Here is a 56,960-nt window from a genome sequence, read left to right on the forward strand (position 1 = left end):
CTCTTGGCGCTTGGTTTTGGTTCGCACCCCCGAGCTACCAAGAGGCCCTGCTGTCATGCGCAGACTCTCGCGCGATCACCCGATCAGGAACCCTGTTCGACCAGACCAACCCCGTGATCGATAAGCGGATGGCGTCTCAACCCAGCACTGGTTCCGGGCAGCCCGACACCGACTCAGGCGCCGAATCCGGCAGCGGCTCCATCGGAGCCCATATCCGCATTAACCAGAGCACCCTCGCATCGAACGGCTCCACGGCCACCGCCACCTCCTCGGATGCCAACTGGGAGCCCCCAGTGTGTTGGTACGAGCCCATGTACACGCCGGAGGAGTACGAGAAGTTCATCAAGGGCGCGTATGGCGGCGCACCGGGGGGAAGCCCGGCGGAGGACTACGCGAAGAAGAGGGAGAAGGAGAAGTACCACAGGGGTGACAAGGGCCTGTGGTGGCAAGTTCAGTTCCCCGATGACACCTACGACAAGGCCTGCCCCGTCACCACGGACAACTGGGAGATCTGGGTTCCTCCGGCCGACCCGCAGCCCGACCCGAACAAAGTGACTCCCGAGGTTCTCTCCGAGTTGGCTTTCAACTCGACCAAGTTGCCTACCCCGCCAGTGGAGTTGCAACCACGCGCCGACCGGCTGCTCGTGAACCTCGGTACGAGGGTCGCGTTCAAGGGTGATCTCGACCGTGTGTGGACGACCGCCAGACTCGATTACAAGGGCGTTCAGCTGGCCGCGACCACCGTTGCCACGCCTGTTGCGCTCAAAGTCGACGCAGGTACCGCCGACGCCGATCCACAGAGCTGTACCTACGACCTGGTCAAGGGCAAGGACGGCTACACGGCCGACAGTGAGGACGCCGGCTGCAACGTCACGTACCTCCGGGCTTCGGGGAGCGGCACTTACCCCTTCAAGGCGTCCATCACCTGGGAGGTGACGTGGACTGACTCGGCCGATCCGGACGGGCCGCCACAGCAGCCGGGTCTGCCCGACGGGTTGTCCACGTTCGAGCAGGATGTGACGGTCAAGGAGGCTCAGGCCGTGAACCGGGCAAGTGGCATCAACCACGGCTGAGGGTGTGGTTCGGGCCGGGCGGGATGGACCGGGGGTTGGTGGCGAGCCGACGTGTGGGGCTCGCCTGGCTTGGCCCCGTCGTGCCGCTGTGGGTGCCGCTGCGCTTGGTGGCTCTGTTTCTCGCCTGGATCGTGCTGCCGCTGGCATCGGTTCTCGCGCCGCTTCTGCTGTTGCGCAGGGTTCTGCCTAGGCAGCGGAAGGTCGCCTGGCAGCTCGTCGTTCCCGTTGTCGCAGGAGTGGCGCTGGGCAAGTTCGGTAACGGGGCCGGTGATCAGATTGCCCTGGCGCACTGGGGCGAGTGGGCCGACGCTGTGGTTGTGCGCAAGGACGACGCCAAGACTAACTGCTGTGACCTGCGGACGGTCGGTGGCCGTGAGATTTCTGCCTCGCTCTCGGAAGGCGAGGGGTGCAGAAATTGGGTGGAGGCGGGGACGAACTGCGCATCCGGTACGACCCCGCAGGCGTCGCCAGCCCGACCACCGAGGCGCAGCGCAGCTCGAACGCCGGGCTCCTCGCGGTCTTCCTCGGTGCCGTGGTCGTGATGGGCACTTGGGGCGGCGTGCGGCAGAGCAGGTGGTACAGGGAGTACGTCCCGGCCTGAGCGGACGCACGCTCAGTACAGCGCGTCCTTCGGCAGCTCGATCCCGGCACTTTCGGACAGCGTGTGTCTTCCGACGTCCCTAATGTCGCCGGGTCGAGCTTGAGGGCGACAGGCCTGGCGGTGGTGGTGGCTTGGAGGTTGAGTCCACCCGCGTTGATCGCGGCGGTCACCGATGGTTGCCCAGGTTCTTGAACTCCTTCTTGATTTTTCGGAGCCGGGACTCCGACTCCACAAGAAGGTCGACGTTCACCTTGAGATCTGAGTCGTTCCCCATGCTTGGTTCTCCGGCCGGGCTGGTGTGGTTCTGCTGGAGCTTGGCTCTCAGCGGTTGACGGCTTGGATCTCCTGGACGGTTACGTTCTGCTCGGTTCCGAAGGTCCCGTTGGGGAGGCTCCCGCCAGCGCCGCCTGTCCCGATCCAGGACACTTCCCACGTGATGGTCGCTCGCAGTTTGAACGCGCCGTCGCCGGAAGAGCGCAGGTACCTGATTCCGCAAGGAGGGGTCTGGTCAGCTTTTCCCTTTGCGTATGGTTCACCGATCGAACCGTCGTCGTTAAAGGTGCACTCGCCGGAGGAAGGGTAGGCCTCGGCATCCGGCGTTCCTGGCTCCAGCTTGAGCGAGATGGGCTTGGCGGTGGTTGTGGCCTGGAGGTTCACGCCGCCGACGTCGAGTGAGGCGGTGACTGAGACGTCCTGGAACTTGGCCCGGTCGAGCCAGGCCCAAGTGGGAAGGTTGACCTTGGTGGTGTTCGCCGGGGCGAGGGTCACCTCGGTGTCGGGCACTTTGATCCGGCTATAGGCGAGGTCGGCGAGAATCTTCGGGGTCACGGCGTTCTCCACCGTAGGAGTCTCGCCGTTCTCGACCCAGAATGTCTTCGTGTCGCAAGCAAAGGCAGCCGGGTCCCCCGATTCCTCTCGGCTCTTGTCCCGAACCGCGTCCCACCACATGCCCTTGCCCGTTTCGGACTTATTGAAGTCCTTGTACGGTTCCCCGTTGATGTAGTATTCCTTGGACAAGTTATAGGCTTCTCCCACACCACTGGCGTGCGGGATGTCCCATTCCTTCTGGAATTCCTTGGAGAATTCGGCGGGAGTCCACTTCGGCTCGTACCAGCAAGCCGGTGGAGTCCAGTCGCCGACGGGCGTGAACTGCCCGGTTCCCTTGGCTCCAGTGCCACCGGTAGATCCACGGAAGACGATGCGCGACTCGAGAGTCTGACCACCGTCCGTCTCGTTACTCCCTGAGACGTCGAACTGAGACCCGCCGGGATCCTTGGCGAATGCTGCACTGGGCGTCAGAAGTGTGCAGGCGATCACGAGCGTACCCACTGCGGCAGTGGAACCGACCTTGGTCACTGGACGCATCCTTTGCTCCCGCGCACGGACGTCCCGCTGGTCGTCTGCCACACACCCTGCTTGTTCTTCTCCAAGCGAGTGTTGTACAGCACGTAGGAATCGTCCGAGGCCGGGGACCTGTCGACCTTTCCTGACTTTCGGTCCTTGTTGTACGCCTTGGTCTCATCGGCGCAGAAGGAAACTCCTGCTGACGTGTCGTTGAACAACTCGATCTTGGGGTTGTAGTACCGAGTGGTGCCCGTGTACGTCAGTCCGGCGTCCACCCACTTCTGGACCCACTTCACGGACGTAGTGAGGGCCTCGCCTTGGTAGTAGAAGGTGAGGCCGGGGGTGTCCGTCTTGCCCTTGAGGATGGCGTCGTTGATGGCGGTCTGTGCTCGTGCGGCGTCCGCCAGCACCGCGTCCTCCGTGGCGTTGCCCGTCTTCCAGCTCTCGAAGACGTCTTCCACGCCGCCGGTCAGCTTGATGTCGGGTCGCTCGGCGGAGTCCGAAGGGCTTGGGCTTGAAGTCGCCTCCTGGGATCCGGTGTCGGAGCCCGCGATCTTGTCGTTGTCCTTCGAGCCGGCGTCACTGCTGCCGCACGCGGTGAGCAGTAGGCCTGTGGACGCAGCGAGCGCGACAGTAAGGGGCAAAGGGCGGCGCTTCACAGTGACTCCCCGTGAGACAGAAGTTCAGTCAAGAGCACTGACGGTATCGGTGAGGTTCTCGGTTTCACCAGAGCGAACTTCCGCGGGAACAGGGGCAATCCGGGCTGTATGGGGCTCTGGGGAACCTGGTTGTGTCCTGATCGTGCCCAAGCAGGGGGTGGCCCCGGATGCCACAGTGTGCGGCGTCCGGGGCCGTTGGTGCTGAGGTGTCTTGATTCGCTAGTGCGGTGTCCTGCATCTCGGGCAAGCGCACGGAGGATACGCCGACATGAATGGGACCGGGTCGGTGTGTCCGTCGGCCAGGATCTCGACTTCGCCACGGTCATCGGTCACCGTGCCCTCTGCATCGATTTTGTAGACGCGGAGGGTGAGACGGGAGCGGTCGTGGGGCGAAGCCGGGATTTCGAGGGGGTCTGTCGGGGGTGGATAGTGCGTGGCGCAGTCCGGGCAGGCGTACACGTTGAAGCCGGGGCCTGTGGGGGCGTGGACCTGGTGGACCAGGACGGGTTCGTCCGTGTTGCGCTGGCAGCGGGCGCACATACGGAGGGCCGGGCGCGTCATCGGGTGGCCGCGGGGACTCGTACGCCGTGGATGCGCTTGGGGCCTGTGTCGATGCCGAGGGTGGCCAGATAAGCGGCGTGGCGGCGTTCGCGTTGGCGGTGAAGCTCGGTGGGGGTCAGGACGTAAGGGCAGACGAGGCGGGAAGCGTTGCCGTCGAGGCGTTCGGTGAAGCGCGGGGGCGGGGGCGGAGTCGGGACGATGCGCAAGGGTGGCAGTGAGCCGAGACGGTGACGGCCGCGAGGCTGTGGGGTGCACAGGCTCAGTGCCCACGAGAGGGTACGGACGATAAGGTCCAGCATGTCGACGCTCCTTGCAGCGTTGGCCATGCCCCGGGACGGCCAGCATCCGTCGCCGGGGTCTGTCGTGAGAAACCGTAAGGCTGCCTGTACATGCCTGTCTACCCATATGAGCTGAGAGGGGCTTCTATGGCTCAATGGAGGGTCGTACGTACAGTTCACCTGTGTTCGAATTTGACCCCACCAGGCCCAAGTGGCAGCAGATCGCCGAAGTGGTTCGGCAGCGCATCGCCAGTGGCGAGTACCCGGTGCGAGGCTTGATCTCCGAGGTGAGGCTGGAGCAGGAGTTCGGAGTTGCACGCGAGACTGTTCGTAAGGCCACCGCGGCCTTGCGGGAAGAGGGACTGATCGTCACCACCCGGGGCATGGGCTCATTCGTCGCGGAGCGCTGAGCGGGCGCACAAGTGGAGTACCCCTTCCTCAATGGGTAGGCCAGGGGAGCTTTTGCTGAGCGCCGGTGGTTGCGACCGTGAAGGGAGCTTCACGGATGTCACGCGAAATAGCCTGTGGGCTTGAGTCGGCGCCGGCGCCGCATGGGACCATCCGTTGTCGCGCCGACCGATTGGCTGATCAGCGGACCTTCAGCCGATGGGTATCGAAACCGTCCAGAGGCGAAATCAGCGAGCCGTACCCCGTCGCCGCCCACACGCTCTGCCCGGCCGGCAGCTCGAAGTAGGGCACGGTACGGCCGTCCTCGTCCGTGTCGGTGAGCACCTCGGGCGCCCTGCGGGCCTGCAGCGCGTCCGCGCAGTCCTGGCACACCGCCACGTCGAGCCGGTCCGTCGGCCGAGTTGGCGCCAGCCGGTGCGGAGGGTGGCGCGGCCGTGCAGGGGGTTGAAGAAGCACAGGGGGAGGCCGGGGGAGCCGGCGAGGGCGTCGCGGCCCTCCTGCGCCAGGGCCAGGACGCCCGCCAGGTCCGACAGCCCCCGGGCCTCGTCGAGGACCGTGCCGGCGGCGGCGTAGGCGTCGAGGGCGCGCTGGAGATCAGGTGTCGTGGCGGCGTCGGCGGCCTGGGTCGCCTCGCCGAGTGCCAGCACCTCCGCCTCGGCCCGGCGCCGCAGCCTCGCCTCGTCGGCCGCCCGGGCCGTAGCGAACACGAGCTGAGGGATGGCCGAGGGTGTCCTGCGGGGACGAGCCAGGGCGCGGGTCGCGAGGGCGGTCAGGGCCAGGGCGGGCACGGCGATGAGCGGCCAGAGCCACCACCCGGTGCCGTCCGAAGAAGACTCGGACGCCGGTGACCCGGAGGCCTGCGCATCGGGTGCTGCCGAGCCGTCCAGCTCCTTCATCGCCTCCTCGTACCGCTGCCGGCCCTTGCCCTCCGCCACCAGGTCCACTGCCTTCGCGGTCAGGTCCGCCAGCCCCGCGTTCCGCATCTCGTCCAGGAATCCGGTGGCGGCCACGGCGTCACGCGCCTGGTGGGTGTCGGTGGGCCACTCGTAGCCCTCCAGGGAGTCGGGGAAGTCGCTGTCCGTCGTGATGACGATGAGTTCGCGCTGGTCCGGGAACCGGTCACGGACGATTCCCGCCAGCACCTCGGAGTCGCCGTCGAACGCGTCGCCCTTGGTGAGCGGGATGAGAACGACCTTGATGGGCAGGCCCGCGCTGCGGATCCGGTCCGCCAACTGCCGCTGCCGGGATGGTGGTACGGCATCGGTGTAGGCGTCGTCGACGTAGACGGGGGAGGTGCGCAACGCGCTCGCGATGCGCTGCCCGGCGCTCGGGCCGTCGCCGTCGGCCGCCCGGGCGGTGGCCGTAGGGACTGGTACTGGTAGCCGAGGACTCGTGCCGGCGGCTTCAGCCCAGCTTCGCGTTCTGCGTCTTCACCACGTTCGCGGGCATCTTGGCGTCGCTGGGCCGGGTGCTGTCGGCGATGGCGAAGCCGTTCGCCGAGAAGTAGACGGCGAGCACGTCGCCGTGGCGGACGGCTTCGGTGCGCAGAGTGTGGGTGACACCCCGGAACGTCATCGTGGACCGGAAGGCGACAGCACCAGTCGTCATGCCCTTCTCGGCGGTGACCGAGTCGTAGGCCGAGGTGTTCTTGTCCGCCTTGGCCGTGAAACCGTCGCCGCACTCGGACACGGCCTTCGCCAAACCGGCCAACGCCGACTCGGCCTTGGCCGCCGGCTCGTACGAGGCGAGAGTGATGGACGTGATCTCCTTGCCGTAACCTGCCCCGGCATTGTGCGTGAGGTCGGCCTGCGGTTCTCCGAGCGGGAGTTGGTTCATCGCGTAGACCAGCGGGGTGCAGCCGGGCTTGTCGACCGTGACCTCGTCCGTGGACTTGGCGAAGGCGTACTGGGCTTCTGCCTTGGACACGTTGTAGCCGGGCAGTTCGTCCTTCGTCACCATGACCTTCGCCAGCCGCTGCGCCGGAGTGACCGGCTTGGCCTTCGGCGCCGACGGCGAACTGGCGGGCGCGTCCTCGCTGCCCGAGCAGGCGGTCAGCGCGGAGGCCAAGGCCAAGAGGGAGACGGCTGCCAGGGTGACGCGCTTCACGGGGGACTCCTCCAGGGGGCTGGTGACCGAGATGAGGTCGCCGCCGCACTCTACTGAACCCACTGTCCGGTCCCCGTTCTGAGTGACGTCGCCCGGAGCGCGCGCCTTGTGAGTGAATCGTGCAGGCCTGATGGCCGGGAGGTGTTGACCGCCCCAGGGCGGGTGCGCACCCGCTGTCACGGCGGGTTCGCTACAGCACAGCTGACCTGATATTTCGGCCCCTTGCCTGAACGGGCCTCTGTCTGCCTGAAGTTGCAGACGGGTAACGGCGCGGGTGGTGCGTTCCCTGAGTTCGGACGCGCCTTGAGGGGCTTATGTGCGGCTGATACGGTGCGATGGCTTGACACTCACCCCCAGCGCTGGCTATTCGCCCAGGTCGGGCGGGTAAGTCCGGCCAGTCCCGTACTTCTTCGTGCGGGGGACGCGGGTGAAGTGTCCGAATTTGAAAGCAAATTGACAGACTTATTCTTGGGTGTACGGGGAGCGGTTGCGTGAAGATCCAAGAGCGTACGGGGGCGGGCGCCGGTCGTTCCGCCGCTCCGGCTCAGCCGTCGGTCGGTGACCGGCTTCCCACACCGCCTCGCGAGCGCAAACCGGCACTGGCCGCGCTCGCGGTGCTGCTGATCCTGGCGGGTGCGCTGGGGGCGACGATGCTCGTGCTCCAGGTCGGCGAGCGGATCGAGGTAGTCAAGGTCAAGAGGGAGGTCCAGGCCGGCGAGTCCCTCACGGACAGCGACGTGACCCCCGTGATGGTCGCCAAGGACGACGGCATCCACTACGTCGAGTGGGCGCAGCTGAGGACCATCAAGACGTACAAGGCCAAGTCCACGATCTACCCGGGCACCCTCGCCGTCGGTGAGATGTTCGACAAGAAGGCCTCCCTCCCCGCCGGCAAGGCCGCCGTGGGCCTCTCGCTCAAGGCGGGCCAGTACCCCTCCGACATCAGGTCCGGTGACATCGTCTCCGCCTACCGCGTCGGCAGCAACGGATCAAGCTCGAACAACGCCGACGACAACACCGGTTCGGGCGGCGCCTCGTCCTCCGGCGGCGGCCTCGTCGACAACGCGCGCGTGACCACTGTCAAGGACAACAGTGACGCCACCGTGAGCACCGGCAACCTCTCGCTCACCCTCCTCGTCGACCAGGCCGACGCGGCCGCGCTCGCCTCGGCGGCGGCCGCGGGCGAGGTCGCCATCGTGCACGTCCCCGGCAACTAGAAGGCGGCACCCACCCCATGGCGCTCATCGCTCTCGCCGCCGACAAGGGTTCCCCCGGCGTCACCACCGCGGCCGTCGCGCTCTCGGCGGTCTGGCCGCGGCGCGTCCTGCTCGCCGAGGCGGACCCGGCGGGCGGTGACCTCGTCTACCGCAGTGCCGCCGCGCACGGCGGACCGCTCAACCCCAACACCGGCATGCTGTCCATCGCCGCGACCGCGCGCCGCGGACTCGTGCCGGACCAGCTCTGGGACCACGTACAGCCGTTGAGCGGAGGACTGGAGGTGCTCGTCGGGCTCGGGATCGCCGAGCAGGCCGCAGGGCTCGCGGGGCTCTGGCCGACCCTTGGGCATGCCTTCGCCTCCCTCGCCGACTCCCCGCACGCCGCCGCCGACGTCATCGCCGACTGCGGACGCGTCAGCGGGGACACCCCGGCCGTCGAGCTGTTCCCGCACGCCTCGCTCGTGCTGCTGCTCTCCCGTACCGAGCCGGAGGCGCTCGCGCGGGTGCGTGACCGTGCCGCCGCGCTCGCCGGCAAGCTGCACGGCGGCCCGCGCGGCGCGAGCCTCGCCAACCCGGTGATCGGCGTCGTCCTGATCGCCGACACCGGTACGGCCGGCAAGCTCGCCTCGCAGGTCAACGACATGCTCCTGCACGCCCAGACCGGCGCCCGGGTGGTCGGCACCATCGCCGACGACCCGGCCGGCGCCGACCAGCTGGCGGGCCGTAAGCGCGGCCGTCTGGACAAGTCGCTGCTGATCCGCTCGGCCCGCAAGGTCGCCGCCGACCTCTACCAGCAGTACGGCGCGGCCTGGGCCGCTTCCGCCCAGGCGAACCAGGCCCACCACGCCCAGACCGCCCACCCGGGCCAGATGCAGGGCCACGCGGGGGCCGGCGCATGACCGCTGTCGACCACCAGTTGGTCAAGCGGTTCCGCCAGGACGCCGGCGACCGCATCGCCGAGCAGCGCCGACAGGACCAGGTCAGCAACGTCACTCCGATGTCCACGGAGGACGAACGGCACTACGCGCGTGCCGTCATAGCCCAGATCCTGGAGGAGTACGCCCGCACCGAGATCAACGCGGGCCGTACGCCGCTGGACGCCGAGACCGAGGAGCAGTACGCGGCCGCCGTGCACGCCGCGCTGTTCGGCGTCGGCCGGCTCCAGCCGCTGCTGGACAACCCCGAGGTCGAGAACATCGACATCAACGGCTGCGACCAGGTCTTCGTCGGGTACGCCGACGGGCGCGAGGTGAAGGGCGACCCCGTCGCCGAGACCGACGAGGAACTCATCGAGCTCATCCAGGTGCTGGGCGCCTACTCGGGTCTGTCCTCGCGCCCCTTCGACTCGGCCAACCCGCAGCTCGACCTGCGCCTGCCCGACGGTTCGCGTCTGTCGGCCGTCATGGACGTGGCGAGGCGCCCGGCGCTGTCCATCCGCCGGGCGCGCATGGGCAAGGTGTTCATCTCCGACCTGGTCGGCAACGGCACGCTGACGCCCGAGGTCGCCCACTTCATGGCCTGCGCGGTCCGCGCCCGCAAGAACATCATGATCGCGGGCGCCACCAACGCCGGTAAGACCACGCTCCTTCGGGCCCTCGCCAACGAGATCCCGCCGCACGAGCGCCTCATCACCGTCGAACGGGCCCTGGAGCTCGGCCTCGACACCTTCCCCGACCTGCACCCCAACGTCGTCGCCTTCGAGGAGCGCCTGCCCAACTCCGAGGGCCAGGGCACGATCTCGATGGCGGAGCTGGTGCGGCGCTCGCTGCGTATGAACCCCTCCCGCGTCATCGTCGGTGAGGTTCTGGGCGACGAGATCGTCACCATGCTCAACGCGATGTCGCAGGGCAACGACGGCTCGCTGTCCACGATCCACGCCAACAGCTCCCACGAGGTCTTCAACCGTATTTCCACCTACGCGTTGCAGGCCACGGAACGGCTGCCCATCGAGGCCAGCCAGATGCTGATCGCGGGCGCGGTCAACTTCGTCGTCTTCATCCAGCGGCGCAACAACTACGGCAACGGCGGCCGCCTCCAGCGCATGGTCACCTCCGTCCGCGAGGTCAACGGCGTCGACGGGCGCGTCCTGTCCAGCGAAGTGTTCGCGGAGGCCCCCGACGGCCGGGTCGTGCCGCACGCCCCCATAGCCTGCCTGGAGGAACTGATGGCACACGGCTACCGGCCGTCCGGGACCTGGGGGTGAGCCGGCGATGAACACGACTCTCGCGGCACTCGGCTCGCTCGGTTCCATGGGCGGCCTGTTCTCCACCACCGTCCTGTACTCGATCGGGAGCGGCGTCGCCGTCGGCGGCGGACTCGCCCTCCTCCTCATCGCCGTACGCGGACTGCCCGCCAAGCCCGACCACGAGAAGCAGAAGGCCGCCGAGCGGGCGAGCGAACTCATCCGCTTCGCCGGCCGGCGCGGCTCGCTCGCCGCCATCGTCGGCCTGGTCGTCCTCGTCCTGACCCGCTGGGCCGTCGCCGGCATCGCGGCCGGTGTCCTCGTCTTCTTCTGGGACCGCCTGTTCGGCGGCGCCGGCGAGGAGCGGGCCGCCATGCGCCGCGTCGAGGCCCTGGCCTCCTGGACGGAGTCCCTGCGCGACACCATCGCCGGTGCCGTCGGCCTGGAGCAGGCCATCCCGGCCTCCGCCCGCGCCGCGGCCCCCGTCCTGCGGCCCCATCTCGACGCCCTCGTCGACCGCCTGCGCGCCCGCACCCCGCTGCCCGAGGCGCTCCAGCACCTCGCCGACGAGATCGACGACGCCTCCGCCGACATCATCGTCGCGGCGCTGATCCTCAACGCCCGGCTGCGCGGCCCCGGTCTGCGCCAGGTCCTCGGCGCCCTGGCCAAGTCGGCCCGTGAGGAGGTCGACATGCGCCAGCGCGTCATGGCGCAGCGCGCGTCGACCCGCCGCTCGGTGCAGATCGTCGTCGCGGTCTCCATCGCCTTCGTCCTCGGCCTGTCGATCTTCAACCGGGACTTCGTGGAGCCGTACGGCACGGCCGTCGGCCAGCTCGTCCTGGCCTGTGTCTGCGGCCTGTTCGCCCTCGGCTTCTGGTGGCTGCGCAAGCTGTCCACCATCGAGACGCCCGAACGCTTCCTGGTCCGTGACGAGGCATCCGTCCAGTTCGTCCGTCCCAGGTCGCCGTCGCAGCAGCAGTCCCAGCAGCGGCTGCCGCAGGAAGAGGGGGCGCGCTGATGGACCTCACGATGCCGCTCGTCGTCGGCGCCGTCATCGGCTTGGGCGTCTACGCCCTCGTCCGCGCCCTCATGCCCAGCAAGCGCAGCGCGATCTCGCAGGTCGCGCGGATCGACGCGATGCGGGCCCGCGGCTCGGCGTACGAATCCGCCCGCGCCGAACGGGACAAGGGCCGCCTCGGCTCGCTGCGGGCCGAAGTCGGCCTGCGGGTCTCCGAGTTCTACCTCCAACAGGGCTGGGAGCAGCGCTCGCTGCGCGCGGACCTGGCTGTCCTGGACCGCAGCTGGGAGAAGTTCCTGGCGACGAAGGTGCTGCTGGGGGTGGCGGGCCTGTTCTTCGGCCCGTTCCTGTTCGCCATCGTCTGGACGCTGGCCCTGGCCGACAGCCCGATCATCCCGGTGTGGCTGGCGCTGCTGTTCGCGGTGGTCTTCTTCTTCCTGCCCGACCTGGAGGTACGGCGGGACGCCGCCGAGAAGCGACGCGACCTGCGGCGCGTGATCGGCGCGTACCTCGACCTGGTGTCGATGAGCCTCGCCGGCGGACGCGGGCTGCCCGAGGCCCTGATGGCCGCCGCAGACGTCTCCGACGGCTGGGCCAACCAGCGCATCCGCAACGCCCTGGCCGACGCGCGCATCACCGGCGTCAGCCAGTGGCAGGCGCTCGGCGCGCTCGGCGAGGAGATCGGCGTCGATGAACTCAAGGACCTCTCCGCCTCCCTCGCCCTGGTCGCGGACGACGGCGCCAAGGTCCGGGAGTCCCTCGCCTCCCGCGCCGAGACCATGCGGCACCGCGAACTCGCCGAGATCGAGGGCAGCGCGGGCGAGAAGTCCCAGTCGATGCTCGTGGCGCAGCTGCTGCTGTGCGCCGGGTTCCTGGTGTTTCTGATCTTTCCGGCGGCGATGCGGGTGTTCCAGGTGCAGTGAGCCGTGCACGAGCCTTGCAGTGAGCGACCTTCACAACTCCAGAACCTCCCGTGAACCGATCTTCGAAAGGACAAGACGTCATGAACGGACGTAACCTCCACACCGGCATCCCCGCCGTGGACTTCCTCGTCACCTTCCTCCAGGCCCGCACCGAGCGTGCCCGCTCCGGAGAACTGGACCGGGGTGCCTCCGCGGTCGAGTGGGTCATCATCTCCGCGGTCGTCGTGGCGATCGTCGGTGTCGTGGCCGCCATCATCAACGCTGCGCTGAGCGAGGGCGCCAACAAGGTCGGCGACTGCATCAAGGGCGCGGACGCCGGCAAGACCTGCTGACCGCCTGATCGCCGAGGAACAGTCAAAGGGACAACGGGGTCACGGGGATGCCGGCAGACGTGAGCAGACGGGTACGCCGCAGGGTGGAGGCCGCACGCGGAAGAGCGGCCACTCGCGGTGACTCAGGCATGACCGCGATCGAGTTCGTGCTGCTCACCCCCGTCCTGTTCTTCATGATCTTCGCGACCGTGCAGTTCGCCCTGTACTTCTTCGCGGACCACGTGGCCCAGGCCGCGGCCCAGGCCGGAGCCCGCAAGGCCCGCTCCATGGCCGACGAACAGCCGGGCGCGTGGCGCGGCGAGGCACGCGACGTGGTGGACAGCTACATCCGCCAGCTGGGCCCGCAGCTGGTGCTGTCCCCGGACGTGACGATGCTGCAGCCGGAGCAGAACACGGTGGGCGTGGAGATCGCGGCGAGGGTGCCCACGGTGTTTCCGGGGCTGGATCTGACGGTGCATGCGCAGTCCTCCGGACCGGTGGAGAGGTTCGTGCAGGAGGAGGGGAACTGAATGCCCGGCTCTTCTTCCCTTCCGGGGAGCCGCCGGAAGGCGGACGACAGCGGTCTGTCCACCGTCGAGGTCGTGATCCTCGCGCCGGTGATGATCCTCTTCATCCTGGTGCTGGTGGCCTTCGGGCAGTTGGTCGACGGCCGCGGAGCGCTCGACGGGGCGGCCCGGGACGCGGCCCGCGCGGGATCGATCCAGAAGGACCACGCGACCGCCATGGCCGAGGCCGAGAAGGCCGCGGAGGCGAACCTGGCGGACGTCTGCTCGGGCCCGGTGTCGGTCGTCCAGACGAGCCAGGGCTTCGAGCCGGACACCATCTTCACGGTCGAGGTGAGCTGCCAGGTGCGCGGGCTCGCGATGCTCGGCCTCGACATCCCGACGACGCTGACGGCGAGCTTCAGCTCTCCGCTGGACCCGTTCCGGAGGTCGGCGTGAGACACGTGCTGCGGGCAGGCCGCACAGGGTCGTTCACCTGCCCCTGGTGGACCGGGCGTCGTACGCGCATGGACGACCGCGGCTCCGGCGCCGGCGCGGTCATCATCTTCACCCTGGTCTTCCTGTCCCTCTCGGCCTTCGTCATCGACGGCGGCCTGTCCATCTCCAAGCGGGAACGCGCCGCCGACATCGCGGAACAGGCGGCCCGCTTCGCCGCCCAGGACATCGACCGCGAGGCCCTCTACGAGAACGAGGGCGGCCCGGCACCGATCAACTTCGAGAACTGCGACGCCCGCGTGAAGGCCTTCGCCCGCGAGATGGACATGACGGGCGCCGACATCGGCGCGACCCACTGCGTGGCGGCGAACGCCGAGCAGGTGGAGGTCGAGGTCCAGCTCACCTACTCCCCGGTCTTCACGGGGATGTTCTACGGCGGCGACGTGGTGGTCCACGGGCAGGCGGTGGCGCGGAACGAGGTCGGCTGAACAGCCACTGGTGCGGGTGGCCGTATGCCGGCCGGGCAAGGACGAGCCCTCGGCCCGGGCCGAACCGCCCGGTGGACCACTGTGTCCACCGTGTCCACCGCGGGGATCGACTTCGCAGCCGCGTCATGGCGTTCAACCGGGGCGGTCCGCAGTACCCCGGCTGTGGACGGCCCGGGAGGGACTGGTGCGTCGTCCGGGACGATCAGACCCCCGAGGGAGTGCGTATGTGTGCGCGCCAACCGCTGATCCCGAATACTCGGCGGATCTGCACATCCTCCACTGTGAGGTCGTGAGGAAGCCGGGCACGAACTGAGCCCGGCTCATTTCCGCCGCTGCGGACTTCATTCCTGTATCGCGAAGTGGCGGAAGATGTGAAGGTGACGGAGTATCCGGTGACTCGATGGTCACACACGTGAATTCGGTCACCGGAATTGCTGGCGTCTCAATAGCCAGTGACTGGCCGACGCTTCTCCCGGCGTGCTTTGATCGGTCACGCTCGAGCACTTCGAAATATTGAACGAAGGGAACCGTCTCCCATGGCCTTCACCCCGCAGATCGCGACCGCCCAGATGTCCGACGCCGAGCTGGACTCCATCGCCGGCGGCCAGGCGGGCGGTGTCGCCGCGGGTGCCGGCGCCGCAGCCGGTCTCTACGTCGAGACCACGGCCGCCGGCCTCACCGCCGGCGTCGGTGGCGGTCTGGGCCTCGCCGCCTCCCCCCAGGGCGTTGCGGCGGACCTGCACCTCAACGCTGCCGTCGCTTCCTGACGCAGCGCACGGAAAGGCCCCGGATCTCCGGATCCGGGGCCTTTCGACGTCTCACGGGCAGCAGCGGCCTACTTCCCCCCGCCCTCGCCCCTACCGCCCTTTCCACCCCGCTTGTCCTGCGTCTTCATGGCGTCGTTCACCTTCTTGGTGAGTTCGTCGTCGAGCTTCTTGAACTCGCGAACGACGGCATCGGACATACTCGCCAGCGCATCCAGCTGCTGCGTGATGTCCTCACGCCCGTCCTCCCAGTTGGACTCGAAATCACCGAGCGCGTCATTGACGCTGCCGTCGCCGATGTCGTCCTGGTAGGACTCGAAGAGCTTCTTGGTGTGATTCAGACGGGTCTTGAGGGAGCGAAGCCGACGTCCGTAGCTCTCCAGCTCGGTCAGCGGGAGCGCGAGGTCGCTCTTGCCCTTTCCCATCCGGCAGCCCTCCAACGTCCAGCACTCTGATCTCGAAGAACCGTACCCCGGCCCGATCTTTCCGTCGAACGGTTGTGCCTTGTAAGTTCACGTATGTATACGGTTGTTGACGTAGATGTGCGTGTGACGGCAAGGGGTTCCGTCGCCGCTCGAGGACCTCGAGCGGCCGGACGTCGTGCGCCGCATGTGTCACATGGCCGCCGACTTGCAGACGACGACCTTCCTCCAGGCCCTCATCACATCTGCGGTCGTGGTCGGCGGGGATGTCCGGCAAGGAGCGGCCGAGATCGCCGAGGCGCTGAAGGTCGCGACCGGCATCGCGGAGGCGACAGGGAGGAGTGCCCAGGCACCGGTCCTCAGGATGTGGCGAGTTGCTCACCTCCCAGGCATCCTCCGACCCGATGCGGACACGCCGGAGCAAGGTTAGGCAGGGTTCCGTTCCTATGACCAGGCGCTCGAAGCCCTGACCACGAGCGCCTGACGACTACAGGCACGTGCGGGCTCCGGCTCGTGGAATGCCCACGGCCCGCTGTCAGCGGTTGATCGACTGGATCTCCTGGACGTTCAGGTCCTGCGTCGTCTCGAACGTGCCGTCGGGCAGGTCACCGCCCGTGCCGTCGGAGCCCTCCCAGGTGATCTGCCAGGTGACGCTTGCCGAGAGCTGGTACGGGGTGCCGTCGGTCGCGCGGAGGTAGCGGATGCCGCACGGCGGGGTCTGGTCGGCGCTGCCCTTGGTGTACGGCGTGCCGATGGATCCGTCGTCGTTGATCTCGCAGTCTCCGGAGGCGGGGAAGACCTCGGCGTCCTTGGTACCCGGGTCCAGGTGCAGGGCGACCGGCTTGGCGGTGGTTTCCGCCCACAGTCCGGTGTGGGGGAGGGTGGCGCGGACCTTGACCTCCTTGAAGGCGCCCTTGTCGAGCCACACCCAGGTCGGGAGGTTCACCGTCGACTTGGCGGCCGGCTTCAGCTCGACCTCGGTCTCGGGGACCTTGACCTTGTCGTAGGCGTACTCGGCGAGCGTCTGGGGGGTGGGGAAGTTCGGATCGTCCGGGACCTCGCCCGCGTCGACCCAGAACATGATGCGGCCGCAGTCCCAGGACTTCGGGTCGCTGGGGTCGGGGGCGACGCCACGCCAGAAGTACCCGTCCTTGCCGAGGTTGTAGCCCTCGTAACCCTCGGCGACGCTGTTCTTGGACGAGTGCAGGTCGAAGTTCTCCGCGGGCTTGCCGTCCCTGTAGTGGTCGGTCCACAGCCCCTTGCCGAACCACGACTCGTGGATGCCGACATCGCCGCCGCCGTCAGTGTCGACGAACTTCTTGAGCTGCTCGGAGGTGAAGGTCGGCTCGTACCAGCAGGCGGGAGGCTTCCAGTTGGAGTCGACGGTGCCGAGATTCCCCTTCTTGCCGCCGCCGTCCCCGCCGCTCGGATAGGTGACCCGAATGTTGGAGACGGATGCCGACAGGGTTCCGTCGTTGCCCGCGTTTCCTGTGGTGTCCCCCTTGGACGTCTTCTTGTCGTTTCCCACACCGACGGCATGAGCCGACGTGGTGGAGAGGACGACCACCAGAGCCGTCGCGACCATGGTGCGCAGGGGCCGCTTGTGCCGAATCATCAGGAGCAACCGCCCCTGTCGGAATTCGTGGACACGGTCTGCCACACGCCCTGCTCGCTCTTCTGCATCGTGACGACATAGGCCACTTCGGGGTCGGTCCCTGGAGGAGTTCCCACGACCTCGCCCGTCTTGCGGTGCTTGGTCTGTGCTTTGCTCTCGTCCGTGCAGTACCTGAGTTGGGCCTTGGTCTTCTCCGCGAAGAGTGTGGCCTGAGGGTCGAAGACAGGAAGCTCGCCGATGACGGTGACGTTCTTGCCCGTGTAGGACTTGATCCACTCACGGTCCTGGGAGAGACCGGCCTTCGTGTCGTAGAAGGCGAGGGCCTCACCGCCGTCGGACTTGTTCTCGATGATTGCCGCGTAGCCGGCTCGGAGCTGCTCCTTGCCGTCGTCGAGTACGGCCTGCTCGTCCGGATCGCTGCTCGTCCAGTCCTCGAAGGTCAACCGGAAGCTGCTCGGGAGGGTGATCTCAGGGCGCTTGACGCCGGTCGGCGTCGATGCGGAGGCCGAAGCCGAAGGGCTGTCCGTGCCGTTGCCCGCCCCCTTGATGTCGTCGGACGAGTCGCCACTGCCACTGCCGCAGGCGGTGAGCAGAAGCGCCGCTGTCGCGGTCAGTGCGGCGGCAGTTGCGGTCAGGGCGCGGCGTGCCACGGTTCGTTCTCCCCCGGTGTTTCGGTGTGTGCGGCAGAGAACGAAGCTATCAGCGACGCGCAACGGCCCCTTGAGAGGCGGTGGGGGATTGTGTGGGGAAGGTGAGGAGTATGGCGTGGCGGTCGCGAACGGTGCTGATCATGTCGGTGGGATCGGGTGAGAGTGGGGACAAGTCGCCCTGACGGGACCGCCGTAGGGCATAACGGGCGGTGGTCCGAGGTGCTGCCCCTGCACCCTTCGACGACCTCAGTAAGAGTCAATAAGATCTCTGTAGGCTCAGTGCACCCCGCAGCACGCTCCTCAGCACAAGCGCACTTCTCAGCACCCCCACCCACAGCCCGGCCCCACCGCACTCCACACACGACCCCAGGACACCCGCCATGCCGCGACGCCGCACCTCAAGCTCGTCAAGCTCGACGGGAAGTACGACGGGAAGCACGACGGGAGCTACGGGAACCACGGCCACACCCAGGAACCGGACTCCGCAGCCGGTGACGATCCGGCGCAGGTCGTTCGGGGACTTCGTCAAGGCGTTCCTCGCCTTCGTCGCCCTGGCCGTTCTCCTCGTCGGCGTGCCGGGCGCGCTGGCCACGCAGATCGGGTGGCCGCTGCCGAACGGGGTGCCGAGCCTCGACTGGCTGCAGCAAGAGATCACCGTTCACACGTTCCTGAACATCCTCACCGTCGTCGTGTGGCTCGCGTGGGCCCAGTTCACCGCCTGCGTGCTCGTGGAGATGAAGGCCGCGCTGTCGGGCGTCGGGGTGCCGGGGCGGGTGCCGGGCGCCGGGCCGAGCCAGTTGCTCGCGCGGCAGCTCGTCGCGGCGCTGCTGCTCGTCGGTGCCACCGCGGCCAGCTTCGCGCCCGGGCTGTCGCAGCTCGGGCAGAACGGCTACGACGCCAACCAGAAGCCCACCGTCGCCGCGGCCCAGCAGACCCCGGGCTTCTTCGCCCAGCAGCAGGAGCAGGCCGCCGACACCGCGGCCGCCGTCGCCGGGCAGGCCTCGCACGCCGCCGCCCGCGCGGACGCCGGAGGCGGCAGCGCCCAGCAGGGCGACACGAAGTACTACCGGATCCAGCCGCCCGAGGGGCGTCACCACGACTCGCTCTGGGAGATAGCCGAACGGCACCTCGGTGACGGGCGCCGCTACAAGGAGATCTTCGAGCTCAACAAGGACCGCGTCCAGCCGGACGGGTCCAAGCTCTCCGAGGCCAGCCTCATCCGGCCCGGCTGGATCATGGAGATGCCGGGCGACGCCCGCGGCGGCGAGCTCGTCGAGATGCCCGACGAGGCGCCCAACGTGTCGCCCGATGTGCAGCAGCAGATCAGCGACTACGCCCGGACCGGCGACCACGCCCAGGGTGGAGGCGGCGCCCAGGGCGGAAGCGACCAGGCGCAGGGCGGCGGCACCTCCCAGGTGTCCCTGCCCGACCAGCAGCGGCCCGCGGGCTCCGGCTCCGGTCACCAGCAGGCCACCGCCGTCGGCGCCGAGTCCGACAGTTCCTTCGGTCTTCCCGAGGCCCTCCTCGCCGCGCCCCTGCTCGCCGCCGGTCTCCTCGGTGCCCTGGGGCGCCGGCGCCGGCAGGCGTTGTGGCAGTCGGCGTTCGGGGCCGTCGGCGGGCGGCGCGGTATGGAGCCGCCCACGCCGACCGGGGACGCGCAGGACGTCCAGGACGCGCTGCTCGTCGGCGCCGACCCCGAGGGCGTACGGCTGCTCGACCGGTCGCTGCGGGGGCTCGCGGCCTCCCTCACCGAGGAGTCGCGGGCGCTGCCGGTCGTGTACGCGGCCTGGCTCAGCAACGGCGACCTGCACCTCCAGCTCGCCCAGCCCGCCGGCAAGCCGCCCGCGCCCTGGCAGCAGGGCCAGGACCAGACCTTCTGGATGCTGTCCCGAACGGACGCCGAGCGTTACGGGGACGTCGACACGGCCGCGCCGTACCCCGGCCTCGTCAGCCTCGGCACCATGGACGACTCGCGGCTGCTGCTCAACCTGGAGGCCGTGCCCGGCATCGTGTCGCTGAGCGGCCGGGAGGCCGACCGGGCCGCCGTCTTCGCCTCCGTCGCCGCCGAGTTGGCGACCAACGGCTGGTCCGACCGCATGACCATCACGCTCGTCGGCTTCGGCGCGGACCTGACGCCGCTCGCCCCGAACCGGATCCGGCACCTCGAGGACGTCGAGGCCCTCGTCGAGACCATGGAGGCCGAGACGCGGCAGCGGCGCGGAGCGCTGGGCGCCGCCGGGCACGACTCCGTCCTCACGGGGCGTACCGGGCCCGCCCAGCACACCCGTTGGGCCCCGCACCTCGTGCTGCTCGCCGCCCAGCCGAACGCAGAGGACGCCGTCAAGCTCGCCGAACTCGCCGCCGACGCCGGCCGGCTCGGCATCGGCTACCTCGTCGGCACCGAGACCGGCGACCTGCCGGGCGCCGCCTGGGAGATGGAGATCACCGGCCAGGGCAAGCTGCTCGCGCCCCTCCTCGGCCTCGAACTCGACGCCCAGCTGCTGCCCGCCGCCCAACAGCGCGCCGTGGTCGAGCTGTTCGTCGAGGCCGACCCGGAGCGCGAGACCGACCGGCCCGCGACCACCCCGCCGTTCCTCGTCGACATCAGCGAGCAGGGCCGCCCGGCCGTCTACGCCCGGCTCGTCGGGCCGTACGAGATCATCGGCCTGGACTCCCCGGACGGGGAGCGCAGCGCCCTGCTGCACGAGGCGCTCGCCCTGCTGCTCCTGCACCGTGAGGGCGTGCACCCGCGCGTGCTGTCCTCCGCGCTGTGGCCGCGCGGTGTCACCGACGACGTACGAGGCGCGCTGCTGGACCGGCTGCGCGACTGGCTCGGCACCGACCCCGACGGCACGCCCCGCCTCGGCACCGACAGCAGCGGCCGGCTCACACTCGCCAAGTCGGTCGTGTCCGACCTGGACGTCCTGCGGTCGCTCTACCACGAGGCGACGCAGGGCAGGGGCGCCGACAGCCGGGCCGTGCGCGGGCGGCTGCTCACCGACGCGCTCGTGCTGGTGCGCGGGCCGCTGCTCGCCGACCGGCCCGAGGGCCGCTACCGGTGGCTCACCCACGAGATCGTCGACGCCCAGCTGCCGCTGCTCGTCGCGGACACCGGGCTCGCGCTGTGCGAGTTCCACATGGAGAAGGACCGCGCGGAGAAGGCCATCGAGGCCCTCAACGCGGCCCTGCGCACCGCCCCGGCCGACGAGCGGCTGTGGCACGAGCTGCTGCGCGCCACGCACGCCACCGGTGACTCGTCCCGGCTGACCGCGCTCGCCACCGACCTCATCGGCCGCAGCGGGGCCCGCGGGCTGCCGCCGCGCACGGAGGCGCTGCTCGACGAACTGCTGCCGACGTGGCGTGACGCGATCGCCGCGGCGGGATGAGCACCGGGCTGCTGGTCGCCGTCGCCGTGCTGTGGGGCGCGGCGGCGGGCGCGTCGCTGCCGCGCGCGGCCTACCGCTTCTCGGCCCCCTCGGGGGAGGCGTGGCGGGAGCGGTGCCCCGGCGGACATGCCGTCAGGGGCTGGCTGGGACGGGCGTCCTGCGCGGCCTGTGAGGGAAGCGGCTACGGCCCGCGTACGACACCGCTGGTGATCGCCACCGCTCTCGTCTGCGCCGCCCTCGCCGCCGCCACCGGCACCCGCCCCGAGGTCGGCGTCTGGCTGCTGCTCGCCCCCGTCGGCGTCCTGCTCACGGCCGTCGACTTCCGCGTACGGCGGCTCCCCGACCCGCTCACCCTCCCCTTCGCCGGTGCCGCCCTGGCCCTGCTCGGCCTGACCGCCTTCGTCCCCGAGCACGCGGGGGAGTGGACCACCGCCCTGCTCGGCTCCCTCGCCCTGGGCGGCGGCTACTTCGTCCTCTTCCTCGTCAACCCCGCGGGCATGGGCTTCGGCGACGTGAAACTCGCCCTGGGCGCCGGTGCCGTCCTCGGCTGGTACGGCTGGCCTACGGTGATGCTCGGCACCTTCGCGGGCTTCCTCCTGGGCGCCCTGTACGGCGGCGCTCTCCTGGTCATGCGCCGGGCCGATCGCAAGACGGCCATCCCGTTCGGCCCGTTCCTGATCGCCGGGGCGTTCCTCGGGCTCCTCGTGGGCGCGTACACGGCCTGACACCGCCGCCGTCAGGCCGGTCCCCGGCTTGGCGCCCTTGGTCATGGGCCCGGCTCCGAGCGGTCCCACCCCGCCCGCGCGGCCTGACGTCCAGCGCCCCGAACCGCTGGCGTACGCTGGGCTGGTCCGTCCACAACCCTTACGAAAGGGACGCCCGGTGACCGAGAAGGCCGACCTTCAGCCCATCCTCGACCGAGCGGCCGCCGGTGGGCGGATCACCTCGGACGAGGCGCTCGTGCTGTACCGGGACGCCCCGCTGCACGCGCTGGGCACCGCCGCCGACACCGTGCGCCGCCGCCGCTACGCGGGCACCGAGCACATCGCGACGTACATCATCGAGCGCAACATCAACTACACGAACGTCTGCGTCACGGCGTGCCGCTTCTGCGCCTTCTACGCCGCGCCCAAGGACACCGCCAAGGGCTGGACGCGTGACCTGGACGACGTCCTGCGCCGGTGCGCCGAGACGGTCGAGCTGGGCGGCACCCAGATCATGTTCCAGGGCGGGCACCACCCGGACTACGGCGTCGAGTACTACGAGGAGCACTTCGCGGCGATCAAGAAGGAGTTCCCGCAGCTGGTCATCCACAGCCTGGGGGCGTCCGAGGTCGAGCACATGGCCCGGATCTCCAAGGTGAGCGTGGAGGAGGCCATCCGGCGCATCCACGCCGCCGGGCTCGACTCCTTCGCCGGCGCCGGCGCCGAACTGCTGCCCGAGCGGCCCCGCAAGGCCATCGCCCCGCTGAAGGAGTCCGGCGAGCGCTGGCTGGAGATCATGGAGATCGCGCACGACCTGGGCGTGGAATCCACCTCCACCATGCTCATGGGCACCGGCGAGACCAACGCCGAGCGCATCGAGCACCTGCGGATGATCCGGGACGTCCAGGACCGCACGGGCGGCTTCCGCGCCTTCATCCCGTACACCTACCAGCCCGAGAACAACCACCTGAAGGGCCGGACGCAGGCGACGCTCTTCGAGTACCTGCGGATGATCGCGGTCGCCCGGCTGTTCATGGACAACATCGCCCACATCCAGGGCTCGTGGCTCACCACGGGCAAGGAGGTCGGGCAACTCTCCCTGCACTACGGCGCCGACGACCTCGGCTCGATCATGCTGGAGGAGAACGTGGTGTCGTCGGCCGGTGCCAAGCACCGGTCCAACCGGATGGAGATCATCGACCTCATCCGGAAGGCCGGGCGCGTGCCCGCCCAGCGGTCGACCACCTACGAGCACCTGGTCGTCCACGACGACCCGGCGAACGACCCCGTCGACGACCGCGTGGTCTCGCACATCTCCTCCACGGCCATCGAGGGCGGCACGGCTCATCCCGAGCTGAAGCTGCTGGCGCCCAACTGAGCCGCCTGTGCTGACGCTGCACGCCGCCCCGCTGGTCCTGCCGGCGGGCACGGCACCCGTCGTGGACGGAGCCGTCGTGGTGGAGGGCGACCGGATCACGGCCGTCGGACCGTACGAGGAGGTCGCCGCCGCGGCGCCGGGCGCGCGGGTGCGGCGCTGGCCGGGTGTGCTCACACCGGGCCTGCGCCAGTGGCATCCGCTGTGGCTGCTGCGCCACTGCTACCACCCCGACCCGCGCGAAGCCGACGAGCTGGGCGAACGGCCCCTGTGGGGCGAGCGGCTGACCGCCCTCGGCGAGCTCGGCGAGACCCGCTGGTCGGGCAGCGTACGGCGCGGACTGCAGCGGATGCTGCGGTACGGCACGACGGCGGTCGCCGCGCCCGGCGCCCGCTTCCGCGATCCGCTGGTGGCCACGGCCGTCGCCCGGTCCGGACTGGCCGTGGTGGGGACCACGCGGGCCCCGGGCGTCCTGCTCGGTGAGCGGCCCGGCCTCGACCCGTTCGCCGAGGGGTACGACCTCGCGGGCACGGTCCACGGCCCGCTGACCGTCGGCGGCCGGGCCGACCTGGCCGTGTTCGACGTACCCGACGAGAAGGCCCTGTATGAGCGGGGCGCGGCGACCTGCGTGGCGACCGTGCTGGCCGGCCGTTTGGTGTACCGGGCCCGCTGATCTCCCGCTCTCCGCCCGCGAACGTCTTTCCGAACGCCCCGAAGTCCGCTTCACCCCACTGCAGTCGGTGGCCGCCCTGCCGGTCCCGGTGCCGCTCGCGCACTGACGGTCCCGGGCCGTCGACCACATCGACACCCGGGCGATGTCCCGCTCCTCGGCGAAGGCCCGGACCTCGGCGGCGGCCGCGAGCGTGCCGCGCGGGCGGTCACGCTCCACCTCTGGCACGAGATCGCGCTCATCCTCGCCGTACCGCTGATCGACCGGTTCTGGGACGTGCCGGCCTTCGAGGCGTACCTGCCGCTGGACAGCCAGTGGTTCCTGTTCGGTGTGGGCCGGGTCCTGATCGCGCTGTTCGTGCTGCCGTGCGGGTGAGTGGAGGACGTGGCGGCCCGGAGGAAGCCCAGGCTCCTGCCGTGCGGGGGTGCTGCAAGAATGGGCCCGTGACCCGCGCATCCCTGGACAAGCAGCCGCACGAAGTCGCCTCGATGTTCGACGACGTGGCGGAACGGTACGACCTGACCAACGACGTGCTGTCCCTCGGCCAGGACCGGCGATGGCGCAAGGAGGTCGCCAAGGCGGTCGACGCGCGCCCCGCGCAGAAGGTCCTCGACCTGGCGGCGGGCACCGGCACCTCCTCGCTGCCCTTCGCCCGCACCGGCGCCTACGTCGTGCCGTGCGACTTCTCCCAGGGCATGCTCCGGGTCGGCAAGCAGCGGCAGCCCTGGCTGCCCTACACCGCCGGCGACGCGACGCGGCTCCCCTTCAAGGACGACACCTTCGACGCCGTCACCATCTCCTTCGGGCTGCGCAACGTGCGGGACACGGACGCCGCGCTGCGGGAGATGCACCGGGTGACCCGGCCCGGCGGGCGGATCGTGATCTGCGAGTTCTCACACCCCACGTGGGCGCCGTTCCGCACGGTCTACACCGAGTACCTGATGCGCGCCCTGCCGCCGGTCGCCCGGGCCGTCTCCTCCAACCCCGACGCCTACGTCTACCTCGCCGAGTCCATCCGCGCCTGGCCCGACCAGCCCGCCCTGGCCGAGCGGCTGGGCGAGGCCGGCTGGTCGCGGGTGGCCTGGCGGAACCTCAGCGGCGGGATCGTGGCCCTGCACCGGGGCTTCAAGGAGAGCTGACACCGGCTGACCGCACTCGCAGTTCGAGCCGGTAGCAGTGCCCCGCCCGTTCCGACGCCGCCGTCGTGAACGTCTCGGCGAGGCGCATCCCCAGCCGCCGGGTCACCGCGATGGAACGGCTGTTGCGGGAGTCGACCATCGCCACCACTCCCGGCACGCCGGCCGACCGCATCCGCTCCAGCGCCTGGTGCGCGGCCGCGGTGACGTAGCCCTTGCCCCAGTGCTCCCGGCCCAGCCGCCAGCCGATCTCGATCTCGCCCTTCGGGCCCCAGTCACGCTCCCAGGGCTGTGCGCCGGTGAAGCCGACGACCTGCCCGGACTCGTCGAGCATGGTCCACAGGCAGAAACCGAGTTCGGCGTCGTGCCGCCGCTGGCGGGCGGTGAGCTCCTCGTAGACGGACAGCTCCGCCGCCCTGCCGCCGTGGAACTCCATGACATCCGGGTCGGCGAAGAGCCGGTGCCAGGCGAACGCGTCCTCGTGGGTGGGGACACGGAGCCGTACAGCGGGGAGAGCTCGGTTCACGAGGCAGCCCTTCAGACGGGTGATGAATGCTGCTGCATAGACTGCCCGTGTCCTGTGCCGGTCGGCACGCAAGATTCCGAACTTGGGGAGATCCCGCCGTGACCGTCGTGACCGAGCCCCTCTCCGAGAACACCGCCGACGTGATCGTCGTGGGCGCGGGGCCGGCCGGCTCCACCACCGCCTACCACCTCGCGAAGGCGGGGCTCGACGTCCTGCTGCTGGAGAAGACCGAGTTCCCGCGCGAGAAGGTCTGCGGTGACGGCCTCACCCCGCGTGCCGTCAAGCAGCTGGTGGCGATGGGCATCGACATCTCCGAGGAGGCCGGCTGGCTGCGCAACAAGGGCCTGCGCATCATCGGCGGAGGGGTGCGGCTCCAGCTCGACTGGCCGGATCTCGCCTCCTTCCCCGACTACGGCCTCGTCCGCAAGCGCGACGACTTCGACGAGCAGCTCGCCCGGCAGGCGCAGAAGGCCGGCGCCCGGCTGTTCGAGCGGTGCAACGTGGGCGCGCCGATCGTCGACGACCGCACGGGCCGCATCACCGGCGTGCACGCCAAGCTCGGTGAGGAGAAGCGCGAGGTCACCTTCCACGCGCCGCTCGTCGTGGCCGCCGACGGCAACTCGACCCGGCTGTCCCTCGCGATGGGCCTGCACCGCCGCGAGGACCGCCCGATGGGTGTCGCCGTGCGGACGTACTTCACCAGCCCCCGTCACGAGGACGACTACCTGGAGTCCTGGCTCGAACTGTGGGACCGCCGCGGCCCCCAGGACCGTCTCCTGCCGGGCTACGGCTGGATCTTCGGCATGGGCGACGGCACGTCGAACGTCGGCCTGGGCGTTCTCAACACCTCCGACTCCTTCAAGGAGCTGGACTGGCGCGAGGTCCTGAAGGCCTGGTGCGCGTCCATGCCGGAGGACTGGGGCTACACCCCCGACAACATGACCGGGCCCATCCGCGGCGCCGCGCTCCCGATGGCCTTCAACCGGCAGCCGCACTACACCAAGGGCCTGCTGCTCGTCGGCGACGCCGGCGGACTGGTGAACCCGTTCAACGGCGAGGGCATCGCCTACGCCATGGAGTCCGGCCAGATCGCCGCCGACGTCATCGTCCAGGCCCACGCGCGCGCGACCCCCGCGGGGCGCGAACTGGCCCTGCAGCGCTACCCGCGGGTCCTGAAGGACACCTACGGCGGCTACTACACGCTGGGCCGTGCCTTCGTGAAGCTCATCGGCAACCCGAAGGTCATGCAGATCGCCGCCCAGCGCGGTCTCACGCACCCCCTGCTGATGAAGTTCACGCTGAAGCTCCTCGCGAACCTCACCGACCCGACGGGCGGCGACGCGATGGACCGCATCATCAACGGCCTGAGCAAGGTGGCGCCGAAGGCCTGACCAGGCACCCGGGCCTTCGGCTCCGAAGGCCCGGTCCGCCGCTCGGGGCCGCGATGCCGGCCGCCCGGCGCGAGCACCGCCTCGCGGCGGTCCGCCGTCCGCCGCGGCGCGCCCTTCCGCTCCCGGACGCCGGGCGCCGGCGGGTGCGGGCGCCGGCGGGTGTGCTGGAGCTGTACCGGCCGCCGGAGCTGGGCGGCCCTGAAGGGCGTGGACGCGCTGGGGCACCGGCTGGGGGCGCCGGGCCCGTCCGGCCCCGGGCAGGCGCCCTGAGGGGCCCTGGAAGGCTCTGGTGGGGCATCGGGGGAGTTCTGGGCATGCCGGGAGGGCCGCTGCCCCGAGTGGCAGCGGCCCTCTGGCCCGTTATGCGTGCTTCAGTACGAGCGCGGCCTCAGAGGACGCGCACCGCGCCATCTGCCGGGTAACCCGACAGGTCCTGGATGACGACGCCCTTGGACGGGTTGGCCGCGTCCAGGTACTGGCCGTTCCCGATGTAGACACCCACGTGGTACGCGGAGCCCTTGCCGCCCCAGTAGAGGATGTCGCCGACCTGGAGGTTGGACAGCGAGACGTCCGTGCCGGCCATCGACTGGTCCTGTGAGACGCGCGGCAGGTCCACACCAACCTGCTTGTACGCGGCCTGCACGAGGGAGGAGCAGTCCCAGGCGTTGGGACCGGTGGCGCCCAGGACGTAGGCGTCGCCCACCTGGGCCTTCAGGAAGGAGATGACGGTCGCGACGCTGCCGCTGGCAGGCGCCGACACCGACGTGGAGGTGGACGTGGGGGCGGAGGCGGAGAGGGTGGCGCGCTCGGCGCTGCGCGTGGCGCGCTCGGCGGCGGCCTTGCGGGCGGCCTCGGCGGCCTTCTTCTTGGCCTCCGCCTTCTTCTTCGCCTCGGCGAGGTCCTTCTTGGCCTCCGCCGCGGCCTTGGCGGCGGCGGCGTCACGCTCGGCGCGCAGTTCGTAGTTCGCGGCCGCCTGCTGGGTGGCGGCAGCGGACTGGGCGACCTGAGCGGACAGGTCGGCCGTCAGGGTGGGCAGTTCGATGGTCTGCGTCACCGGCTCGGCGGCGCTCGCCGAGGCCGACGCACCCGCCGCTGCCATGCTGAGAACGCCACCGGCAACTCCGGCACGCATGGCGATCGAAGAGGTCGCGCTGCGGCGGGGCTTCCGGTGGCTGCGTATGTGAGCGGTGTGGGACATGGGAATAACCGGTACCAGGGGCTCCTTCATATCTTCAAGAAACGTGTGCTGCGCCACAATTGCTCAATGGGGCCCCGAAAAACCCCGCGCGAGACCCTTTATTGACGCCGTAACGGACATTGCGGGCGCTCCGTAACCAGGCTGTGATCACGCCCTTTGATCAATACGCCCGAATTGCCCCGCGCCTACCATTGGTTGGGTTGATTGGCCAAGCCCCGCTCTCATGAGCCTCTCATCCATGTGACGGAGGTCACGGAACGGTCGTCATGGCGAGCGCGTCCCGGCGCGTAGATCACGACCGGATCACGACCTCGCGAAGATCGTGAACGGATGCACGCGTTCACGCCCGCTCCGTGCGCGTCCACACTCCGGTCCGAGTGCCCCCTGATGTGTGAACGCGCCTCTATCAAGAGATCAAGTCCCTCACCAATTTGCATGCACGGGAACCCTCTTGATATGGAGACGCATCCTCCGGCCTGCGCTGACGAGGCAAAATGTCACCTCTGGTGATCACTCGGACGCTTCGAGTGTGAAGATCACCGCTCATCCGACTCCATGATCGATCGTCAGGTGGTGGAGATCACAAAGCTTGTGCAATACCCCGTGTCGCAGATCACAGAGCGTCGGGCATAAGATGCACGCGGTTGGGCTTGTGACCTGCTTCACATGTTCCCGATCTTCGCCGGGGCGGGCGGGGTTCGAGGGACGGGTGGGGCGGATGTGAGCCCGACGCAAACCGCCAGCAGTCAGTGCCGACTGAGAGGAGCGAGGAGCGGTGAACGCTTATGCGCCCATCCTCGTACTGGGAGCGCTCGGGGCAGGCTTTGCGATCTTCTCCGTGGTCATGGCCACGTTGATCGGGCCCAAGCGGTACAACCGCGCCAAGCTCGAGGCCTACGAGTGCGGTATCGAGCCGACCCCCACGCCGGCCGGCGGCGGGCGCTTCCCGATCAAGTACTACCTGACGGCGATGCTCTTCATCATCTTCGATATCGAGATCGTCTTCCTCTACCCCTGGGCCGTCACCTTCGACGCCCTGGGGATCTTCGGGCTCGTGGAGATGCTGCTCTTCGTGCTCACCGTCTTCGTCGCGTACGCGTACGTATGGCGGCGCGGCGGCCTGGAATGGGACTGAGGAGCCACACGTCATGGGACTCGAAGAAAAGCTGCCGAGCGGCTTCCTGCTGACCACCGTCGAGCAGGCCGCGGGCTGGGTGCGCAAGTCGTCCGTCTTCCCCGCCACGTTCGGCCTCGCCTGCTGCGCCATCGAGATGATGACCACCGGCGCGGGCCGCTACGACATGGCGCGCTTCGGCATGGAGGTCTTCCGGGGCTCGCCGCGCCAGGCGGACCTGATGATCGTCGCCGGCCGGGTCAGCCAGAAGATGGCGCCGGTGCTCCGGCAGGTCTACGACCAGATGCCGAACCCCAAGTGGGTGATCTCCATGGGGGTCTGCGCCTCCTCGGGCGGCATGTTCAACAACTACGCCATCGTCCAGGGCGTCGACCACGTCGTGCCGGTCGACATCTACCTCCCCGGCTGCCCGCCCCGGCCGGAGATGCTGCTGGACGCCATCCTCAAGCTCCACCAGAAGATCCAGTCCTCCAAGCTCGGCGTGAACGCCGAGGAGGCGGCACGCGAGGCGGAGGAGGCGGCGCTCAAGGCCCTGCCCACGATCGAGATGAAGGGGCTGCTGCGGTGAGCGACGCGAACGGCACCAACGGTGCGAACCCCGAGAAGGACCTCAGCGCGTCGAACCTCCCGGGCCAGCGCGGTGACGGCGGCGAGGAGATCCGCGTCCAGCGCGGCATGTTCGGCGCCAACACCGGGGGCGACACCTCCGGCTACGGGGGCCTGGTCCGCTCGGTCCGGCTCCCGGGACCGGCGACCCGCCCCTACGGCGGCTGGTTCGACGAGGTCGCCGACGAACTGGAGGGCGCCCTGGAGGAGCAGGACCTGCTCCCGGACAACGTCATCGAGCGGACGGTCGTCGACCGCGACGAGCTGACCTTCCACATCGAGCGCGAGCACTTGGTCCGCGTCGCCCGCACCCTGCGCGACGACCCGGCCCTGCGCTTCGAACTGTGCACCGGCGTCAGCGGCGTCCACTACCCGAACGACAAGGGCCGCGAACTGCACGCCGTCTACCACCTGCGCTCGATCACCCACAACCGGGTGATCCGCCTGGAGGTCAGCGCCCCCGACAGCGACCCGCACATCCCGTCGCTGTTCTCGGTCTATCCGACGAACGACTGGCACGAGCGCGAGACGTACGACTTCTTCGGCATCGTCTTCGACGGTCACCCGGCCCTGACGCGGATCATGATGCCGGACGACTGGCAGGGCTTTCCGCAGCGCAAGGACTACCCCCTCGGCGGCATCCCCGTCGAGTACAAGGGCGCCCAGATCCCGGCTCCGGACCAGCGGAGGTCGTACTCATGAGCACTTCGCACGCCTCCCCTCGGGAGACCACAGAGGGCACCGTCTACACGGTCACCGGCGGCGACTGGGACGAGGTCGTCCAGTCCGCGGCCCGTGCCGACGACGAACGCATCGTCGTCAACATGGGTCCGCAGCACCCGTCCACGCACGGCGTGCTCCGGCTGATCCTGGAGATCGACGGCGAGACCGTCACCGAGGCCCGCTGCGGCATCGGCTATCTGCACACCGGCATCGAGAAGAACCTCGAGTACCGGACGTGGACGCAGGGCACCACGTTCGTGACGCGCATGGACTACCTGACGTCGTTCTTCAACGAGACGGCGTACTGCCTCGGCGTCGAGAAGCTCCTCGGCATCGAGGACCAGATCCCGGACCGCGCCTCGATCATCCGCGTGCTCCTGATGGAGCTGAACCGGCTGTCCTCGCACCTGGTGTGCATCGCCACCGGCGGCATGGAACTCGGCGCCACCACGATCATGATCTACGGGTTCCGTGATCGTGAACTCATTCTCGACATCTACGAGCTGATCACCGGCCTGCGGATGAACCACGCGTACATCCGCCCCGGCGGACTCGCCCAGGACCTGCCGCCCGGCGCGGTGGACCAGATCCGCGAGTTCGTGAAGACGATGAGGAAGAACCTCCCGGAGTACGACAAGCTCGCCACCGGGAACCCCATCTTCAAGGCCCGTATGCAGGACATCGGCTACCTCGACCTGGCCGGCTGCATGGCCCTCGGCGCGACGGGACCGGTCCTGCGCTCCACCGGCCTGCCGCACGACCTGCGCAAGGCCCAGCCGTACTGCGGCTACGAGACCTACGACTTCGAGGTCCCGACCGCCGACACCTGCGACTCCTACGGCCGCTTCCTGATCCGGCTGGAGGAGATGCGCCAGTCGCTCGGCATCATCGAGCAGTGCCTGGACCGGCTCCAGCCCGGCCCGGTCATGGTCGCCGACAAGAAGATCGCCTGGCCGGCCCAGCTCGCCCTGGGGCCCGACGGGCTCGGCAACTCCCTCGACCACATCAAGAAGATCATGGGCACCTCCATGGAGGCCCTGATCCACCACTTCAAGCTGGTCACCGAGGGCTTCCGCGTCCCGCCGGGACAGACGTACGCGGCGGTCGAGTCACCCAAGGGCGAACTCGGGGTGCACGTCGTCTCCGACGGCGGCACCCGCCCCTACCGGGTCCACTTCCGCGACCCGTCCTTCACCAACCTGCAGGCCATGGCGGCGATGTGCGAGGGCGGCCAGGTCGCCGACGTCATCGTCGCCGTCGCGTCCATCGACCCCGTGATGGGAGGCGTCGACCGATGACCACATCGTCTTCCGAGCGGGGCGTCAGCCTGGGCATGCCCGAACTGCCCGCACCCGCCTACCCGGACGACGTCCGGGCCCGTCTGGAGACCGACGCGCGCGAGGTCATCGCCCGCTACCCGGACTCCCGGTCCGCCCTCCTGCCGCTGCTGCATCTCGTGCAGGCCGAGGAAGGGCACGTGACCCGCACCGGCATGCGGTTCTGCGCGGACGTGCTCGGCCTGACCACGGCGGAGGTCACCGCCGTCGCCACCTTCTACACCATGTACCGGCGCCGGCCGAGCGGTGACTACCAGGTCGGGGTGTGCACCAACACCCTGTGCGCCGTGATGGGCGGGGACGCGATCTTCGAGGACCTCCAGGAGCACCTGGGCGTCGGCAACGGTGAGACCACCGACGACGGCAAGGTCACCCTGGAGCACATCGAGTGCAACGCGGCCTGCGACTTCGCGCCGGTCGTGATGGTCAACTGGGAGTTCTTCGACAACCAGACCCCGGCCAGCGCCAAGCGCCTCGTCGACGACCTGCGCGCGGGACGGCCGGTCGCGCCCACGCGCGGGGCTCCGCTGTGCACCTTCAAGGAGACCGCCCGGGTCCTGGCCGGTTTCCCCGACGAGCGGGACGGGGCCGTGGAGTCCGGGGGAAGCGCGGGACCCGCCTCCCTGGTCGGCCTGAAGCTCGCCAAGGGAGAGGCCTCTCCCGCGCGCGTGGTCCACCCGCGCGGTGAGGCGGCCCGGACCGGGGCACCGCACGACCCGTCACCGACGGAGCACTTGAGCTCGCACGACGCGCCACAGGAGACGTCGGCCTCCGATCCGGCCCACCCGGCTGGGCCTGCCGCCGAGGAGGGGGAGTGATGACCTTGGCACCCGAGCTGAAAGACATGAGCCCCGAGAAACTGCTCGCACCGGTGCTGTCGGCCTTCTGGGACCAGGACAGGTCCTGGACGCTGGACGTGTACCGGAGGCACGACGGCTACGAGGGGCTGCGCAAGGCGCTCGCCATGTCGCCGGACGACGTGATCGCGTACGTCAAGGACTCCGGTCTGCGCGGGCGCGGCGGCGCGGGCTTCCCCACGGGCATGAAGTGGCAGTTCATTCCCCAGGGGGATGGAAAGCCGCACTATCTTGTTGTCAACGCCGACGAGTCGGAGCCCGGGACGTGCAAGGACATCCCGCTCCTCTTCGCGAACCCGCACAGCCTCATCGAGGGCATGATCATCGCGTGCTACGCGATCAGGTCGTCGCACGCCTTCATCTATCTGCGTGGTGAAGTCGTCCCGGTGCTGCGGCGGTTGCACTCGGCCGTCCGCGAGGCCTACGAGGCGGGCTTCCTCGGCGAGAACATCCTGGGCAGCGGACTCGACCTCGACATCACCGTGCACGCGGGCGCGGGCGCGTACATCTGCGGCGAGGAGACCGCGCTGCTGGACTCGCTCGAAGGCCGACGGGGCCAACCGCGGCTTCGTCCCCCCTTCCCCGCTGTCGCGGGCCTCTACGCGTGCCCGACTGTGGTGAACAACGTCGAATCGATCGCGTCGGTTCCCGCGATCATGAGCCGGGGCAAGGACTGGTTCCGGTCGATGGGGAGTGAGAAGTCGCCCGGCTTCACCCTCTACTCCCTCAGCGGCCACGTCGCCAGCCCCGGCCAGTACGAGGCGCCGCTCGGGATCACCCTCCGCCAGCTCCTCGAGATGAGCGGCGGAATGCGCCCCGGGCACCGCCTCAAGTTCTGGACGCCGGGCGGCTCCTCGACCCCGATGTTCACCGACGAGCACCTCGACGTCCCTCTTGACTACGAAGGAGTGGGCGCCGCGGGTTCCATGCTCGGCACCAAAGCTCTCCAGTGCTTCGACGAGACGACCTGCGTGGTGCGGGCCGTGACGCGCTGGACAGAGTTCTACGCCCACGAGTCCTGCGGCAAGTGCACGCCCTGCCGCGAAGGCACCTACTGGCTCGTGCAGCTGCTGCGCGACATCGAGGCCGGCAAGGGACAGATGTCCGACCTCGACAAGCTGAACGACATCGCCGACAACATCAACGGCAAGTCCTTCTGCGCCCTCGGTGACGGCGCCGCCTCGCCGATCTTCTCCTCTCTCAAGTACTTCCGCGAGGAGTACGAGCAGCACATCACGGGCCGGGGCTGCCCCTTCGACCCGGCCAAGTCGACGGCCTGGGCCGACCGCACGGAGGTGAACGCATGACCGTGACCACCAGCTCTCCCTCAGGCGGGGGAGAGGCGGCGGTCCCGCCGGAGGACCTCGTGTCGCTGACGATCGACGGCGTCGAGATCAGCGTGCCCAAGGGCACCCTGGTCATCCGGGCCGCCGAACAGCTCGGCATCGAGATCCCCCGGTTCTGCGACCACCCCCTCCTCGACCCGGCCGGCGCCTGCCGCCAGTGCATCGTCGACATCGAGGGCCAGCGCAAGCCCATGGCGTCCTGCACCATCACCTGCACCGACGGCATGGTGGTCAAGACCCAGCTCACCTCCCCGGTCGCCGAGAAGGCCCAGAAGGGTGTGATGGAGCTCCTGCTCATCAACCACCCGCTGGACTGCCCGGTCTGCGACAAGGGCGGCGAGTGCCCGCTGCAGAACCAGGCGATGTCGCACGGCCATTCCGAGTCCCGCTTCGAGGGCAGGAAGCGGACGTACGAGAAGCCCGTCCCTATCTCCACGCAGGTGCTGCTCGACCGCGAGCGCTGCGTGCTGTGCGCCCGCTGCACCCGGTTCTCCAACCAGGTCGCGGGCGACCCGATGATCGAGCTGATCGAGCGGGGCGCGCTCCAGCAGGTCGGCACCGGCGAGGGCGACCCGTTCGAGTCGTACTTCTCCGGCAACACCATCCAGATCTGCCCCGTCGGCGCGCTGACCTCGGCGGCGTACCGATTCCGCTCCCGCCCCTTCGACCTCGTCTCCTCCCCGTCGGTGTGCGAGCACTGCTCCGGCGGCTGCGCCACCCGCACCGACCACCGGCGCGGCAAGGTCATGCGGCGGCTCGCGGCCGACGACCCCGAGGTCAACGAGGAGTGGATCTGCGACAAGGGACGGTTCGCCTTCCGGTACGCGCAGCAGCGGGACCGGTTGGAGTCACCGCTCGTGCGCAACGCCGAGGGCGAGCTGGAACCGGCCTCCTGGCCCGAGGCGCTGCAGATCGCGGCCCAGGGGCTGCTGGCCTCCCGGGGCCGCACCGGAGTCCTGACCGGCGGCCGCCTCACCATCGAGGACGCCTACGCGTACAGCAAGTTCGCGCGCGTGGCGCTCGACACCAACGACATCGACTTCCGCGCCCGCGTGCACAGCAGTGAGGAGGCCGACTTCCTCGCCGCCCAGATCGCCGGACGCGGCAGGGACCTCGACGGCACGGGCGTCACGTACACCGCGCTGGAGAAGGCACCGGCCGTCCTGCTGGTCGGGTTCGAGGCGGAGGAGGAGGCGCCCGGCGTCTTCCTGCGGCTGCGCAAGGCCTGGCGGGGGCACGGGCAGAAGACCTTCTCGCTCGGCACGCACGCCACCCGGGGTCTGGAGAAGGCCGGCGGGACGCTGCTGCCGGCGGCTCCCGGCACCGAGACCGAGTGGCTGGACGCGCTCGCCGGCAACGTCGGCCTGGAGGACGACGGCGCTCTCGCCGCCGAGGCGCTGCGCGCCGAGGGCGCGGTGATCGTCGTCGGCGAGCGGCTGGCCGCCGTGGCCGGCGGGCTCACCGCCGCCGTCCGCGCCGCCTCCGCGACCGGCGCCCGGCTGGTGTGGATCCCGCGCCGGGCCGGGGAACGCGGCGCGGTCGAGGCGGGCGCGCTGCCGTCCCTGCTGCCCGGCGGGCGCCCGGCCACCGACCCGCGCGCGCGGGACGAGGTCGCCGGCGTCTGGGGCGTCGCCGCTCTCCCGCACCGCTACGGCCGCGACACCGGCCAGATCGTCGAGGCCGCCGCGACCGGGGAGCTCCAGGCCCTGCTGGTGGCGGGCGTGGAGATCGCCGACCTGCCCGACCCGGCACGCGCGCGTGCGGCCCTCGACGAGGTCGGCTTCCTGGTCTCGCTCGAACTGCGGCCCAGCGAGATCACCCGCAAGGCCGACGTGGTCCTGCCCGTCGCCGCGGTCGCCGAGAAGGCCGGCACCTTCCTCAACTGGGAAGGCCGGGTCCGCTTCTTCGAGGCCGCGCTCAAGCCCGACCACATGACCCGGCGCCTGGCGCCCACCGACGCGCGCGTGCTGCAGATGGTGGCCGACGCCATGGACGTCCACCTCGGACTGCCGGATCTGCGCACCGTCCGGGCGGAGATCGACCGGCTCGGCGCCTGGGACGGCCCGCGCGCCGGCGAGCCCCGGGAGACCGCGGGCGCGCTGCCCCGGCCGGCCGCCGGGGAGGCCGTCCTCGCCGGACACCGCCTGCTGCTCGACCAGGGCGTCCTCCAGCAGGGCGACGAGGCACTCGCCGGAACGCGGCACGCCGCACGCGCGCGCCTGTCGGCCGCGACGGCCGCCGAGGCCGGCGTCGAGGACGGCGACCTCCTCGCGGTCACCGGTCCCATGGGAGCCGTCGCACTTCCGCTCCAGATCAGTGAGATGCCCGACCGGGTGGTGTGGCTCCCGCTGAACTCCACCGGCGGCGGCGTCGCCTCCGACGCCGGGGCGCGGCCCGGCTCCCTCGTCCGCATCGGCCCGGCGGCACTCGCCGGCGAGGCCCCCAAGGAGGTGGAGGCATGAGCCCGTACCTCGCCGCTGAAGACCTCTCGATGTTCGGCCAGGACCCGTGGTGGCTGGTCGTCATCAAGGCGGTGTTCTGCTTCGCCTTCCTGATGGTGACCGTCCTTGTCTCCATCGTCATGGAGCGCAAGGTCGTCGCCTGGATGCAGCGGCGCATCGGCCCCAACCGGCACGGCCCCTGGGGCATGCTCCAGTCCCTCGCCGACGGCATCAAGCTGATGCTCAAGGAGGACGTGGTCGTCAAGCGCGCGGACAAGGCGGTGTACGTCCTCGCGCCGATCATCGCGGCCATCCCGGCCTTCATGGCCATCGCGGTGATCCCCTTCGGCCCGGCCGGCAACGAGATCTCGATCCTCGGCCAGCGCACCACGATGCAGCTCACCGACCTGCCGGTCGCGATGCTCTACATCCTGGCCATCGGCTCTCTCGGGGTGTACGGCTTCGTCCTGGGCGGATGGTCCTCCGGATCGACGTACCCGCTCCTCGGCGGTATCCGCTCGTGCGCCCAGATCATTTCGTACGAGGTCGCCATGGGCGCCGCCTTCGCTTCGGTCTTCCTCTACGCCGGCTCGATGTCCACCTCGGCGATCGTCGGAGCCCAGCAGGACCGCTGGTACTTCGCGCTGCTCCCGGTCTCGTTCCTGATCTACATGGTGACGATGATCGGCGAGTCCAGCCGGGCCCCGTTCGACATGCCGGAGTCCGAGGGTGACCTGGTCGGCGGTTTCAACACCGAGTACAGCTCCATCAAGTTCGCGATGTTCATGCTCTCCGAGTACATCCACATGGTCACCGTGTCGATGATCGCGGTGACGCTGTTCCTCGGCGGCTGGCGGGCCCCTTGGCCCGTCAGCACCTTCTGGGAGGGCGCGAACCACGGCTGGTGGCCGATGCTCTGGTTCGTAGTCAAGCTCCAGATGCTGATCTTCTTCTTCGTCTGGCTGCGCGGCACCCTCCCACGCGTGCGCTACGACCAGCTGATGAAGCTCGGCTGGAAGGTCCTCATTCCGGTCGCGCTGGTATGGCTGATGCTCGTCGCGAGCGTCCGGGCCCTCAGGAACGAGGGCTACGACTTCGCCGACATCGCCCTCTACGTCGGCGGCGCCGTACTCGCCCTGCTGCTGCTCTCCTACGTCGTCGACCTGTTCCGCGAGAAGGCGAAGCAGGACGAGCAGCCCGCCGAGGCCCCGGCCGCCTTCGACCCGATGGCGGGCGGATTCCCGGTGCCGCCCCTGCCGGGACAGGAACTCCCACCCGTCCCGCGACGTCGCTCGCGCAGGGAGCGGGAGCTGATTGTCAGTGGTGGGCCCGATACTCAGAGTGACGAATCTCTGGGCGGAACTACGGATGGAAAGGAGGCGTCCGATGGCTGAGGAACCGAAGGACACCAAGCCCGGGTTCCAGAACCCGGTGGCCGGCTTCGGCGTGACCTTCAAGGCCATGTTCAAGAAGCGGCTGACCGAGCAGTACCCGGAGCAGCAGAAGACCACGGCTCCGCGCTTCCACGGACGGCACCAGCTCAACCGCCATCCGGACGGCCTGGAGAAGTGCGTCGGCTGCGAACTGTGCGCGTGGGCCTGCCCCGCCGACGCCATCTACGTGGAGGGCGCGGACAACACCGACGAGGAGCGCTACTCGCCGGGGGAGCGGTACGGCCGCGTCTACCAGATCAACTACGCCCGCTGCATCCTGTGCGGCCTGTGCATCGAGGCGTGCCCCACACGCGCGCTCACGATGACGAACGAGTTCGAGCTGGCCGACTCCAGCCGCGCCAACCTCATCTACACCAAGGAGCAGTTGCTCGCCGGTCTCGAGGACGGCATGGTCGACTCGCCCCACGCCATCTACCCGGGCATGGACGAGCAGGACTACTACCGGGGCCTGGTCACCGAGGCCGCTCCCGGTACGGAGCCCCAGGTCGCCCACTCCAAGGGCGAGGTCGTACAGGAGGCCGACTCGACCTTCGGCGGGACCGAGCCGGCGTCGGAGAAGGTGATCGACCGATGACCGCCCAGCTCGCCGCCTACTCCACCTCCACCGCAGAGGCCGTCCAGTTCTGGATCCTCGGCACCGTCGCGGTGGTCGGCGCCCTGTGCACCATCCTCATGAGGAGGGCCGTGCACAGCGCGCTCTGCCTCGCCGGGACCATGATCGTGCTGGCGGTGTTCTACCTCGCCAACGGCGCCTACTTCCTGGGCGTCGTGCAGATCGTCGTCTACACCGGCGCGATCATGATGCTGTTCCTGTTCGTGGTGATGCTCGTCGGCGTCACCGCGGCGGACTCCCTGAAGGAGACCATCAAGGGCCAGCGCTGGCTGGCCCTGCTGTGCGGCCTCGGCTTCGGCATCCTGCTGATCGCCGGGATCGGCAGCGCCTCCCTCGAAGAGTTCAACGGCCTCGGGGCGGCGAACGCCGGGGGCAATGTGGAGGGACTCGCCTCCCTCATCTTCACCAGGTACGTCCTCGCGTTCGAGGTCACCGGCGCCCTGCTGATCACGGCAGCCGTCGGCGCCATGGTGCTCACCCACCGCGAGCGCACCGAGCGCGCCAAGACCCAGCGCGAACTCTCCGAGGAGCGAGTCCGCGAAGGAAAGCAACTGCCGCCCCTGCCGGCCCCCGGTGTGTACGCCCGGCACAACGCGGTCGACATCGCGGGCCTGCTGCCCGACGGCACACCGTCCGACCTCACCGTCAGCAAGACTTTGCGCGAGCGCGGCCAGATCCGTGACGTGTCGCGGGAGGCGCTCAACGACCTCAAGGCCCTGGAGCAGCGGTCCGAGGAGCGCCTGGAGCGCGGGGCGGTCGGGCCGGCGAAGTTCCCGCGGTCCGAGGAGGCGTCGAAGTGAATCCCGTCAACTACCTCTATCTCGCGGCCCTGTTGTTCACCATCGGCGCCACCGGCGTGCTGATCAGGCGCAACGCGATCGTGGTGTTCATGTGCATCGAGCTGATGCTCAACGCCTGCAACCTCGCGTTCGTGGCCTTCTCCCGCATGCACGGCAACCTCGACGGCCAGATCATCGCCTTCTTCACGATGGTCGTCGCCGCCGCTGAGGTCGTGGTCGGGCTGGCGATCATCGTGTCCCTGTTCCGTGCCCGCCACTCGGCCTCGGTCGACGACGCCAGCCTGATGAAGCTGTAAGGGGTCGGGAGAATCGTGGAGAACCTGATTGCGCTGCTGGTGGCGGCGCCCCTGCTCGGAGCGGCGGTCCTGCTGTGCGGCGGACGCCGGCTGGACGCGGTCGGTCACTGGATCGGCACGCTGCTCGCGGCCGTCTCCTTCGTGCTCGGCCTGGTGCTGTTCAGCGACATGCTGGCCCAGGACGCCGAACAGCGCGTCATGAGCCAGCACCTGTTCAGCTGGATCCCGGTCGAGGGCTTCCAGGCGGACGTCGCCTTCCAGCTCGACCAGCTGTCCATGACGTTCGTGCTGCTGATCACGGGCGTCGGATCGCTGATCCACCTGTACTCCGTCGGGTACATGGAGCACGACGAGCGGCGCCGCCGCTTCTTCGGCTATCTGAACCTGTTCCTCGCGGCGATGCTCATCCTCGTCCTCGCCGACAACTACCTGCTGCTGTACGTCGGCTGGGAAGGCGTCGGTCTCGCCTCCTACCTGCTGATCGGCTTCTGGCAGCACAAGCCCAGCGCCGCCACGGCCGCGAAGAAGGCCTTCCTGGTCAACCGCGTCGGCGACATGGGCCTGTCCATCGCGATCATGCTGATGTTCCTGTGGTTCGGCACCTTCGCCTTCGGGCCGGTGCTGGGCAGCCAGGGGGAGGCCGGGCTCGCCGGTGCCGCCGGTGAGGACAAGCTGACCGCGATCGCCCTGATGCTGCTGCTCGCCGCCTGCGGCAAGTCCGCCCAGGTGCCGCTCCAGTCCTGGCTCGGGGACGCGATGGAGGGCCCGACCCCGGTCTCGGCCCTCATCCACGCCGCGACCATGGTGACGGCGGGTGTCTACCTGATCGTCCGCTCCGGGGCCGTCTTCAACGGCGCCCCGGACGCGCAGCTGGTCGTCACCATCGTCGGTGCCGTCACGCTCCTGTTCGGTGCGATCGTCGGTTGCGCGAAGGACGACATCAAGAAGGCACTGGCCGGCTCGACCATGTCGCAGATCGGCTACATGATCCTCGCCGCGGGCCTCGGCCCCATCGGCTACGTCTTCGCGATCATGCACCTCGTGACGCACGGCTTCTTCAAGGCCGGCCTGTTCCTCGGCGCCGGTTCGGTCATGCACGGCATGAACGACGAGGTGGACATGAGGAGGTACGGCGGCCTGAGGAAGTACATGCCGGTCACCTTCGTCACCTTCGGCCTCGGCTACCTGGCGATCATCGGCTTCCCGGGCCTGTCCGGGTTCTTCTCCAAGGACAAGATCATCGAGGCGGCGTTCGCCAAGGGCGGCACCGAGGGCTGGATCCTCGGCGCCTGCGCCCTGCTCGGCGCGGCCATCACCGCGTACTACATGACGCGCGTGATGCTGATGACGTTCTTCGGCGAGGAGCGCTGGCGCAACGCCCCGACTCCGTCCCCGGCCGAGCCGAGCGCGGAGCCCGCCGCCGAGACGCGCGGCGAGTACACCCCGCCGCACCCGCACGAGTCGCCCAAGGTCATGACGGTCCCGATGATCGTGCTGGCCGTCGGGTCGGTGGCCGGCGGCGCGTTCTTCAGCATCGGTGACCGCTTCCTGCACTGGCTGGAGCCGATCACCGGGTACGACCACGGGCATCCGCCGGTCAGCGCCCTCACGGTCACGCTGGCCACGGTCGCCGTGATGGTCATCGGCGTCGCCGTCGCCTGGGCGCAGTACGGCCGCCGCCCGGTCCCGGCCGTCGCCCCGCGCGGCTCGCTGCTCACCCGGGCCGCCCGGCGCGACCTGCTCCAGGACGACTTCAACCACGTCGTCCTGGTCCGCGGCGGCGAGCACCTCACGCGGTCCCTGGTCTACGTCGACCACACCCTGGTCGACGGCGTCGTCAACGGCACGGCGGCCTCGGTCGGCGGCCTCTCCGGGCGGATGCGCAGGCTGCAGAACGGCTTCGCCCGCTCCTACGCGGTCTCGATGTTCGGCGGTGCGGCGGTCATCGTCGCCGCGACCCTGCTGATGAGGGCGGTCTGATACCGATGTCCTTTCCTCTGCTGACAGCGACAGCGGCGCTCCCGGCCGTCGGGGCGATCGCCACGGCCGCCGTACCGGCCGCGCGGCGCACCGCCGCCAAGTGGCTGGCGCTGCTCTTCTCGCTCGCCACGCTCGTCCTCGCGATCGTCGTCCTGGTCCGCTTCGACCCGGGTGGCGACCGCTACCAGCTCACCGAGTCGCACGCCTGGATCGCGGACTTCGGCGTCCGCTATGAACTGGGTGTGGACGGCATCGCGGTCGCGCTGATCGCGCTGACCGCCCTGCTGATCCCGTTCATCATCCTCGCGGGCTGGCACGACGCCGACCCTTCCCCAAGCTCTCAACTTCGTTCGAGCAGGGGAGGCCCCAAGGAGACCGGCCGCCCCTACCACTGGCGGCCGACACAGGGCTTCTTCGCCCTGATCCTCGCCGTCGAGGCGATGGTGATCATCTCCTTCGAGGCCACCGACGTCTTCCTCTTCTACATCTTCTTCGAAGCCATGCTGATCCCGATGTACTTCCTCATCGGCGGCTTCGGGGACCGTGCCCACGAGCACGGCGAGAAGGCGGCGGCGACCCAACGCTCGTACGCGGCGGTGAAGTTCCTCCTGTACAACCTGGCCGGCGGCCTGATCATGCTGGCCGCGGTGGTCGGCCTGTACGTCGTCGCCGGGAACTTCTCGCTCACGGAGATCGCCGAGGCCCGGGCCAACGGCTCGCTGGAGATGGCGACCAGCACCGAACGCTGGCTGTTCCTCGGCTTCTTCTTCGCCTTCGCGGTGAAGGCGCCGCTGTGGCCGCTGCACACCTGGCTGCCCAACGCGATGCAGGCGTCCACGGCTCCGGTCGCGGTGCTCATCACGGCGGTCGTCGACAAGGTCGGCACCTTCGCGATGCTCCGCTTCTGCCTCCAGCTGTTCCCGGAGGCGAGCAAGTGGGCGACGCCCGCGATCCTCGTCCTGGCGCTGATCAGCATCATCTACGGGGCGCTGCTCGCGGTCGGCCAGCGGGACATCAAGCGGCTGGTGGCCTACGCGTCGATCTCCCACTTCGGCTTCATCATCATGGGCATCTTCGCGATGACCAGCCAGGGCCAGTCCGGGGCGACGCTCTACATGGTCAACCACGGCATCTCGACGGCCGCGCTGATGCTGGTCGCGGGCTTCCTGATCTCCCGGCGCGGCTCGCGGCTCATCGCCGACTACGGCGGAGTGCAGAAGGTCGCCCCGGTGCTCGCCGGCACGTTCCTGATCGGCAGCCTCGCGACCCTCTCCCTGCCGGGACTGGCGCCGTTCGTGAGTGAGTTCCTGGTCCTGGTCGGCACGTTCACGCGCTATCCGGTGATCGGCATCATCGCCACCTTCGGCATCGTCCTCGCCGCGCTCTACACCCTCGTCCTCTACCAGAGGACGATGACGGGCCCGGTGAAACCGGAGGTCGCGGCGATGCCGGACCTGAGGGTGCGTGAACTCGTGGTCGTCGCCCCCCTGGTCGTGCTGCTCATCTTCCTGGGTGTCTACCCGAAGCCCGTCTCGGACATCGTGAACCCGGCGGTGGAGCAGACCATGTCCGACGTACAGAAGAAGGACCCCCAGCCCGAGGTGGAGGCGGCCAAGTGAGCGCATCAGCCGTCCACAGCCTGTGGACAACGGCGGCCGACCCGATCTCGAAGATCGACGCGCCGAAGATCGAATACGGGCAGCTCGCCCCGACCCTGATCATCGTCGGTGCGGCGATCATCGGGATCCTGGTCGAGGCGTTCGTACCGCGCAAGTCCCGTTACTACGTCCAGATGTTCGTGTCCGTCGTCGCGCTCGCCGCCGCCTTCGCCGCGGTCGTCGCGCTCGCGGCCGACGGGTACGGCACGACCAAGGCGCACATCGCGGCGATGGGCGCGATCGCGGTGGACGGACCGGCCCTCTTCCTGCAGGGCACGATCCTGCTGGCGGCCCTGGTCGGCCTGTTCACCTTCGCCGAACGGCGGCTGGACCCCGTGGTGCACGGCAACCGGGTCGACTCCTTCGCCGCGCAGGCCGCCTCCGTGCCGGGCAGCGAGAGCGAGAAGGCCGCGGTCAAGGCCGGGTACACCACCACCGAGGTGTTCCCGCTGCTGCTGTTCGCCGTCGCCGGCATGCTGATCTTCCCGGCGGCCAACGACCTGCTGACGCTGTTCGTGGCGCTGGAGGTCTTCTCCCTCCCGCTGTACCTGCTGTGCGCGCTGGCCCGCCGCAAGCGGCTGATGTCGCAGGAGGCGGCGGTCAAGTACTTCCTGCTCGGAGCCTTCGCCTCCGCCTTCACGCTGTTCGGCATCGCGCTGCTGTACGGCTACGCGGGCTCCATGTCGTACGCGACGATCGCGCAGGTCGTCGAGGGCACCGTGCAGGACGTCACCCCGGCGCTCGCCGACACCATGGGCAACGACGCGCTGCTGCTGGTCGGCGCCGCGCTGCTGGTCATGGGCCTGCTGTTCAAGGTGGGCGCGGTGCCGTTCCACATGTGGACGCCGGACGTGTACCAGGGCGCGCCGACCCCGGTGACCGGCTTCATGGCGGCGGCGACCAAGGTGGCGGCCTTCGGCGCGCTGCTGCGGGTGCTTTACGTCGTCCTGCCGGGCCTGCGCTGGGACTGGCGGCCGGTCATGTGGGCCGTCGCCATCGTCACCATGCTGGGCGGCGCGATCGTCGCGATCACGCAGACCGACATCAAGCGGCTGCTGGCGTACTCGTCGATCGCGCACGGCGGGTTCATCCTCGCGGGTGTCATCGCGACCACGCCGGACGGTGTCTCGTCGGTGCTGTTCTACCTGGCCGCGTACTCGTTCGTGACGATCGGCGCCTTCGCGGTGGTCACGCTGGTGCGCGACGCGGGCGGTGAGGCGACGCACCTGTCCAAGTGGGCGGGGCTCGGCCGGCGGTCGCCGCTGGTGGCGGCCGTGTTCGCGGTGTTCCTGCTGGCCTTCGCGGGCATTCCGCTGACGTCCGGCTTCGCCGGGAAGTTCGCCGTGTTCAAGGCGGCGGCGGAGGGCGGGGCGGCCCCGCTCGTCGTGATCGGTGTGATCTCGTCGGCGATCGCGGCCTTCTTCTACATCCGCGTCATCGTGCTGATGTTCTTCAGCGAGCCGCGGCCGGAGGGCCCGACGGTGGCCGTGCCGTCGCCGCTGACGATGACGGCGATCGGGATCGGTGTGGCGGTCACGCTGGTGCTCGGTGTGGCGCCGCAGTACTTCCTGGACCTGGCGGGGCAGGCGGGGGTGTTCGTCCGCTGACACCGCTGCCGCTGTGAGACAGCGGGCCCGGCTCCGGGACAGCGGCCCGGCTTCCCTCTCGGGGAGCCGGGCCGCTGTCCTTGGCGTCGTGGTGGTCACCCGCCGCCCGCGTGTCGGGCGACGGGTGGGAAAGGGCCAGGCCTCGCTCGAACGCGTGAACGGCTGGCGTGTTCTTGACGTGAGCCGAGACGACGGCCTGTGGATAACTCCGGGGCTGTCGGTGCGGGCGCCTATGGTGGACGCAGTGGTCGAGGCGCGACGCACGGGGGACGGAACGATGGGCGCTACGGGCGGGACGGGTGTGATGACGGAACTGGACGCGGTGACCGGGACCGGGATCGGTGCGGGCAGCGGCCCCGCCGGGCCCCTCGGCGCCGACGCGGGCGAGGCGCTGACCGCGCTGCACCGGGTCTTCGGCTACGGGGCCTTCCGCGGCGAGCAGGAAGCGGTCATCGATCATGTGGTCGCGGGCGGCGACGCCGTCGTGCTCATGCCGACCGGCGGCGGCAAGTCGCTGTGCTACCAGATTCCGTCCCTGGTCAGGCCCGGCACGGGCGTGATCGTCTCGCCGCTCATCGCCCTGATGCAGGACCAGGTGGACGCCTTGCGGGCGCTGGGTGTGCGGGCCGGGTTCATGAACTCCACGCAGGACTTCGACGAGCGGCGGCTGGTGGAGGCCGAGTTCCTCGCCGGAGAGCTGGACCTGCTGTACCTGGCACCGGAGCGGCTGCGGCTGGGGAACACGCTCGATCTGCTCTCGCGCGGCAAGATCTCCGTCTTCGCGATCGACGAGGCGCACTGCGTCTCCCAGTGGGGCCACGACTTCCGGCCCGACTACCTGGCGCTGTCCCTGCTCGGCGAGCGCTGGCCGGACGTGCCGCGCATCGCCCTCACGGCGACGGCCACGCGGGCGACGCACCAGGAGATCACCGAGCGGCTGAACATGCCGACGGCCCGGCACTTCGTGGCGAGCTTCGACCGGCCCAACATCCAGTACCGGATCGTGCCGAAGGCCGACCCGAAGAAGCAACTGCTGGCCTTCCTGCGCGAGGAGCACGCGGGCGACGCGGGCATCGTCTACTGCCTGTCGCGCAACTCCGTCGAGAAGACGGCCGAGTTCCTGAGCCGCAACGGCGTCGAGGCGGTCCCGTACCACGCGGGCCTGGACTCGGGTACGCGCGCGGCCCACCAGTCCCGTTTCCTGCGGGAGGACGGCCTGGTCGTGGTGGCGACCATCGCCTTCGGGATGGGCATCGACAAGCCGGACGTCCGTTTCGTCGCCCACCTCGACCTGCCCAAGTCGGTCGAGGGCTACTACCAGGAGACGGGCCGGGCGGGGCGTGACGGGCTGCCGTCGACGGCCTGGATGGCATACGGCCTCAACGACGTCATACAGCAGCGCAAGCTGATCCAGTCCGGCGAGGGCGACGAGGCGTTCCGGCGGCGGGCCCAGGCCCACCTGGACTCGATGCTGGCGCTGTGCGAGACGGCCCAGTGCCGCCGGGGCCAGCTCCTCGCCTACTTCGGCCAGGACCCGGACCCGGCCGGCTGCGGCAACTGCGACACCTGCCTGACCCCGCCGGAGACCTGGGACGGCACGGTCGCGGCGCAGAAGGTGCTGTCGACGGTGGTGCGGTTGCAGCGGGAGCGCGGGCAGAAGTTCGGCGCGGTGCAGATCGTCGACATCCTGCTGGGGAAGCGGACCGGCAAGGTCATCCAGTTCGACCATGACCAGCTGTCGGTGTTCGGCATCGGCGACGATCTGACCGAAGGCGAATGGCGGGGCGTCATCCGGCAGTTGCTGGCCCAGGGGCTGCTCGCGGTCGAGGGCGAGTACGGCACGCTGGTGCTGACCGAGGCCAGCGGGACGGTGCTGCGGCGGGAGCGGGAGGTGCCGCTGCGCAAGGAACCGGAGAAGCCGGTGACCTCCCGGTCGGGTTCCTCGTCGTCCTCGGGCTCCGGGCGGGGCGAGCGAAAGGGCAAGACGGCCGCGGCCGAGCTGCCCGAGGAACTGCTGCCGGCGTTCGAGGCTCTGCGTGCCTGGCGGGCCGAGCAGGCTCGCGAGCAGGGCGTCCCGGCGTACGTCATCTTCCACGACGCGACGCTGCGGGAGATCGCCCTGGCGTGGCCGACGTCGGTGGGGGAGCTGGGCGGGATCAGCGGCGTGGGCGAGAAGAAGCTGGCGACGTACGGGGAGGGGGTGCTGGGGGTGCTCGGGGAACTGGGTGGCCCGCCTGGTGCGGCTCCGGCGGCCGGATCGGCAGCGGGGACCGGCCCGACCGTGGCTGAGGCACCCGGCCAGGACGCGGGCGAGCCGGACGCGTGGCCGGAGCTGGACGGGGAGCCGGAGCCCGACTGGACATAGGGACGAGTTCCGGCTGCCGACCCCCGGCGGGGCAGCGTGCCGGGCAGCAGGTCGGACCCGCGGTCCGCCACCGGTCGCCCGGGCCGTACGGCTACGACAGGGCGGTCAGCCCCGGCGCGAACACGATCAGCAGGGGCAGCAGCGGCACGAGCGCGGCCGTGGTGGTCGTCAGAGCCCGGTGCCTGCGGCCCAGCCGGGGCGGCGGTTCCAGGAGCCGGTCGACCCGCTCGCCCAGCAGGCGGTGGCTGGAGGCGCAGGACAGGACGCCGCGGTGCTGGTTGAGCTCGATCAGGGCCAGGGCTGTGGTGAGGTGGCCGCAGCGGCGGGAAGCGGTGTCGTCGGCGGCCAGCTCGACCAGGCGGTGGGTCTGGTCGCAGAAGTGGGCGAACAGCGGGATGCGCGGGAAGCCGGTGGCCAGCGCGGTGGACAGGTGCAGCAGCCAGTCGTGGCGGGCGCGGGCGTGGCCGCGCTCGTGGGTGAGGACGGCGTCGAGCTGGTGGCCGGTGAGGCGGTGCAGCGCGCCCGTGGTGACGATCAGCTGGGGAGGGTTGCCGGGCATCCACCAGGCGTCGGGGTACTCGTCCTCCAGGACCAGGAGGGGACCGCGGGCGGCGGGCAGGTCGGCGGGCAGATCGGGGGCGCGTTCGCGCAGGTGGGCGCGGGCCTGGGCGCGGCGCCTGCGTGCCTCGACGAGTTCCCGCGCGAGCATCGCGGTCGTCCAGGCGGCACCGCAGGCCAGCAGGAGGGTGAGGGCCGCCGCCCACGCGGGGGCGGCGGACAGGTCGTACGCCGCCGTCACCGCGGGCGGCGCCGGGGCGAAGAGCTGGGCGCGGACGGTGCCGAACACGGCGGCCGCGCCCAGGGCGAGAGCCGTCACGCAGCACAGCAGGACCGTGGCGACCAGGCACTGCCACACCCACAGCGCGACCACCGGTTCCCGCTCCGGCCACGGGGCCCGCATCAGCGCACGGGGAACGGGGACGGCGGCCGTCACAGCGACAACGCTCAGCAGGAGCAGGCAGACGGTCATGGCCACGGGCTCCGGTTCCTGGTCGGAAGAGGGGCGGCTACGGGTCGTGCGGGGGTGGGCGGTCGCCGTGCGCACGGCGGACGCGGCTGCCGTGCGCACCGATGACGCGGCTGCCGTCCTCGCCGAGGACCCGGCTGCGCGTACCCGTGAGCGCGGTGACCGCGGTGAGCGCGGTGAGCGCGGCGAACGTCCCGTGTACCGCGCCCGTGCGAACAGACCGCCCGGCGCCCAGTATGACGGGCCGGGCGGTGCGAGTCAGGGGCCGAACACCAACAGCAGTGCCGGGAAGGACGACTGTCGGCCAGACTGGTGGGCCGGGGAGCGGTGCCGGGCAGGGCCTGTCCAGCACCCCGGCCCCGGGACTGGGTCGTGCTCATGCCGTTTCCGGGTCCACTTGTCCTGCCCAGCTCGCCACCGCCGCCGAACGCGCCTGCATCGCCCGCGAGATGCACGACCACCCCGCCCCGGGCCTGGCCGGGATCATGCCGTTCCCGGATCCACGTGCCCCGCCACTTGGCCCGGGCAGGCCGGGCTCAAGCCGCTCCCGGGACCACCGCCCCGTCGCCTTCCACGGGGCCCGGCCGTGCTTACCCCGCGTCCGTAACCACCCGCCCCGTCACCCTGCCCCGGGCCTGGCCGGGATCATGCCGTTCCCGGATCCACGTGCCCCGCGACCTCGCCCCGGGCCCGGCCGCGCTCACGCCGTTCCCGGGACCACCCGTCCCGTCACCTCGCCAAGGCCCACCCGCACGCCGTCCGGGCCCGGGGCCCAGGCCGAGAGGGTCACCTCGTCGCCGTCCTCCAGGAACGTCCGCTTGCCGTCCGGGAGTTCGAGCGGGTCGCGGCCGTTCCAGGTCAGCTCCAGCAGGGAGCCGCGCTCCCGTTCCGCCGCCCCGCTGACCGTGCCGGAGCCGTACAGGTCGCCGGTGCGCAGGGAGGCGCCGTTGACGGTCATGTGGGCCAGCTGCTGGGCGGCGGTCCAGTACATGGTGGAGAAGGGCGGATCGGAGATGACGTGGCCGTTGACCGCGACGCTGATCCGCAGGTCGTAGCCGCCGGGTTCCTCGTCGCCGTCGTCCAGGTAGGGCAGCAGCTCGTGCGTCCGGGCCGGCGGGGCCACCCGGGCCTCCTCCAGGGCGTCCAGCGGGGTGATCCAGGCCGATACCGACGTGGCGAAGGACTTGCCGAGGAACGGGCCGAGCGGGACGTACTCCCAGGCCTGGATGTCGCGCGCGGACCAGTCGTTGAGGAGGCAGAGGCCGAAGACGTGCTCGCCGAAGTCGTCGAGAGACACCGGCTCGCCCATCCGGGACGGCACGCCGACCACGAAGCCGACCTCCGCCTCGATGTCCAGACGGACGGACGGGCCGAAGACGGGCGCGGTGTCGGCGGGCGCCTTGCGCTGGCCGGACGGCCGTACGACGTCCGTGCCGGAGACGACGACCGTGCCGGAGCGGCCGTGGTAGCCGATCGGCAGGTGCTTCCAGTTGGGGGTGAGGGAGTCCTCGGCGTCGGGGCGGAAGATCTGCCCGACGTTCCGGGCGTGGTTCTCGGAGGCGTAGAAGTCGACGTAGTCCGCGACCTCGAAGGGCAGGTGCAGGGTCACCGAGGACAGCGGGTGGAACAGCTTTTCGACGGTCTCGCGGTGGGACGGCACGGTCACCCAGGCCGTCAGCGCCCGGCGGACGTCCGACCAGGCCGTGCGGCCCGCGGCCAGCAGCGGGTTGAGGGTCGGCTGCGCGAGCAGGGAGGCGTAGGGGGAGCCGAGCGCGTGGGCCGCCGCGCCCGCGTCCAGCACATGGTCGCCGAGCCGGACACCCACGCTCCGGTCGGAGGAGCCGGGGAGGGAGAACACGCCGTACGGCAGGTTGTGCGGGCCGAAGGGGTCGCCCTCGGGGACATCGAAGGGGGGCATCGGGTGCTGCCTCGCTTTCGGGTGTGCCATGTCGTCGCCACGTGTTCGTGGTCGTGCCACACGTTACGTGCGACGCGCCCGTCCCGGGCAGGGTCCGAGGAGGCGCGGGCGGCGAACGGGGCAGGTGGGCCGGGTGCGGCCGGACAGGGCCCGTCGACCGTGTCCGGCGGGGAGGGAGAGGCCGCACATGTGTACGTGCCGGAAGTTATCCACAGGACGCGACGCAATCTTGACGGAGCGGTGCGAACGGGGCGACTCTGGGCGGGTGCCGGAAGGCCTCGGGGAGGGGGCGTTCCTACGGCACATCAGGGGGGCGGATGGCCATTGGGGAGGCCGGTCCGGGTCCGGTGCGGCGTGGGGTTCGGCCGAAGCGGCTGGAAGAGACCATGCGCGGGCGGCTCGGCCGGGAATGCGTGTATGTACCGTCGTGCCGTCTCGGGCTGTACGTGGCACTGCGCCACTGGTGCCCGCCCGGCGGCCGGGTGCTGATGTCGCCGGTCAACGACGACGTGATCTTCTTCGTCGTGCTCGCGGCCGGACTGCGCCCGGTGCAGGCGCCGTTGAACCCGCTCGACGCGTCCATCGACATCGATGCCGTGCCGGACGCGACGTGGGGCTCGGTGTCGGCCGTGCTCACGACGAACCTGTACGGGAACCCGGACCCGGCGCCGCGGCTGAGGCAGAAGTGCGACGCGCTGGGGATCCCGCTGTTCGAGGACGGGGCGCACGCCATCGGCAGCCGGGTGGGGGACCGGCCGGTCGGCGCGTGGGGCGACGCGTCCGTGTTCAGCCTGTCCAAGCACGTGGGAGCCAAGACCGGAGGCATGCTCTCGCTCGCCGATCCGGGGCTGCGGGAGGCGGTGGAGAAGACCTGCGCGGGGTTGCTGGCGCCGCGCAGGCTGAGTTCCGAACTCGCCTTCGCGGTCCGGCCGTACGCGGAGGCGGCGGTGCGCGGGCTGCGGCTGCGGCGGGCCGCCTGGGCCGCCGTCCGGCTGCTGGGGCTGGCGGACCGCGAGGAGATCCGGATGCCGCTGCGCCCGGACGAACTCGCGCGGGCCGCCCGCGAGGCGCCCGGGCTGGAAGCCCACCACCCGTGGGTCCGCGTCGACATGCACGACTACCGCCGGGCGTCCGGCAGGCTCCGGCTGGGGCGCGTCGGGCGCGGGCTCGACCGGCTGGACGACGTGCTGGACGCCTGCCGGGCGGGCACGGAGGTGCTGCTGTCCACACCGTGGGCCAAGCCGCGCGACGCCCACGGCACGCAGCCGTTGTTCCGGGTCCCGCTGTTCGTGGCGGACCGGGACGCGGCGATCGCCGCCCTGGCGCGCAGGGGCGTCGTCGTGGGCTACCTGTACGACCCGCCGCTGGACGACTACGCCGGCGCGGAGTTCACCGACCCCTCGCCGGCCCCCGAGGCGGCCCGCTGGTTCGCGCGGCATGCGCTGCCCGTGGACCCGCTGCGGGCCCGGACGGTCGTAGAGGTGCTGGAGCGGTCCGGGGCACGGCCGGTCGAGGCACCGGGAGAACCACCCCGCAGCATGCCGACACCGGGAAGGCCGGATCAGTCCCGTGGCTGAGATCCAGGTGCACGAGCCCGCCGCCGCGCGCACCGACGGCGGCGGACCGAAGCCCGACGGCAGCGAGCACGGCCACGACTCGCTGTTCAAGAACGCCTACTTCCTCATGCTCAGCACCGGCGTCTCCGCCGTACTGGGCCTGGGGTTCTGGCTGGTGGCCGCCCGCTACTACACCGAGGAGGCCGTCGGCCAGGGCTCGGCCGCGATCGCCGCGATGCGGCTGCTCGCCAGCATCACGGCGACGACGATGATCGGCGCCGTCGTCCGGTTCGTCCCGCGCGCGGGACGCAGGACCGGGCGCCTGGTGGCGGGCACGTACGTGGCCAGTTCGCTGGTCGTGGCGCTCGCCGCCGCCGTCTTCCTGCTCACGATCGACGCGTGGGGAGCGTCGTACGCGCCCCTGGGGACGCCCATGGCGGGGGCGGTGTTCGTCGCGGCGTGCGTGGCCTGGGCGCTGCTCACGCTGCAGGACGGGGTGCTCACCGGGCTGCGCAAGGCCGAGTGGGTGCCGGCCGGGAACGCGGTGTTCTCGATCGGGAAGCTGGCCCTGCTGGCAGTCTTCGCCGGCGCGCTGCCGGTCCTCGGCATCTTCGTCTCCTGGGCCGTGGCGATCGCCTTCTCCACCCTGCCCCTGGGCTGGCTGATCTTCCGCTGGCTCATCCCGCGCCAGGCGGTGGCCGACCGCGACAAAGCCCCTCCGGGAGTCCGGGAGATGGGCCGCTTCCTGGCCGGGGACTCGCTGGGCGCGCTGTTCAGCCTGGCGATGATCAACCTGCTGCCGGTGATGGTCGCGGTCCGCTTCAGCGCCGCGGAGAACGGCTACTTCTACGTGGCGTACACCGTCGGCGGCACGATGGAGTTCCTGGCCATCAACATGGCCTCGTCCCTCACCGCGCACGCCTCGCACGACCCGCGCCGGCTCGCCGACGGCGTCCGGGGCGCTCTGCGGCGCATGACACTGCTGCTGGTCCCGATCGTGCTGGTGCTGGTCCTCTTCGCTCCGTACATCCTCATGCCCTTCAGCCCGGACTACGCCGAGCACGGCTCGACCGTGCTGCGGCTGCTCGCCCTCGGCGCGCTGCCGCGGGTCGTGGTGGAGCTGTACATCGGCGTGCTGCGCGTGCAGGGGCGCACCGGTGTGCTGGCCGCGCTCCAAGGGACCATGTGCGCCCTGGTGCTGGGCAGCGCGGCCATGCTGTTCACGCCGGCCGGGATCGCCGGCGCCGGCTGGGCGGTGCTGCTGAGCATGACGCTGATCGCCGTCGTCTCCACGGCCGGGCTGCGCACCGCACTGCGCCCCGGCGGCGGCGCACCGGCGGTCCGCCCGCCGGCCTCCTCCTCCTACGGCACCCGGTGGGCGAAGCTGAACGCCACCGCCGGATACGGCACGACCTGGGCCCGCAAGGCCGCGTACCGGCCCGAGGACGGTGACCAGGACACGGTCACGCTGTTCATCGGGCGCCCCGGATACGAACGCGAGGCGCTGCAGGCGGACACACTGGCGCTGATCGTGCGGCCGGAGGGACCCACCCGCGAGCCGCCGCACGAGTCCGGAGATCCGCCCGCGGACGACGAGCCGGGGGAGCGGCGGCTGAGGGGTGCGCTGTGGAGTCTCCTCGGTGTGGCCACCGTGTTCTTCTGGGCGCCGCTGCCGGACCTGTCGTGGCTCGGCGGGGCCTCCGACGCGACCCTGACAGGACGTCAGCTGCTGGAGGGCCTGCCGCTGCCGTCGCTCACCGCGGGCGGTCTGCTGCTCGTGGTGTTCGTCGCCGCCGTCACCCTGTGCGCCCGGCGCGACCCCTGGCTGCCGGGGACAGCGCTGTACGCCGTCCTGCTCGCCCTGTACGCCGCGCCGGTCGCCCTCGGGCGGGAACCGCGGCCGGTGGACGGGGCGTTGTACACGAAGACGGCCGGCTTCCTCGCGGATGTGCTGGGGCTCGACGGGCCCGAGCCGCTGCTGCGCTGGGCGCCGCCGGTCTGCCAGCTGCTGTGCCTCGTGCCGCTGTGGCTGCTGCTCGCGAGCGCGGGCGGACGGCTGCCGTGGCCGGCACGCTGGGGGGTTCTGTATCTCGTCGCGGTCGGCGGCTGGGTGTGGCGCGACGCGCTCGCATCCCTCACGCCGCCCCTGCTCGCCGTACTCGCCGTACTCGTCCTGCTCCCGCCGCTCTTCCGCCGGGCCGCGTCGGCGTGGGGCCCCGCCCGCTTCTCCCGCTCCACAGGAAACCGTACGGCCGGCGGACAGCCGGGCGGCCGACCCAGCGACTGATCAAGCCCAGCCGAACAGAGCCGAACCGCCAGGGGGGAACCACCGTGCGTCCGCCAGTCACTCCGAGGGAGAGATCCACGCCAGAACCCACACCGGCTCGGGGCGGCGCGAACACCCCCGGCACCCACCCCGAGGCCTCCAGCCAGTCCTCCAGCCCTTCCTCCTCGGAGTCGTCGAGCCCCGCCCATGAGCCCGTGACGGACCTGTCCGACCTGCCCCCCGTCCTGCGGGGGCGCCGCGCGCTAGCCCGACCCGCCGTCCCGCTGCTGGCCGCGCTCGGGCTCTGGGCGTACGCCGTGCGGCACACCGACGTCTCGCGGCTCGACGACTACGGGCTGGTCACCGCGCTGCACCCGGCCTTCTGGGCCGGGCTCGTGGTGCTCACCGCCGGCTTCTGGTTCACGGTCCGCGATCCGCGCCGGGCGGGCGCCTGGGCGGCGGCGTACGTCCTCGCACTGCTGGTGATGGAGCGCGCCACCCAGGCCGTGCTCTACCCGACCCCGCTCTACGCCTGGGCGTGGAAGCACGACGCGGTCATCGACCATCTGCTGACGGCCGGGGGCCTGCAGGCGGCCGACCAGGTCGGCGACATGGCGGTGTACGACCAGTGGCCGGGCTTCTTCGCCGCCCAGGCCGCCCTGGTGCGGCTGCTGGGCGTGGAGTCCTCGACGATGTTCATGGCCTGGTGGCCCCTGGCCTCCAGCCTGATGCTGCTGCTCCCGCTGCTGCTGATCTACCGCACCTTCACCGAGGACCGGCGGCTGATCTGGACCGCGGTCTGGCTCTTCTACGTCGCCAACTGGGTCGGACAGGACTACTTCTCGCCCCAGTCCGTGGCGTACGCGCTGCACGTCGGCGTCCTCGCCGTGGTCCTGCGCCGCTTCGGCCGGTCCGCCGTGCGGCGCGGGCGGCCGCGGCAGGCCGTGTGGACGGTGGTGATCACCGTCATGATCACGGCGATCGTCATCTCCCACCAGCTCACCCCGGGCATGCTGGTCGTCTGCCTGCTCGCCCTGTGCCTGAGCCGGCGCTACCGCGACTGGGTCCCGGTGGCCACCACGGTCGTGATCTTCCTGGCCTGGTGCCTCACGGCCGCGCTGCCCTTCCTGTCCGAGGCGATGCCCGGCATGATCCGCTCCATCGGCGACGTCGGCGCCAACGTCGAGACCGGCTACGGCGCCACCCCGACCGGCACCGGGGCCATCGCGACCTCCTGGGCGGCCCGGCTGCTGTCCGGGTCCGTCCTGCTGCTCGCGGCGTACGGCGTGCTGCGCCAGCGGGTGCTGCGCCACCGGGCCCGGCCGCTGCTGCTGGTCGCGGCGGCCCCGCTGCCGATGGTCGCGGCGAGCAGCTACGGCAGCGAGATGATCTTCCGGGTGCTGCTCTTCACGCTGCCCGGGGCCGCCTTCTTCGCCGCCGCCGCGCTCCTGCCCAAGGTCCGCACGCTGGCCGCCGACGCCGCCGCGCGGGAGGCAGACTGCCCGCAGGCCGCCCCCGCCCCAGTCCTCCGAGGGGGGCTCGTCACCTGGGTGCCCCTGGGCGCACTCCTCGCCGGCACGCTGGCGTTCGTCCCGAGCTACTCCGGCAAGGACCGGATCAACTACTTCCCGCCGCAGGAAGTGGCCCTGGTACGGCAGCTGTTCGACCAGGCGCCCGACGGCTCCCTCATCGTGGCCGCCAACCGCAACTACCCGCTGGCGTACGAGTCCTACGGGAGCGTCGACCACTACTGGTTCCTCGACGACGCGCGCGGTCACGTCGACCGGATCGTCCGGAGACCGGCCGCCACCCTCGCCAGTGACATGGCCGGGGTGGAACTCCCGGCCCGGGCCTACTTCCTGCTCACGCAGGGGCAGGTGGCCAACTCCGAGATGAACGGGCAGCTCACCCGGGCGCAGCTGGACCGCGTCCAGAAGTCCGTCGCCGCGTCGCCGCGGTTCCGGCTCGTGGCTGAGAACAGTGCCGGACAGCTCTACGTACTGAACCAGCCGGGGGGAGCGGAGCGATGACACCGCAGGCACTCGTGGTCCGGATGCTGCCCCCGTTCGGCGGCTGGCTGGCGCTCGCCGCACTCGCCCTGCCCGGCGGATCGCCGCTGCGCGGCGCCGCGGTCGTGCTCTTCCTGGCGGCCGGCCCGGGCGCCGCCGCGGTCCGGGTCTGCGCCCCCGCCCTGGGGGCGCGGTCCGCCGAGGGCCCCGTCGAGCGCCGCGACCCGGACTTCGCCCGCCACTCCGACCTGCTGGAACGGCTGATGCTGGTGCTGTTCCTGAGCATCGGCGCGGTGATGCTCGTCGCGACCGTGCTGATCGCCACGCACACCTTCAGCGCGCAGCGCCTGCTGCTGACGCTGACCCTGCTGACCACACTCGCCGCGTTCTGTCCGCCGCTGCGCGCCTCCCCGCCGGCGGGGACGACGCCGAGGACACCGAAGGGTTCCGCTCAGTGAGGTTCAACCGCCCCGACCGTCCCTTCCGCCGTACGCCTGCCACGACCCGACAGCACCGCGGGAGGCCTCCCGGGCAGCAGCGGGCCGCCGGCCCGGTCGCATCGCGCCGGCGCCGGCTGCTGATCACGTCCGCCACGGTCGCCAGCGCGGTCCTGGTCGCCGGACTCGCCCTCCGGGACTCCTCCGGACCCGGCCCGGGAGCCACCGGTTCCCCGGCGGACTGCCGCCCCACGGAGCTCCTGGAACCGCCCTGCGGCGCCTGGTTCGGCGCGTTCGTGCCGCACGAGCGGGACGACCTGCCGGAGAAGGTGCGCGCCTACGAGAAGCGCGTGGGCCGCGCACTCGACATCGTGTACACGTACCACGACATGTCCCTGCCCGAGGGCACCCGCCGCGAGGGCCGGCTGCTCACCCCCGAGGAGCGGCGCGTCGGCGAGGACCACCTGCTGCTGCTGTCCTGGGAGAGCAAGTGGTGGGGCGGCACGAAGCAGCAGCAGCCGACCTGGCGGCAGATCGCGGCCGGCGAGCTGGACGAGAAGGTCA

At 70.4% G+C, this 56,960-nt stretch carries 51 protein-coding genes and 1 pseudogene (1 of these 52 running past the window's edge); 40 read left to right on the forward strand and 12 right to left on the reverse strand.

Translation table 11 applies throughout. From position 1 onward, the window contains the following. Window positions 1-1,073: hypothetical protein (locus tag ACZ5TL_RS31520; RefSeq protein WP_468594100.1), on the forward strand; the 1,073-nt coding region annotated here is incomplete at its 5' end. 415 nt (window positions 1,074-1,488) lie between these two features. Further along, the gene (locus ACZ5TL_RS31525) at window positions 1,489-1,674 is read left to right on the forward strand and encodes a hypothetical protein (RefSeq protein WP_468594101.1); all 186 of its coding nucleotides are present in this window, start codon (window positions 1,489-1,491) and stop codon (window positions 1,672-1,674) included. A gap of 321 nt (window positions 1,675-1,995) precedes the next feature. Here the strand turns inward: ACZ5TL_RS31525 and ACZ5TL_RS31530 are convergent, their stop codons facing one another. The 3 genes from ACZ5TL_RS31530 to ACZ5TL_RS31540 all read right to left on the reverse strand — a co-directional run bounded on the left by ACZ5TL_RS31530 (window position 1,996) and on the right by ACZ5TL_RS31540 (window position 4,444). Next, window positions 1,996-3,030, reverse strand: coding sequence for a hypothetical protein (locus ACZ5TL_RS31530; RefSeq protein WP_468594102.1), 1,035 nt, complete (start codon window positions 3,028-3,030; stop codon window positions 1,996-1,998). Beyond that, a complete protein-coding gene (locus tag ACZ5TL_RS31535; protein ID WP_468594103.1) occupies window positions 3,027-3,677 on the reverse strand; it encodes a hypothetical protein in 651 nt (216 codons plus the stop codon). The genes ACZ5TL_RS31530 and ACZ5TL_RS31535 overlap by 4 nt, the downstream gene beginning before the upstream one ends. Window positions 3,678-4,234: 557 nt before the next feature. After that, complete coding sequence (locus ACZ5TL_RS31540; RefSeq protein ID WP_468594105.1) at window positions 4,235-4,444, reverse strand: hypothetical protein; 210 nt, start codon at window positions 4,442-4,444, stop codon at window positions 4,235-4,237. A gap of 254 nt (window positions 4,445-4,698) precedes the next feature. Here ACZ5TL_RS31540 and ACZ5TL_RS31545 point away from each other — a divergent pair, with 254 nt between their 5' ends. Further along, a complete protein-coding gene (locus ACZ5TL_RS31545) occupies window positions 4,699-4,926 on the forward strand; it encodes a GntR family transcriptional regulator (protein ID WP_468594106.1) in 228 nt (75 codons plus the stop codon). 225 nt (window positions 4,927-5,151) lie between these two features. Here ACZ5TL_RS31545 and ACZ5TL_RS31550 read toward each other — a convergent pair whose 3' ends face one another. Continuing rightward, the gene (locus ACZ5TL_RS31550) at window positions 5,152-6,225 is read right to left on the reverse strand and encodes a hypothetical protein (RefSeq protein WP_468594108.1); all 1,074 of its coding nucleotides are present in this window, start codon (window positions 6,223-6,225) and stop codon (window positions 5,152-5,154) included. Between the two features lie 103 nt (window positions 6,226-6,328). After that, window positions 6,329-7,093, reverse strand: a complete 765-nt coding sequence (locus tag ACZ5TL_RS31555; protein WP_468594110.1) for a hypothetical protein — start codon at window positions 7,091-7,093, stop codon at window positions 6,329-6,331. Window positions 7,094-7,521: 428 nt separating this feature from the next. Between ACZ5TL_RS31555 and ACZ5TL_RS31560 the strand changes: the two genes are divergently transcribed. The 10 genes from ACZ5TL_RS31560 to ACZ5TL_RS31605 all read left to right on the forward strand — a co-directional run bounded on the left by ACZ5TL_RS31560 (window position 7,522) and on the right by ACZ5TL_RS31605 (window position 14,895). Beyond that, on the forward strand, window positions 7,522-8,247 hold the full coding sequence (locus ACZ5TL_RS31560; RefSeq protein WP_468594111.1) for a hypothetical protein: 726 nt from the start codon (window positions 7,522-7,524) through the stop codon (window positions 8,245-8,247). Window positions 8,248-8,264: 17 nt separating this feature from the next. Next, window positions 8,265-9,146: a hypothetical protein gene (locus ACZ5TL_RS31565; protein WP_468594112.1), complete on the forward strand. Its 882-nt coding sequence runs from the start codon at window positions 8,265-8,267 to the stop codon at window positions 9,144-9,146. Further along, window positions 9,143-10,450, forward strand: a complete 1,308-nt coding sequence (locus ACZ5TL_RS31570; protein WP_468594113.1) for a CpaF family protein — start codon at window positions 9,143-9,145, stop codon at window positions 10,448-10,450. Before ACZ5TL_RS31565 ends, ACZ5TL_RS31570 begins: the two co-directional genes overlap by 4 nt. A 7-nt stretch (window positions 10,451-10,457) precedes the next feature. After that, window positions 10,458-11,447: a type II secretion system F family protein gene (locus ACZ5TL_RS31575; protein WP_468594115.1), complete on the forward strand. Its 990-nt coding sequence runs from the start codon at window positions 10,458-10,460 to the stop codon at window positions 11,445-11,447. Further along, window positions 11,447-12,370 (forward strand): type II secretion system F family protein, encoded by a 924-nt coding sequence (locus ACZ5TL_RS31580; protein WP_468594116.1) that lies wholly within the window; start codon window positions 11,447-11,449, stop codon window positions 12,368-12,370. Before ACZ5TL_RS31575 ends, ACZ5TL_RS31580 begins: the two co-directional genes overlap by 1 nt. An 80-nt stretch (window positions 12,371-12,450) precedes the next feature. Next, complete coding sequence (locus ACZ5TL_RS31585; protein WP_102912128.1) at window positions 12,451-12,702, forward strand: hypothetical protein; 252 nt, start codon at window positions 12,451-12,453, stop codon at window positions 12,700-12,702. Window positions 12,703-12,749: 47 nt separating this feature from the next. Beyond that, complete coding sequence (locus ACZ5TL_RS31590) at window positions 12,750-13,211, forward strand: TadE family protein (RefSeq protein ID WP_468594117.1); 462 nt, start codon at window positions 12,750-12,752, stop codon at window positions 13,209-13,211. Beyond that, a complete protein-coding gene (locus tag ACZ5TL_RS31595) occupies window positions 13,212-13,643 on the forward strand; it encodes a TadE/TadG family type IV pilus assembly protein (RefSeq protein WP_468594118.1) in 432 nt (143 codons plus the stop codon). It begins immediately after the preceding gene. Between the two features lie 68 nt (window positions 13,644-13,711). Next, complete coding sequence (locus tag ACZ5TL_RS31600) at window positions 13,712-14,128, forward strand: pilus assembly protein TadG-related protein (protein WP_468594120.1); 417 nt, start codon at window positions 13,712-13,714, stop codon at window positions 14,126-14,128. A gap of 536 nt (window positions 14,129-14,664) precedes the next feature. Next, entirely contained in the window at window positions 14,665-14,895 is a 231-nt protein-coding gene (locus ACZ5TL_RS31605) for a hypothetical protein (RefSeq protein ID WP_468594122.1), read from the forward strand. 68 nt (window positions 14,896-14,963) lie between these two features. Here ACZ5TL_RS31605 and ACZ5TL_RS31610 read toward each other — a convergent pair whose 3' ends face one another. The 3 genes from ACZ5TL_RS31610 to ACZ5TL_RS31620 all read right to left on the reverse strand — a co-directional run bounded on the left by ACZ5TL_RS31610 (window position 14,964) and on the right by ACZ5TL_RS31620 (window position 17,579). Beyond that, window positions 14,964-15,317 carry a hypothetical protein gene (locus tag ACZ5TL_RS31610; protein ID WP_468594123.1) on the reverse strand — a complete coding sequence of 118 codons (354 nt, stop codon included), beginning with the start codon at window positions 15,315-15,317 and terminating at the stop codon, window positions 14,964-14,966. 532 nt (window positions 15,318-15,849) lie between these two features. Further along, window positions 15,850-16,929 carry a hypothetical protein gene (locus ACZ5TL_RS31615; protein WP_468594125.1) on the reverse strand — a complete coding sequence of 360 codons (1,080 nt, stop codon included), beginning with the start codon at window positions 16,927-16,929 and terminating at the stop codon, window positions 15,850-15,852. Continuing rightward, complete coding sequence (locus ACZ5TL_RS31620) at window positions 16,929-17,579, reverse strand: hypothetical protein (RefSeq protein ID WP_468594127.1); 651 nt, start codon at window positions 17,577-17,579, stop codon at window positions 16,929-16,931. The genes ACZ5TL_RS31615 and ACZ5TL_RS31620 overlap by 1 nt, the downstream gene beginning before the upstream one ends. 380 nt (window positions 17,580-17,959) lie before the next feature. Here ACZ5TL_RS31620 and ACZ5TL_RS31625 point away from each other — a divergent pair, with 380 nt between their 5' ends. The 6 genes and pseudogenes from ACZ5TL_RS31625 (at window position 17,960) to ACZ5TL_RS31650 (ending at window position 24,853) form a co-directional block, all read left to right on the forward strand. Then, entirely contained in the window at window positions 17,960-20,965 is a 3,006-nt protein-coding gene (locus tag ACZ5TL_RS31625; protein ID WP_468594129.1) for a BTAD domain-containing putative transcriptional regulator, read from the forward strand. Continuing rightward, entirely contained in the window at window positions 20,962-21,690 is a 729-nt protein-coding gene (locus ACZ5TL_RS31630) for a prepilin peptidase (RefSeq protein ID WP_468594131.1), read from the forward strand. The genes ACZ5TL_RS31625 and ACZ5TL_RS31630 overlap by 4 nt, the downstream gene beginning before the upstream one ends. Before the next feature lie 157 nt (window positions 21,691-21,847). Beyond that, entirely contained in the window at window positions 21,848-23,047 is a 1,200-nt protein-coding gene (gene mqnC, locus ACZ5TL_RS31635) for a cyclic dehypoxanthinyl futalosine synthase (RefSeq protein ID WP_468594132.1), read from the forward strand. A 7-nt stretch (window positions 23,048-23,054) separates the two neighbouring features. Continuing rightward, a complete protein-coding gene (locus ACZ5TL_RS31640; RefSeq protein WP_468594133.1) occupies window positions 23,055-23,717 on the forward strand; it encodes an amidohydrolase family protein in 663 nt (220 codons plus the stop codon). 195 nt (window positions 23,718-23,912) lie between these two features. Beyond that, a pseudogene (locus tag ACZ5TL_RS31645) lies at window positions 23,913-24,161 on the forward strand (acyltransferase family protein); the annotation flags it as partial. Continuing rightward, a complete protein-coding gene (locus ACZ5TL_RS31650; RefSeq protein ID WP_468594135.1) occupies window positions 24,158-24,853 on the forward strand; it encodes a demethylmenaquinone methyltransferase in 696 nt (231 codons plus the stop codon). The pseudogene ACZ5TL_RS31645 and the gene ACZ5TL_RS31650, both read left to right, overlap by 4 nt. Here the strand turns inward: ACZ5TL_RS31650 and ACZ5TL_RS31655 are convergent. Next, complete coding sequence (locus ACZ5TL_RS31655) at window positions 24,840-25,376, reverse strand: GNAT family N-acetyltransferase (RefSeq protein WP_468594136.1); 537 nt, start codon at window positions 25,374-25,376, stop codon at window positions 24,840-24,842. The genes ACZ5TL_RS31650 and ACZ5TL_RS31655 overlap by 14 nt on opposite strands. A gap of 98 nt (window positions 25,377-25,474) precedes the next feature. Here ACZ5TL_RS31655 and ACZ5TL_RS31660 point away from each other — a divergent pair, with 98 nt between their 5' ends. Beyond that, window positions 25,475-26,767 (forward strand): geranylgeranyl reductase family protein, encoded by a 1,293-nt coding sequence (locus ACZ5TL_RS31660; RefSeq protein ID WP_468594137.1) that lies wholly within the window; start codon window positions 25,475-25,477, stop codon window positions 26,765-26,767. Window positions 26,768-27,155: 388 nt separating this feature from the next. Here ACZ5TL_RS31660 and ACZ5TL_RS31665 read toward each other — a convergent pair whose 3' ends face one another. Beyond that, window positions 27,156-27,995 (reverse strand): C40 family peptidase, encoded by an 840-nt coding sequence (locus ACZ5TL_RS31665; RefSeq protein ID WP_468594246.1) that lies wholly within the window; start codon window positions 27,993-27,995, stop codon window positions 27,156-27,158. A gap of 745 nt (window positions 27,996-28,740) precedes the next feature. On the opposite strand from ACZ5TL_RS31665, the gene ACZ5TL_RS31670 reads away from it, so the two are divergent. From ACZ5TL_RS31670 to recQ, 15 genes are all read left to right on the forward strand, one after another. Then, window positions 28,741-29,100, forward strand: coding sequence for an NADH-quinone oxidoreductase subunit A (locus tag ACZ5TL_RS31670; protein ID WP_003974383.1), 360 nt, complete (start codon window positions 28,741-28,743; stop codon window positions 29,098-29,100). Window positions 29,101-29,113: 13 nt separating this feature from the next. Beyond that, window positions 29,114-29,668: a NuoB/complex I 20 kDa subunit family protein gene (locus tag ACZ5TL_RS31675; RefSeq protein ID WP_007387566.1), complete on the forward strand. Its 555-nt coding sequence runs from the start codon at window positions 29,114-29,116 to the stop codon at window positions 29,666-29,668. After that, window positions 29,665-30,408 (forward strand): NADH-quinone oxidoreductase subunit C, encoded by a 744-nt coding sequence (locus tag ACZ5TL_RS31680; protein ID WP_468594138.1) that lies wholly within the window; start codon window positions 29,665-29,667, stop codon window positions 30,406-30,408. The genes ACZ5TL_RS31675 and ACZ5TL_RS31680 overlap by 4 nt, the downstream gene beginning before the upstream one ends. Then, window positions 30,405-31,727 (forward strand): NADH-quinone oxidoreductase subunit D, encoded by a 1,323-nt coding sequence (locus ACZ5TL_RS31685; protein ID WP_468594139.1) that lies wholly within the window; start codon window positions 30,405-30,407, stop codon window positions 31,725-31,727. The genes ACZ5TL_RS31680 and ACZ5TL_RS31685 overlap by 4 nt, the downstream gene beginning before the upstream one ends. Continuing rightward, the gene (gene nuoE, locus ACZ5TL_RS31690) at window positions 31,724-32,584 is read left to right on the forward strand and encodes an NADH-quinone oxidoreductase subunit NuoE (RefSeq protein WP_468594140.1); all 861 of its coding nucleotides are present in this window, start codon (window positions 31,724-31,726) and stop codon (window positions 32,582-32,584) included. Before ACZ5TL_RS31685 ends, nuoE begins: the two co-directional genes overlap by 4 nt. Then, entirely contained in the window at window positions 32,584-33,930 is a 1,347-nt protein-coding gene (nuoF, locus tag ACZ5TL_RS31695) for an NADH-quinone oxidoreductase subunit NuoF (protein WP_468594141.1), read from the forward strand. The genes nuoE and nuoF overlap by 1 nt, the downstream gene beginning before the upstream one ends. After that, window positions 33,927-36,431: an NADH-quinone oxidoreductase subunit G gene (locus ACZ5TL_RS31700; RefSeq protein WP_468594142.1), complete on the forward strand. Its 2,505-nt coding sequence runs from the start codon at window positions 33,927-33,929 to the stop codon at window positions 36,429-36,431. The genes nuoF and ACZ5TL_RS31700 overlap by 4 nt, the downstream gene beginning before the upstream one ends. Further along, the gene (nuoH, locus tag ACZ5TL_RS31705) at window positions 36,428-37,804 is read left to right on the forward strand and encodes an NADH-quinone oxidoreductase subunit NuoH (RefSeq protein ID WP_468594143.1); all 1,377 of its coding nucleotides are present in this window, start codon (window positions 36,428-36,430) and stop codon (window positions 37,802-37,804) included. Before ACZ5TL_RS31700 ends, nuoH begins: the two co-directional genes overlap by 4 nt. Next, the gene (gene nuoI / locus ACZ5TL_RS31710) at window positions 37,797-38,438 is read left to right on the forward strand and encodes an NADH-quinone oxidoreductase subunit NuoI (protein WP_468594144.1); all 642 of its coding nucleotides are present in this window, start codon (window positions 37,797-37,799) and stop codon (window positions 38,436-38,438) included. The genes nuoH and nuoI overlap by 8 nt, the downstream gene beginning before the upstream one ends. After that, on the forward strand, window positions 38,435-39,277 hold the full coding sequence (locus ACZ5TL_RS31715) for an NADH-quinone oxidoreductase subunit J (protein ID WP_468594145.1): 843 nt from the start codon (window positions 38,435-38,437) through the stop codon (window positions 39,275-39,277). Before nuoI ends, ACZ5TL_RS31715 begins: the two co-directional genes overlap by 4 nt. After that, the gene (gene nuoK, locus ACZ5TL_RS31720; protein WP_003992252.1) at window positions 39,274-39,573 is read left to right on the forward strand and encodes an NADH-quinone oxidoreductase subunit NuoK; all 300 of its coding nucleotides are present in this window, start codon (window positions 39,274-39,276) and stop codon (window positions 39,571-39,573) included. Before ACZ5TL_RS31715 ends, nuoK begins: the two co-directional genes overlap by 4 nt. Before the next feature lie 15 nt (window positions 39,574-39,588). Continuing rightward, on the forward strand, window positions 39,589-41,553 hold the full coding sequence (gene nuoL, locus ACZ5TL_RS31725; RefSeq protein WP_468594146.1) for an NADH-quinone oxidoreductase subunit L: 1,965 nt from the start codon (window positions 39,589-39,591) through the stop codon (window positions 41,551-41,553). Window positions 41,554-41,558: 5 nt separating this feature from the next. Continuing rightward, window positions 41,559-43,172: an NADH-quinone oxidoreductase subunit M gene (locus ACZ5TL_RS31730; RefSeq protein ID WP_468594147.1), complete on the forward strand. Its 1,614-nt coding sequence runs from the start codon at window positions 41,559-41,561 to the stop codon at window positions 43,170-43,172. Next, entirely contained in the window at window positions 43,169-44,818 is a 1,650-nt protein-coding gene (nuoN, locus tag ACZ5TL_RS31735) for an NADH-quinone oxidoreductase subunit NuoN (RefSeq protein ID WP_468594149.1), read from the forward strand. Before ACZ5TL_RS31730 ends, nuoN begins: the two co-directional genes overlap by 4 nt. Window positions 44,819-45,122: 304 nt before the next feature. Then, window positions 45,123-47,183 carry a DNA helicase RecQ gene (gene recQ / locus ACZ5TL_RS31740; protein WP_468594150.1) on the forward strand — a complete coding sequence of 687 codons (2,061 nt, stop codon included), beginning with the start codon at window positions 45,123-45,125 and terminating at the stop codon, window positions 47,181-47,183. Between the two features lie 91 nt (window positions 47,184-47,274). Here recQ and ACZ5TL_RS31745 read toward each other — a convergent pair whose 3' ends face one another. Both ACZ5TL_RS31745 and fahA read right to left on the reverse strand, forming a co-directional pair. Next, complete coding sequence (locus ACZ5TL_RS31745; RefSeq protein WP_468594248.1) at window positions 47,275-48,213, reverse strand: M56 family metallopeptidase; 939 nt, start codon at window positions 48,211-48,213, stop codon at window positions 47,275-47,277. A gap of 697 nt (window positions 48,214-48,910) precedes the next feature. Beyond that, complete coding sequence (fahA, locus tag ACZ5TL_RS31750; RefSeq protein WP_468594152.1) at window positions 48,911-50,128, reverse strand: fumarylacetoacetase; 1,218 nt, start codon at window positions 50,126-50,128, stop codon at window positions 48,911-48,913. 317 nt (window positions 50,129-50,445) lie between these two features. Between fahA and ACZ5TL_RS31755 the strand changes: the two genes are divergently transcribed. The 5 genes from ACZ5TL_RS31755 to ACZ5TL_RS31775 form a co-directional block, all read left to right on the forward strand. Beyond that, the gene (locus tag ACZ5TL_RS31755; RefSeq protein ID WP_468594153.1) at window positions 50,446-51,705 is read left to right on the forward strand and encodes a DegT/DnrJ/EryC1/StrS family aminotransferase; all 1,260 of its coding nucleotides are present in this window, start codon (window positions 50,446-50,448) and stop codon (window positions 51,703-51,705) included. Continuing rightward, window positions 51,698-53,971 carry a lipopolysaccharide biosynthesis protein gene (locus ACZ5TL_RS31760; RefSeq protein WP_468594154.1) on the forward strand — a complete coding sequence of 758 codons (2,274 nt, stop codon included), beginning with the start codon at window positions 51,698-51,700 and terminating at the stop codon, window positions 53,969-53,971. Before ACZ5TL_RS31755 ends, ACZ5TL_RS31760 begins: the two co-directional genes overlap by 8 nt. 194 nt (window positions 53,972-54,165) lie before the next feature. After that, on the forward strand, window positions 54,166-55,980 hold the full coding sequence (locus tag ACZ5TL_RS31765; protein WP_468594155.1) for a glycosyltransferase: 1,815 nt from the start codon (window positions 54,166-54,168) through the stop codon (window positions 55,978-55,980). Beyond that, a complete protein-coding gene (locus ACZ5TL_RS31770; protein ID WP_468594156.1) occupies window positions 55,977-56,417 on the forward strand; it encodes a hypothetical protein in 441 nt (146 codons plus the stop codon). The genes ACZ5TL_RS31765 and ACZ5TL_RS31770 overlap by 4 nt, the downstream gene beginning before the upstream one ends. Next, a protein-coding gene (locus tag ACZ5TL_RS31775; protein ID WP_468594157.1) for a glycosyl hydrolase crosses the window boundary here: on the forward strand, window positions 56,414-56,960 show its beginning. Its footprint extends 599 nt past the window's final position; the window shows 547 of its 1,146 coding nt (coding positions 1-547); it begins with the start codon at window positions 56,414-56,416; the stop codon falls past the right edge of the window. Before ACZ5TL_RS31770 ends, ACZ5TL_RS31775 begins: the two co-directional genes overlap by 4 nt.

The sequence above is a fragment of the Streptomyces sp. NPDC033136 genome, from assembly GCF_055578235.1.

What these genes read in the sequence shown, in the direction of transcription:
- ACZ5TL_RS31745 (WP_468594248.1), bottom strand. Translation starts at nt 48,213, where the DNA reads ATGACCGTCTGCCTGCTCCTGCTGAGCGTTGTCGCTGTGACGGCCGCC.
- ACZ5TL_RS31595 (WP_468594118.1), top strand. Translation starts at nt 13,212, where the DNA reads ATGCCCGGCTCTTCTTCCCTTCCGGGGAGCCGCCGGAAGGCGGACGAC.
- ACZ5TL_RS31605 (WP_468594122.1), top strand. Translation starts at nt 14,665, where the DNA reads ATGGCCTTCACCCCGCAGATCGCGACCGCCCAGATGTCCGACGCCGAG.
- ACZ5TL_RS31770 (WP_468594156.1), top strand. Translation starts at nt 55,977, where the DNA reads ATGACACCGCAGGCACTCGTGGTCCGGATGCTGCCCCCGTTCGGCGGC.
- ACZ5TL_RS31575 (WP_468594115.1), top strand. Translation starts at nt 10,458, where the DNA reads ATGAACACGACTCTCGCGGCACTCGGCTCGCTCGGTTCCATGGGCGGC.
- ACZ5TL_RS31580 (WP_468594116.1), top strand. Translation starts at nt 11,447, where the DNA reads ATGGACCTCACGATGCCGCTCGTCGTCGGCGCCGTCATCGGCTTGGGC.
- ACZ5TL_RS31685 (WP_468594139.1), top strand. Translation starts at nt 30,405, where the DNA reads ATGAGCACTTCGCACGCCTCCCCTCGGGAGACCACAGAGGGCACCGTC.
- ACZ5TL_RS31565 (WP_468594112.1), top strand. Translation starts at nt 8,265, where the DNA reads ATGGCGCTCATCGCTCTCGCCGCCGACAAGGGTTCCCCCGGCGTCACC.
- ACZ5TL_RS31600 (WP_468594120.1), top strand. Translation starts at nt 13,712, where the DNA reads ATGGACGACCGCGGCTCCGGCGCCGGCGCGGTCATCATCTTCACCCTG.
- ACZ5TL_RS31700 (WP_468594142.1), top strand. Translation starts at nt 33,927, where the DNA reads ATGACCGTGACCACCAGCTCTCCCTCAGGCGGGGGAGAGGCGGCGGTC.
- ACZ5TL_RS31585 (WP_102912128.1), top strand. Translation starts at nt 12,451, where the DNA reads ATGAACGGACGTAACCTCCACACCGGCATCCCCGCCGTGGACTTCCTC.
- nuoH (WP_468594143.1), top strand. Translation starts at nt 36,428, where the DNA reads ATGAGCCCGTACCTCGCCGCTGAAGACCTCTCGATGTTCGGCCAGGAC.
- ACZ5TL_RS31590 (WP_468594117.1), top strand. Translation starts at nt 12,750, where the DNA reads ATGCCGGCAGACGTGAGCAGACGGGTACGCCGCAGGGTGGAGGCCGCA.
- nuoF (WP_468594141.1), top strand. Translation starts at nt 32,584, where the DNA reads ATGACCTTGGCACCCGAGCTGAAAGACATGAGCCCCGAGAAACTGCTC.
- ACZ5TL_RS31625 (WP_468594129.1), top strand. Translation starts at nt 17,960, where the DNA reads ATGCCGCGACGCCGCACCTCAAGCTCGTCAAGCTCGACGGGAAGTACG.
- nuoE (WP_468594140.1), top strand. Translation starts at nt 31,724, where the DNA reads ATGACCACATCGTCTTCCGAGCGGGGCGTCAGCCTGGGCATGCCCGAA.
- ACZ5TL_RS31715 (WP_468594145.1), top strand. Translation starts at nt 38,435, where the DNA reads ATGACCGCCCAGCTCGCCGCCTACTCCACCTCCACCGCAGAGGCCGTC.
- ACZ5TL_RS31665 (WP_468594246.1), bottom strand. Translation starts at nt 27,995, where the DNA reads ATGAAGGAGCCCCTGGTACCGGTTATTCCCATGTCCCACACCGCTCAC.
- ACZ5TL_RS31730 (WP_468594147.1), top strand. Translation starts at nt 41,559, where the DNA reads ATGTCCTTTCCTCTGCTGACAGCGACAGCGGCGCTCCCGGCCGTCGGG.
- ACZ5TL_RS31610 (WP_468594123.1), bottom strand. Translation starts at nt 15,317, where the DNA reads ATGGGAAAGGGCAAGAGCGACCTCGCGCTCCCGCTGACCGAGCTGGAG.
- fahA (WP_468594152.1), bottom strand. Translation starts at nt 50,128, where the DNA reads ATGCCCCCCTTCGATGTCCCCGAGGGCGACCCCTTCGGCCCGCACAAC.
- ACZ5TL_RS31570 (WP_468594113.1), top strand. Translation starts at nt 9,143, where the DNA reads ATGACCGCTGTCGACCACCAGTTGGTCAAGCGGTTCCGCCAGGACGCC.
- recQ (WP_468594150.1), top strand. Translation starts at nt 45,123, where the DNA reads ATGACGGAACTGGACGCGGTGACCGGGACCGGGATCGGTGCGGGCAGC.
- ACZ5TL_RS31755 (WP_468594153.1), top strand. Translation starts at nt 50,446, where the DNA reads ATGGCCATTGGGGAGGCCGGTCCGGGTCCGGTGCGGCGTGGGGTTCGG.
- ACZ5TL_RS31630 (WP_468594131.1), top strand. Translation starts at nt 20,962, where the DNA reads ATGAGCACCGGGCTGCTGGTCGCCGTCGCCGTGCTGTGGGGCGCGGCG.
- nuoI (WP_468594144.1), top strand. Translation starts at nt 37,797, where the DNA reads ATGGCTGAGGAACCGAAGGACACCAAGCCCGGGTTCCAGAACCCGGTG.
- ACZ5TL_RS31615 (WP_468594125.1), bottom strand. Translation starts at nt 16,929, where the DNA reads ATGATTCGGCACAAGCGGCCCCTGCGCACCATGGTCGCGACGGCTCTG.
- ACZ5TL_RS31675 (WP_007387566.1), top strand. Translation starts at nt 29,114, where the DNA reads ATGGGACTCGAAGAAAAGCTGCCGAGCGGCTTCCTGCTGACCACCGTC.